This is a genomic window from Providencia sp. NPDC089933 (assembly GCF_049545585.1).
Lineage (GTDB): Bacteria > Pseudomonadota > Gammaproteobacteria > Enterobacterales > Enterobacteriaceae > Providencia > Providencia huashanensis.
This window is the reverse complement of the sequence record NZ_JBMWDT010000014.1, coordinates 68,103-109,851: the sequence shown is the minus strand read 5'-3', so window position 1 is coordinate 109,851 and position 41,749 is coordinate 68,103. Positions and strand designations below refer to the sequence as shown.

At 41.0% G+C, this 41,749-nt stretch carries 33 protein-coding genes; 17 read left to right on the top strand and 16 right to left on the bottom strand.

Annotation, left to right across the window (positions count from 1 at the left end; genetic code table 11):
• Nucleotides 1–146: 146 nt before the first annotated feature.
• Together murI and btuB are read right to left on the bottom strand one after the other, a co-directional pair.
• Complete coding sequence (gene murI, locus ACPEH5_RS18300) at nucleotides 147–1,010, bottom strand: glutamate racemase (protein ID WP_206227519.1); 864 nt, start codon at nucleotides 1,008–1,010, stop codon at nucleotides 147–149.
• A complete protein-coding gene (gene btuB / locus ACPEH5_RS18295; RefSeq protein ID WP_166685520.1) occupies nucleotides 955–2,856 on the bottom strand; it encodes a TonB-dependent vitamin B12 receptor BtuB in 1,902 nt (633 codons plus the stop codon). Before btuB ends, murI begins: the two co-directional genes overlap by 56 nt.
• A gap of 282 nt (nucleotides 2,857–3,138) precedes the next feature.
• Here btuB and trmA point away from each other — a divergent pair, with 282 nt between their 5' ends.
• Nucleotides 3,139–4,236: a tRNA (uridine(54)-C5)-methyltransferase TrmA gene (gene trmA, locus ACPEH5_RS18290; protein ID WP_210787251.1), complete on the top strand. Its 1,098-nt coding sequence runs from the start codon at nucleotides 3,139–3,141 to the stop codon at nucleotides 4,234–4,236.
• Between the two features lie 59 nt (nucleotides 4,237–4,295).
• On the opposite strand, the gene ACPEH5_RS18285 is transcribed toward trmA, so the two are convergent.
• Both ACPEH5_RS18285 and fabR read right to left on the bottom strand, forming a co-directional pair.
• Nucleotides 4,296–4,685, bottom strand: a complete 390-nt coding sequence (locus ACPEH5_RS18285) for a YijD family membrane protein (RefSeq protein WP_042846651.1) — start codon at nucleotides 4,683–4,685, stop codon at nucleotides 4,296–4,298.
• 12 nt (nucleotides 4,686–4,697) lie between these two features.
• Nucleotides 4,698–5,354 (bottom strand): HTH-type transcriptional repressor FabR, encoded by a 657-nt coding sequence (fabR, locus tag ACPEH5_RS18280; RefSeq protein WP_042846652.1) that lies wholly within the window; start codon nucleotides 5,352–5,354, stop codon nucleotides 4,698–4,700.
• 431 nt (nucleotides 5,355–5,785) lie between these two features.
• Here fabR and sthA point away from each other — a divergent pair, with 431 nt between their 5' ends.
• Entirely contained in the window at nucleotides 5,786–7,183 is a 1,398-nt protein-coding gene (gene sthA, locus ACPEH5_RS18275; RefSeq protein ID WP_042846653.1) for a Si-specific NAD(P)(+) transhydrogenase, read from the top strand.
• A gap of 79 nt (nucleotides 7,184–7,262) precedes the next feature.
• On the opposite strand, the gene oxyR is transcribed toward sthA, so the two are convergent.
• Entirely contained in the window at nucleotides 7,263–8,168 is a 906-nt protein-coding gene (oxyR, locus tag ACPEH5_RS18270; RefSeq protein WP_042846654.1) for a DNA-binding transcriptional regulator OxyR, read from the bottom strand.
• Nucleotides 8,169–9,841: 1,673 nt separating this feature from the next.
• Here oxyR and ACPEH5_RS18265 point away from each other — a divergent pair.
• Nucleotides 9,842–10,189: a hypothetical protein gene (locus tag ACPEH5_RS18265; RefSeq protein ID WP_042846655.1), complete on the top strand. Its 348-nt coding sequence runs from the start codon at nucleotides 9,842–9,844 to the stop codon at nucleotides 10,187–10,189.
• A 64-nt stretch (nucleotides 10,190–10,253) separates the two neighbouring features.
• Here ACPEH5_RS18265 and argH read toward each other — a convergent pair whose 3' ends face one another.
• From argH to argC, 4 genes are all read right to left on the bottom strand, one after another.
• Nucleotides 10,254–11,630: an argininosuccinate lyase gene (gene argH / locus ACPEH5_RS18260; protein ID WP_042846656.1), complete on the bottom strand. Its 1,377-nt coding sequence runs from the start codon at nucleotides 11,628–11,630 to the stop codon at nucleotides 10,254–10,256.
• 162 nt (nucleotides 11,631–11,792) lie between these two features.
• On the bottom strand, nucleotides 11,793–13,013 hold the full coding sequence (locus ACPEH5_RS18255) for an argininosuccinate synthase (RefSeq protein WP_042846657.1): 1,221 nt from the start codon (nucleotides 13,011–13,013) through the stop codon (nucleotides 11,793–11,795).
• Nucleotides 13,014–13,057: 44 nt separating this feature from the next.
• On the bottom strand, nucleotides 13,058–13,834 hold the full coding sequence (argB, locus tag ACPEH5_RS18250; RefSeq protein WP_048605766.1) for an acetylglutamate kinase: 777 nt from the start codon (nucleotides 13,832–13,834) through the stop codon (nucleotides 13,058–13,060).
• A 14-nt stretch (nucleotides 13,835–13,848) separates the two neighbouring features.
• On the bottom strand, nucleotides 13,849–14,853 hold the full coding sequence (gene argC / locus ACPEH5_RS18245; RefSeq protein WP_129467214.1) for an N-acetyl-gamma-glutamyl-phosphate reductase: 1,005 nt from the start codon (nucleotides 14,851–14,853) through the stop codon (nucleotides 13,849–13,851).
• Nucleotides 14,854–14,955: 102 nt separating this feature from the next.
• Here argC and argE point away from each other — a divergent pair, with 102 nt between their 5' ends.
• Together argE and metF are read left to right on the top strand one after the other, a co-directional pair.
• Nucleotides 14,956–16,119, top strand: coding sequence for an acetylornithine deacetylase (argE, locus tag ACPEH5_RS18240; protein WP_042846660.1), 1,164 nt, complete (start codon nucleotides 14,956–14,958; stop codon nucleotides 16,117–16,119).
• A 238-nt stretch (nucleotides 16,120–16,357) separates the two neighbouring features.
• Nucleotides 16,358–17,242 (top strand): methylenetetrahydrofolate reductase, encoded by an 885-nt coding sequence (metF, locus tag ACPEH5_RS18235; RefSeq protein WP_042846661.1) that lies wholly within the window; start codon nucleotides 16,358–16,360, stop codon nucleotides 17,240–17,242.
• 63 nt (nucleotides 17,243–17,305) lie between these two features.
• Here metF and ACPEH5_RS18230 read toward each other — a convergent pair whose 3' ends face one another.
• Nucleotides 17,306–18,370, bottom strand: coding sequence for a linear amide C-N hydrolase (locus ACPEH5_RS18230; RefSeq protein ID WP_042846662.1), 1,065 nt, complete (start codon nucleotides 18,368–18,370; stop codon nucleotides 17,306–17,308).
• Between the two features lie 618 nt (nucleotides 18,371–18,988).
• On the opposite strand from ACPEH5_RS18230, the gene ACPEH5_RS18225 reads away from it, so the two are divergent.
• Both ACPEH5_RS18225 and gadC read left to right on the top strand, forming a co-directional pair.
• Nucleotides 18,989–20,389 (top strand): glutamate decarboxylase, encoded by a 1,401-nt coding sequence (locus ACPEH5_RS18225; protein ID WP_042846663.1) that lies wholly within the window; start codon nucleotides 18,989–18,991, stop codon nucleotides 20,387–20,389.
• 111 nt (nucleotides 20,390–20,500) lie between these two features.
• Nucleotides 20,501–22,054: a glutamate:gamma-aminobutyrate antiporter gene (gene gadC, locus ACPEH5_RS18220; RefSeq protein ID WP_281111262.1), complete on the top strand. Its 1,554-nt coding sequence runs from the start codon at nucleotides 20,501–20,503 to the stop codon at nucleotides 22,052–22,054.
• An 83-nt stretch (nucleotides 22,055–22,137) separates the two neighbouring features.
• Here gadC and ACPEH5_RS18215 read toward each other — a convergent pair whose 3' ends face one another.
• The 5 genes from ACPEH5_RS18215 to metB form a co-directional block, all read right to left on the bottom strand.
• Nucleotides 22,138–22,857 (bottom strand): hypothetical protein, encoded by a 720-nt coding sequence (locus tag ACPEH5_RS18215; protein ID WP_166687300.1) that lies wholly within the window; start codon nucleotides 22,855–22,857, stop codon nucleotides 22,138–22,140.
• A gap of 233 nt (nucleotides 22,858–23,090) precedes the next feature.
• Nucleotides 23,091–25,730 (bottom strand): phosphoenolpyruvate carboxylase, encoded by a 2,640-nt coding sequence (gene ppc / locus ACPEH5_RS18210; protein ID WP_210814561.1) that lies wholly within the window; start codon nucleotides 25,728–25,730, stop codon nucleotides 23,091–23,093.
• Complete coding sequence (locus ACPEH5_RS18205) at nucleotides 25,699–25,842, bottom strand: hypothetical protein (protein WP_155405705.1); 144 nt, start codon at nucleotides 25,840–25,842, stop codon at nucleotides 25,699–25,701. Before ACPEH5_RS18205 ends, ppc begins: the two co-directional genes overlap by 32 nt.
• Nucleotides 25,843–26,132: 290 nt before the next feature.
• Complete coding sequence (locus ACPEH5_RS18200; protein ID WP_281111261.1) at nucleotides 26,133–28,574, bottom strand: bifunctional aspartate kinase/homoserine dehydrogenase II; 2,442 nt, start codon at nucleotides 28,572–28,574, stop codon at nucleotides 26,133–26,135.
• Nucleotides 28,575–28,586: 12 nt separating this feature from the next.
• Nucleotides 28,587–29,747, bottom strand: a complete 1,161-nt coding sequence (metB, locus tag ACPEH5_RS18195) for a cystathionine gamma-synthase (RefSeq protein ID WP_042846667.1) — start codon at nucleotides 29,745–29,747, stop codon at nucleotides 28,587–28,589.
• A 315-nt stretch (nucleotides 29,748–30,062) separates the two neighbouring features.
• Between metB and metJ the strand changes: the two genes are divergently transcribed.
• The 3 genes from metJ to ACPEH5_RS18180 all read left to right on the top strand — a co-directional run bounded on the left by metJ (nucleotide 30,063) and on the right by ACPEH5_RS18180 (nucleotide 32,383).
• Entirely contained in the window at nucleotides 30,063–30,380 is a 318-nt protein-coding gene (metJ, locus tag ACPEH5_RS18190) for a met regulon transcriptional regulator MetJ (RefSeq protein ID WP_004265315.1), read from the top strand.
• Between the two features lie 284 nt (nucleotides 30,381–30,664).
• Nucleotides 30,665–31,408 carry a hypothetical protein gene (locus tag ACPEH5_RS18185; protein ID WP_281111260.1) on the top strand — a complete coding sequence of 248 codons (744 nt, stop codon included), beginning with the start codon at nucleotides 30,665–30,667 and terminating at the stop codon, nucleotides 31,406–31,408.
• Nucleotides 31,409–31,645: 237 nt separating this feature from the next.
• Nucleotides 31,646–32,383 (top strand): outer membrane protein, encoded by a 738-nt coding sequence (locus ACPEH5_RS18180; RefSeq protein ID WP_048605758.1) that lies wholly within the window; start codon nucleotides 31,646–31,648, stop codon nucleotides 32,381–32,383.
• Between the two features lie 67 nt (nucleotides 32,384–32,450).
• Here the strand turns inward: ACPEH5_RS18180 and rpmE are convergent, their stop codons facing one another.
• Nucleotides 32,451–32,666 (bottom strand): 50S ribosomal protein L31, encoded by a 216-nt coding sequence (gene rpmE / locus ACPEH5_RS18175; RefSeq protein ID WP_004265313.1) that lies wholly within the window; start codon nucleotides 32,664–32,666, stop codon nucleotides 32,451–32,453.
• Nucleotides 32,667–32,885: 219 nt separating this feature from the next.
• On the opposite strand from rpmE, the gene priA reads away from it, so the two are divergent.
• The 7 genes from priA (at nucleotide 32,886) to rraA (ending at nucleotide 41,457) form a co-directional block, all read left to right on the top strand.
• Nucleotides 32,886–35,084, top strand: a complete 2,199-nt coding sequence (priA, locus tag ACPEH5_RS18170; protein ID WP_042846670.1) for a primosomal protein N' — start codon at nucleotides 32,886–32,888, stop codon at nucleotides 35,082–35,084.
• A 270-nt stretch (nucleotides 35,085–35,354) separates the two neighbouring features.
• Entirely contained in the window at nucleotides 35,355–36,383 is a 1,029-nt protein-coding gene (gene cytR / locus ACPEH5_RS18165) for a DNA-binding transcriptional regulator CytR (RefSeq protein WP_042846671.1), read from the top strand.
• Nucleotides 36,384–36,712: 329 nt separating this feature from the next.
• Nucleotides 36,713–37,522 carry a cell division protein FtsN gene (ftsN, locus tag ACPEH5_RS18160; protein ID WP_166685514.1) on the top strand — a complete coding sequence of 270 codons (810 nt, stop codon included), beginning with the start codon at nucleotides 36,713–36,715 and terminating at the stop codon, nucleotides 37,520–37,522.
• A 168-nt stretch (nucleotides 37,523–37,690) separates the two neighbouring features.
• On the top strand, nucleotides 37,691–38,221 hold the full coding sequence (hslV, locus tag ACPEH5_RS18155; protein WP_004265304.1) for an ATP-dependent protease subunit HslV: 531 nt from the start codon (nucleotides 37,691–37,693) through the stop codon (nucleotides 38,219–38,221).
• 11 nt (nucleotides 38,222–38,232) lie between these two features.
• Nucleotides 38,233–39,567, top strand: a complete 1,335-nt coding sequence (hslU, locus tag ACPEH5_RS18150) for an HslU--HslV peptidase ATPase subunit (RefSeq protein ID WP_042846673.1) — start codon at nucleotides 38,233–38,235, stop codon at nucleotides 39,565–39,567.
• Between the two features lie 324 nt (nucleotides 39,568–39,891).
• Complete coding sequence (locus ACPEH5_RS18145; protein ID WP_042846674.1) at nucleotides 39,892–40,812, top strand: 1,4-dihydroxy-2-naphthoate polyprenyltransferase; 921 nt, start codon at nucleotides 39,892–39,894, stop codon at nucleotides 40,810–40,812.
• 120 nt (nucleotides 40,813–40,932) lie between these two features.
• A complete protein-coding gene (gene rraA / locus ACPEH5_RS18140) occupies nucleotides 40,933–41,457 on the top strand; it encodes a ribonuclease E activity regulator RraA (RefSeq protein WP_281111259.1) in 525 nt (174 codons plus the stop codon).
• The last annotated feature ends 292 nt before the right edge of the window (nucleotides 41,458–41,749 follow it).

The window sequence follows — 41,749 nt, the reverse complement described above, 5'->3', positions numbered from 1 at the left end:
AATCTCTCGCTGCCGTTTCAGTGTTCATCGCGCTTTGCGTTGTCTTGTTCCCGGTCAGTGGTGGCGCATTATAGGGAGTCAGAAAAATCTGGCAACCCTTTTTTTGCATTTTTTTTTCGTTCGCTCAGCTTTCCATCAAATTTAACTTAAATAGCTAGTTTTTGCAGCGTTTTGAACCCTTCAAGCTCAAGAATAGGCTGTAAGTCTTTTACGTTGGCATCCATTAATAAACAATATGCGAAATCGTCTTCATCAGAATTCATCGTCTCAGCTTGGTTGTTAATTAGCCAAGCCGTTCTTCTTGCTATTGCAGAACCTGAATCAATAAACCTTGTGCCATCGGGAAGTACCTTTTCTAGTTCCTCTATTAATAGAGGGAAATGAGTACAGCCCAAAATAACGGTGTCTGGGGGTTCTGGCATTCTGAGCCATGGCCTGACAGTTTGAGCAACTTCGTCTAATGGTAATGTTTCCCCATGCAGCTTTCTTTCTGCTAGTTGGACCAATTCCGCAGACCCTAAGGAAATCACTTTGCAGTCTGTTGCGAAACGATCGATCAGCTCTTTAGTGTATTCACGGTTTACGGTGCCTTTCGTTGCCAATAAACCAACCACACCATTACGTGTTAGTTTGGTAGCCGGCTTAATTGCGGGAACCACGCCTACAACAGGAAAGGAGAAATGGGCCCTTAAATTAGGAAGGCTGACTGTACTTGCCGTATTACAAGCAATAATTGCGATCGTTAAAGGATGCTTTGCAGCTATCGAATTTACGATTTGATAGACCCTATCAATAATAAACTCTTCACTTTTTTCACCATAAGGGAAGGCTTCATTATCGAATGCATATATATAGTGGGCATGCGGGATCATTTTTTTGACTTCACGATAGACAGATAACCCGCCCACTCCAGAGTCAAACACTAGAATGGTCGGGCGAACAGATAGGGTGTTATCAGAAGTTGTAGCTTCCTGTGAGGAAATATTCTCTTCCAGCGGTGCGATAACCATACGCGGTCTCATAGTCTTTATCGAACATATTAGCTATTTTACCACGAATTGTGAGATGTGAAGTGATTGGATATGCAGCAGTGATATCCCAAAGGCTAACACCACCCTGTTTTAATCTTTTATAATCCTTAGTACTCAAATCATATTGACTGAAATCTTTATCATATCTAGAACCAATATATTGATATGTAAGTCCCCAATCTACATTGGCAACATTCCAATCTAATTGATACTTGATTTGCTGCTTAGCCCGTCTCTCCAGAATCTTATCCGTCTTTTTGTTACGTGGATCAATATATTGATAGGTTACTTGGTGATGAAGAACACCTGTTTCGAACTCACCAACCCATTCAATACCTTTAATTTCAGCCTCACCAATATTCTCGTAAGAGCTAATTGGATTACCTGCTTTATATGCAATCAGGTTATCAATATCATTATGGTATGCATTGACCTGCCAAAAGAGTGGTCCTGTCGTTCCTTCAACCCCTATCTCCCACTGCTTACTTTCTTCAGGTTTTAAGTTCGGATTACCTAGCGTTGTTCCGTATGCCGATGAAGAATACGCATATAATTGGGTTAGATTAGGTGCTTTATAGGCAGTTGCATATGAACCAATAAGTTTATAACCCTCATAAAACTCCCAACTAAGGCCCGATTGCCATGTTGTGTGCCAATTAAATTCAGAGTGATGGTCAGAACGTATAGCGGCTTCTGCTGTTACAGAATCAATAATCGCATATTGCCCTGTGAGGTATATCCCGGTGTTATTTAACGTCTGTTTTTCACTGATCATCGCATAACTGCTAGGCTCAATACTTTGACGTTGATAATCAACCCCCGCACTAATATTACCTTTATCTAATAGGTAACTATTACCCCATTGAATATTGTACTGTTTGGACTCATCAAGATTTGCAGATTCACTATATTGTCCTTTTCTAGGATCAAAGTTGTAATCTTTTGAATAACCATAACTCCCCATCAATGATGACGAATATTTACCCTGATGATATTTCAAACCGGTTTCATAAGTACGGCTATAAAGCTTGCGGGTATCCACACTTAATCCTGCATACTCGGATACGTCATAATTTGTACGGTTGTCATAACCATACGCTCTTGCATACGCTAATATTTCTGAAGAAAATTGATGTTCAATGCCTAACCATAATGACTTACTCAGGAAGCCATCTTTATCATATTGTCTTGGGCTAACATCTTTTGGCGCTAAATCAAACCCTTTGGTATGAGTATAAGCTCCGGCAGCTGTTACGGTTGTATTTTCACCAATCTTTTGCTGAGTCGAACCGTTATAGTTTTGGTAACTGTGTGAGCCAATACCTGCATTTAAAGTTGTGCCATCGTTATCACGGCGAGTAATAATATTCACTACACCACCAACAGCATCAGAACCATAAACCGCTGAGCGTGCTCCGCGTATATATTCAATGCGCTGTACCAGAGAAATTGGAATTTGGCTCATATCAGATGAGCCTGAAATACCCGCTTGATTCAAACGAACACCATCAATTAAGACCAAAACATGGCGAGATTCAGTTCCACGAATAAATAGTGAGCTTTGTTGACCCATTCCCCCACTTTGCGCAATATCCACACCTGGCAAACGCCTTAATACATCAATCACAGTATTAGATTGCCAATGGTCAATATCTTCACGGGTCACGACCGTGACAGGAGCTAATATAGAAGAGATAGGTTGTTCAAAACGGTTTGCTGACACAACTAGCTGATCAGATTGACTATTTCCACTTGCCAAAGAAGGAATACTACATAGCACTGCCAGAGCAGCGGCCGATAACGGCAGCAACTTTTTATTATTCATTATGATTACACTCGGAAAATCAATTAAATTAAGATTCCGCGAGGTTGAATATAAGATCCGCGCGAATATTCAACGAAGCGATTAGATGTGTGGCAGGTATCGGACTTTTACCGTTGCGCGTCAGTTTTGGATTCCAACCAAATTCCCTGCTCACTCAAGGCATTATCCTAAGAGGAATAACAATCAGTGTCTACGGATGAATAATGAAAACTGGACATCTTCGCTGCTTGCCCTACAATTTCGCCCCTGATACGAATTTTTTACTGTTTTATGGGGCCAAACATGCCAAACACGTTGCATACAGAAGACTACGAACTGCAACTCGCAGAGAAAACTGACCGCTTAAAAGCTATGATGGCTCCTTTTAATGCTCCCGAACCTGAAATTTTTTCATCACCGACGTCCCATTACCGGATGCGTGCAGAATTTAGAATTTGGCACGAAGGCGATGACCTGTTTCATATTATGTTTGATAAAGAGACGAAAGAACGCATTCGTATCGAACAATTTCCGGTCGCAAGTCAGCTAATTAATGACATGATGGCAACGCTGTTACCATTAATTCAGCCCAATGAGTTGCTACGCCACAAGTTATTCCAAATCGATTATTTATCCACACTGAGTAATAAGCTGATTGTTTCACTGCTATATCATAAAAAATTAGGTGAAGAGTGGGCCATTGAAGCTAAGGCGTTAAAAGAAACGCTGACTAAAAAAGGGTTTGATGTACAGCTTATCGGTAGAGCATCAAAGACAAAAATCATGTTAGATAATGATTATGTTGATGAAGTTTTACCTGTAAATGGTAAAAACATGGTTTATCGCCAAGTAGAAAATAGCTTCACTCAACCGAATGCACAGGTCAATATAAAAATGTTGGAATGGGCTATTGGTGCAACAAAAAATTCAACAGGTGATTTATTAGAGCTTTATTGTGGTAATGGGAACTTTTCATTGGCTTTAGCGCAAAATTTTAAACAGGTATTAGCGACTGAAATTGCCAAACCGTCGGTTGCTGCTGCTCAATATAATATAGAAGCAAATAATATTGAAAATGTGCAGATTATCCGAATGTCCGCTGAAGATTTTACTCAAGCAATGCAAGGTGTGCGTGAATTTAAACGCCTTGAAGGAATTTCACTTGCAGATTATCAATGCAATACCATTTTTGTTGACCCACCACGTAGTGGGTTAGATAAAGAAACTGTAAAACTAGTTCAAGGTTATGACCACATTGTCTATATCTCATGTAACCCTGAAACCTTATGCGATAATCTCAATGAACTGACCCAAACCCATAAAATTGAAAAACTAGCGTTATTTGACCAATTCCCCTATACCCACCATATGGAAAGCGGTGTGTTATTAACCCGCCGTTAGAAAATAGCAGCGACAAAAAACGCCGTATAATACGGCGTTTTTTAGTTTATTAATTCACTTTAATTTTCAATTTCTTGTTCTAACGCTAATTCTTGTTGTTCTTTTTTACGAGCTTTCCAACTGACATACATCCATAAAGCTAAAATCACAATGATAGTCGAGGGAATAAAATTTGAGCCAACCTCTGGATTTTGAACACGTAAAATCGCGGCATAGCCAAATATCCCAACAAAGAAACTACCAGCAACAAATTTTGGTAACCCCATCGGCATAGCTTGGTGTAAATAACGTTGGTGCAAACAATAAACAGCGAGTACTAATGTTAAAATGGGAAAGAAAGAAAAATCGACTAATGAGTTAAACAACGTAGAGAAAGTCCCATGAGTCGCAAGCCCAATTACAAGTGCCAGCAGTAATGTACTTCTTTCGTAACTTTTTTGATCCGTCATTGATTCTCCTTATTATTTGGTTAGGTCTGGGTCAGTTTGATTCTGTCGTTCTTGTTCACGGCGGTACCAATAGTAGGCGCCTTTAGCGATCATTCTTAGTTGCAATACCAACCGTTCTTCAAGCTTTCTTCGTTTTTCTTCATCTATATCAAGCGCTTCAGCACCAGCACTGAATACAATTGTCACCATTGCTTCTGATTGCATCTCAGTAAAATGACGCGGCATATGGCTTTCTAATTCAAGGTAATCCGCTAATTCAGCAATAAAATGTTGAATTTCCCTTGCCACTGCAGCACGAAACTCAGCCGAGGTACCGGAACGCTCTCGCAATAATAACCGAAAGGCGTTTGGGTTATTACCAATAAACTCCATAAAAGTTGAGACTGATGTGCGGATCACACTCCCACCTTTCGCAATACGCTGCCGTGCTTGACGCATCAGCTGGCGCAACATCAGACCGCTCTCATCTACCATTGTCAGACCAAGTTCATCAACGTCTTTGAAATGGCGATAAAATGAAGTTGGCGCAATACCCGCTTCCCGAGCGACTTCCCGTAAACTAAGGCTAGTAAAGCTCCGTTCAGCACTTAATTGGCTAAAAGCAGCTTCGACGAGTGAACGACGTGTTTTTTCTTTTTGTTTTGCTCTAACGCCAATAGTGTTGCTCACGGTGATCCTAATTTCTATGTCATTAAACGTTAATAATTACATCAAAGATGTAAATAAGGAGTGCTATTCACCCCCTAGCATACCTGAAATTTCTTCATCTGGTTGAGAGAAAAATCGACTCTTTATTACAATCTAGCCATTTTCAGAATTTCGCTTACTATCTTTGCTGTTTTCTTATATAGAAACCATCATCTTCACCACTACACCCTACCTGAACAAGAAAAAATAGTTTTACCAAAAATGCACTCGATATTGTTCCCCCAGAATTTCTAATTTATCGCAAAACGGCAAACGAATGGGTTTAAATAAACAGACATAAATCCGTGTTTTGAATATGCAAAAGAAGGCGATGGAAAAAGAGAAATTAGGTTAAGGAAGCAACTGATGTTACTATAATGTAGTCACTTCGTATTAAAAACAGGTCTTACCTTATGCAACTTACCCATTTTGATGCAATAGTCATTGGTTCCGGCCCTGGTGGTGAAGGCGCTGCCATGGGACTGGTAAAACAAGGAAAAAACGTTGCTGTTATTGAACGTTATAATAATGTCGGCGGAGGCTGTACCCACTGGGGAACCATTCCCTCAAAAGCCCTCCGCCATGCAGTTAGCCGTATTATCGAATTCAACCAGAACCCCCTTTATAGTGATAATTCCCGTAACTTAAGCTCCTCTTTTTCTGAAATCCTCAGGCATGCCGAAACAGTTATTAGCCAACAAACGCGTATGCGACAAGGGTTTTATGAGCGTAATGGTTGCCAAATGTTTTCTGGTGAAGCAACTTTTATTGATGAGCAACATGTGAGTGTCCGCTATGCAGATGGAAGCTGCGATGTTTTAAGTGCAGATAAAATTGTGATAGCAACAGGGTCTCGCCCATACTGCCCTTCTGACGTAGATTTTAACCATTCCCGAATTTATAACAGCGATACCATTCTCAACCTAACCCATGAACCTCGCCACGTCATTATTTATGGTGCGGGGGTTATCGGCTGCGAATACGCATCTATTTTCCGTGGATTGGGAGTCAAAGTTGATTTAATTAACACTCGCGATCACCTACTGGCTTTTCTTGACCAAGAAATGTCTGATGCCTTGTCGTATCATTTTTGGAATAGTGGCATTGTGATCCGCCATAATGAAGAATATGAAAAGATTGAAGGTTTAGATGATGGGGTCATTGTTCACCTTAAATCAGGTAAAAAAGTCAAAGCTGACTGTTTACTGTACGCCAACGGAAGAACAGGTAATACTGACGGTTTAGGTCTCGCCAATGTAGGAATCGAAGCGGATGGCCGTGGTTTAGTTAAAGTCAACAAAGCCTACCGAACAACAAATGAACATATTTATGCTGTTGGTGATGTGATTGGCTACCCAAGTCTGGCGTCTGCTGCCTATGACCAAGGGCGAATTGCAGCTCGTGCAATCGGCGGTAGTTTAGGTAATGCACATTTAGTTGAGGATATTCCAACGGGGATTTATACCATTCCTGAAATTAGTTCTGTTGGTAAAACAGAACAAGAGCTGACGGCAATGAAAGTACCTTACGAAGTTGGCCGAGCGCAATTTAAACATTTAGCTCGAGCTCAAATTGCTGGGATGAATGTCGGCAGTTTAAAAATACTATTTCATAGAGAAACGCTACAAATATTAGGTATTCACTGTTTCGGTGAAAGGGCGGCTGAGATTATTCATATCGGCCAAGCTATTATGGAACAAAAAGGCGAAGGTAATACCATTGAATATTTCGTTAATACCACATTCAATTACCCTACTATGGCAGAAGCTTTCCGTGTCGCTGCATTAAATGGCTTAAACCGCTTATTTTAATGATGTGCAATTATGGTTGCCTGTTTTTCTGGCAACCATCATATCTTTTTGAGATGTAAACAATTAGCGAGCTTTATTCCTAAACTCGATTCTTATAATAGTGATCCATCGAGTTATAAATGGTTTCTGCTAATTGCTCATAGCGACCTCTTAATGGAGACCCCGGACGATAAACTAAAACAATCGTACGTTTCGGTTCTGGCTCAATACAATTCAAATAGCAAACGCCATCACGGCAAACTTCATTTGGTACCGCTAAATCAGGTAATAGTGTAATCCCACTTCCTGCGGCGACCATGTTGCGTAACGTTTCTAAACTAGTCGCCCTAAAATGCGTATCCTCTTTAGCGCCCGCTTGGAAACAAAAGCCCATAGCTTGGTCACGCAAACAATGGCCATCTTCTAGCATTAATAGCTTTTCACCTGATAATTCACCCATTTCAATGGTGTCACGCCCATGCCATGGATGGCTTTCATAGATAGCTAATTTCATGGGTTCTTCAAATAAAGGGACAACAATAAAAGGATCTGTTTCTTTCACTTCCGCTAAAATTGCACAGTCTAATTTACCACTATCTAACTGAGCCAGTAATTGCTGAGTTTGTGCTTCATGTAAGTAAATTTCTAATTTAGGGTGTGCTTGGTGCAATTGAGGAATGATATGTGGTAATAAGTACGGTGCCACTGTAGGTATCAAACCGATATGCAATGGGCCAGACATACTCTCGCCTTGCAACGCGGCCATTTCTTGCAGTACTTTTATTTCTCGCAAAATAGTTCGAGCCTGTTCAACGAGTAATAAACCTTGTTGAGTAAAAAGAACTTTACGACTAGTTCTTTCTAGTAGCATAACACCAAGCTCTTCTTCTAGCTTACGAATTTGTCCACTCAATGTTGGTTGGCTAACATGACAAGAATCCGCGGCACGTCTAAAGTGTTTATGTTCAGCTAGTGCAACAAGGTACTCCAAATCTCGAATATTCATATTCCTATTTCCTTTCGTGAATTCTTTGCCAAACCAAAGATAGATAATACCAATCACTATATCGATATTAGTTTGTTATATCTATTGATATATTAAAAAACACCGTGTTTCATCCCATTTCAGCATAAATAACCCACTCACTGAAATAGATAGTAACATTTAGAAACAAAATGACTCAATTCTGTTCCCTCCATTTTTCACAAAACAAAAATAGGAATCAAACAATTATAAATTGTATTTGTGACATCAAATTAAAGTAAACCTTTCTTCAATTTTATATGAGTACATAAACAAACCTCCCCCAAATAATAGTTTATATCCAGTCTAGTCGCTTCTAAAAAGCTTTCATCCGTGATAATGACACGAGGAGCTAAAATACTATGGATGCTACTATTACCACACTTTATCCCCTCACAAGTTAAAAATACCTCATTAAATAATTAAAGAATGTCGCCATACTGTCGATACCCTATACAGCATACTAATGATAACAAACCTGAGTATTGAAGAGAGCTGAAACGGCCAAGTAAGCAAGTGAGGCTGCTGAAAACAAATAACAACAAAAGGCGTAATAGAGATCAGCAATGTGATGTAGTAAAGAGGCAACCCATTTAGCCTTCTCTTTTTGTAAATACAAAAAAAGAGTTGCACCTTAACATGAGCAACAACTAATAGGGCAAGCAAGCAAAAATAAAGACGTCAAACATCAATTTGGGGAGTTCCAATATAATTGGATGTAATATTGAAACATTTATATTAATCACAATGTAGTTTTAAGCGAAATAGCTCGAAAAACAAGGTAGCTTTACTCTCCAAAAGTTTAAAAATGGGCTTGGCTAGCCTTTTTTTAGAAACATTTTGTTATATTTGTTTTCATTTATTATTAATCTTTGTAAGTTTCTGTTTGAAAGTTAATTCAAAATCTCAATGTAACCTGACTACTTTATATATAAATAGAGCTCTACTCGCTGTCACTATTAAAAAAATCACAGCAGATTAAACCATCAAAAAGAGAACCAAAACCACAAACTCAGAACATTAAACACCAAAAAAGACAAATTAATAGATGATAATAAAAAATCTGCTATAGGACATTAAACAGGATAGATTCTATACAACCCCTATTTCTATTATATTTCCACACATTTGAATTTTCAAATTTACACCTTTGGCGCGTTTTTCGTTTTATAATTCTTCCCATAGCAAGACATGAACAAATTAAAATCAACCAAACCATATAGACTTTAAATTAGGAGTTAATATCATGACTATTAAAAATATCTCTTCAGTATTAGCGTTAACTTTAGTCCCTACTTCATTATTCACAGCAAATGTATAAACTAAAGAGAATCAAACAACAATTAATTTTAAAGCTGCTATTTTTGCTTCACCCTGTACTTGTGACATCAATAATAAAACAAATTTAAATTATTTTAATAATGAAAAAATAAAACAGAAACAAGCAAAATTAATTTCTCTAAAGAGCAAAAATCCACAGAGTAGAAAAATTAGATAATAACCATAGCACTTACCAATTTAAATGGACTAATGAAGATAAAGGCCATGCACTATTATCAGTACAACATGCATAATCATTAAACGACTTTTTTATTAAATAACCAAGATAATATAACAAACTGATTTTAAACAAAATTAAATTATAGGATTCTATTATGAAAAATTCAATGGCGAAAAAAGTATTTCATTGTTCAATAACAGCTTTATTATTAATGACAGCCTCTAGTATATTTAGTGCTTATGCCGCTCAGAATCAAGATTCTGGCACCATTAATTTCTATGGCGCAATTGTCCATCCGAATTGTACAAATGATATCAGTGAGACACAGATTAAATTACATTGTATGAATAATAATACAGAATTAACCACCGAGAGTATTGAGCTAAATAATATTACTCAAAAAAGTGGCTGGAAGGTTATTAATGATGGCAGAAATGAATATTCATACAATTGGGTTAACGAAGAGAAACAACTAGGCATGCTAACCGTTAAATATATTTAATAGAACTGTGTTATGGGAATAGGGGTAGTCATGCTACCCCCCATTTTCTGATGACAATGACCGATTAAAGCCCCAACCTTGTTTTTGCCTCCACAATCGCACTCGCCACCTGCTTCTGAGATACCCCACCTTTTGCTAACCGCTTATCTAAGCATGATTGCAGCGATAAAATTTCATACACATCCAATTGAATAGTATCACTGAATTTTTGCAGATCACTTAATGCCATTTCTTCCAATGCTTTACCTTGAGCAATAGCAGTAACAACCGCTTCACCCACAATATGGTGCGCTTCACGGAATGGAACGCCTTTCGCTACTAAATAATCCGCCAGCTCAGTCGCATTTGCATAGCCTTGTTTTGCTGCATCTTCACAACGTGGGCGACGAATTTGAATACCATCAAGGACTAACGCTGCCATATGCATACAATCTAACCATGTGTCTAATGCATCAAATAAGCCTTCTTTATCCTCTTGCATGTCTTTGTTATAAGCAAGCGGTAACCCTTTTAACGTCATCATCATACCCGTTAATGCGCCTTGAACTCGCCCACATTTACCGCGGATCAATTCGAGTGCATCTGGGTTTTTCTTTTGTGGCATTAATGAAGAGCCCGAGGTTACTTTGTCAGATAACTCAACGAAGCCTGCCTCACCACTATTGAAGAAAATTAAATCTTCAGCAAAACGCGATAAATGCACCATGCCAATGCTGGCATCAGATAATAATTCGAGTACGTGATCTCTGTCTGAAACGGTGTCTAAACTATTGCGTGTCGCAGATGCGAAACCAAGCCAAGAGGCAAGTTGCTCTCGGTCAATATCATACGCTGTCCCCGCCAATGCACCACACCCTAATGGGCTAACGTCTAGACGCTTTAGTGTGTCTTTTAAGCGGCTTTCATCACGCGCTAACATTTCACTATAAGCTAAACACCAGTGGGCAAATGTCACGGGCTGAGCGCGTTGTAAATGAGTATAGCCTGGCATCACTGCGTCTTGGTTATTTTCGGCTGTGATGACTAATGCTTTTTGTAGCTCAGTGACCGCTTCTAATAATAATGCGACTTGGTCTTTACACCATAATTTTAAATCTGTCGCCACTTGGTCATTACGACTACGACCTGTGTGTAATTTTTTACCTAAATCACCAACTTTATCAATCAGTTTACCTTCAACCCAGCTGTGAATATCTTCTGCATCACTTTGCAGTATAATTTCAGGGTTATCTTGCACTTCTTTTAACAATGCATTTAGCGCTTGTTCTAAAGATTGTTGTTCGCTCTCAGTCAGTACACCAACGGTGACTAATGATTTTGACCATGCGACTGAGCCAATAATATCTTGTTGCGCCAAGCGATAATCAAAACGCAGTGAATCATTAAACTGTTTAAACCGTTGATCCGCTTGCTGGCTAAAACGCCCACCCCATAGTGCCATAACTAATCCCTACCTGATTGATAAAATAAGTTTTGCTCCCGACAGCACTGAACGCTGCCGGGGATCTAGCCTGTTATATTCCCAATAATTCGAGGTGCAGCTAAGCGACAAGTCAATGTGTACAATCAACGCCACTGCAACTTGAAGTATGACGAGTATAGGTTACTTAGCTTTATTCTGTTCTTTCAACGCACGGATACGTGAAGACAGGGAATAAAGACGGATAAACCCGCCTGCGTGGCTATGGTCATATACCTCATCTTCACCAAATGTGGCGAATTCTTCAGAATATAGGCTCTTGTCCGCTTTCTTCTGAATTGCCGTGACTTGCCCTTTATATAATTTCAGAACAACTTCACCGGTGACATCTTGTGCTAATGATTCTGCCGCAGCTTGTAGCGAATGGCGTAATGGCGCAAACCAACGCCCATCATAAACCACATAAGACATTTCTAAGCCTAATTGCTCACGCCATTTGTAGCTATCGCGGTCCAGAACTAATTGCTCAACGCCACGCAGAGCCGCCATCATAATGGTGCCCCCTGGGGTTTCATAGCAACCGCGAGATTTCATGCCGACTAAACGGTTTTCAACGATATCGATACGGCCAACACCGTGTTTTGCCCCTAGCGTATTCAGTGTTTCTAGGCAACCTAGTGCAGATAATGTTTTACCATTAACTGAAACTACCTCGCCGTGTTTCACGCCCACGGTCACCAGTTCAGCTTCATCTGGCGCATCTTGTGGGTCAACTGTCCATACCCAGCAGTCTTGGTTTGCTGCATTCCATGTGCTTTCTAATACACCACCTTCTGTAGAGATATGCCACGCATTTTCATCACGGCTATAAATTTTTTCAAGGCTAGCAGTCGTTGGGATATTGCGCTCTTTTAAATAATCGAGCAGCGCCTCACGTGAGCGAAGATCCCACTCACGCCATGGAGCAACCACCTGTAATTGCGGCGCAAGCGCAGTATAGGTGCTTTCGAAGCGTACTTGGTCATTCCCTTTACCTGTTGCGCCATGGGCAACCGCATCAGCCCCTACTTTTAAGGCAATTTCCACTTGGGCTTTTGCAATAATAGGACGAGCCATTGAGGTACCTAATAAATAACTACCTTCGTATAACGCACCTGTTTTAAGAACTGGGTAAATATATTCCTTAACGAATTCTTCTCGCAGATCAACAACGTAACACTCAGATGCGCCTGATTGCAGAGCCTTTTTCTCAACACCGACTAAGTCTTCTCTGTCTTGCCCTACGTCAGCAACGAAAGCAACCACTTCGCAGTCATCATAGTTTTCTTTCAACCATGGAATAATTGCCGATGTATCGAGACCACCTGAGTATGCTAATACGATTTTTTTAATGCCCTTTTTCATAACGTACCTATTCCGCTCAATTAATATTTATTTCCATGGCTCATTTATGATGCCAAGATCCGAGTTCCGATAGCTGTCCCATTAAACAGCTCAGGAAGTTGTTCTGCATGACGCCAACTTGCGATATCAACCGAGCGCTGTAAGGCCGTTGCGGCATCAAGTGCAGCATTCACCTTAACAATCATTCCATCAGTGATGATGCCTTGCTCAATTAATTTTTGGGCTTTTTGTGTCGTCATTTCATCAATTTTCTGGCCTTTACCATCCAAAATACCGCTCACATCAGACAGTAAAACCAGATCTGCATTTAATGCTTGCGCGATAGCGGTGGCTGCTTGGTCAGCATTCACATTCATCAATTCACCCTCTGGGGTGACCCCTATCGAGCTAACAATTGGTAAATAACCTGAATTCAAAAGTAATTTCAATAAATTAGAATTACCTGGCTTTGCGTTTCCAACATGCCCTAGCTCTTCATTTAATTGAGTCACTATGGCACTTTGACCGTCACCCAGCGACAAACCTACCGCAGGTAACTGATATTTTATCGCCCACGCTAGCAAGGTTTTATTAGCTGTTCCCGCTAAGGCACCCGTAATAATATCGATTTGGTCTGCAGGCGTGACACGCAACCCTTGTTTTTTCACGACAGGTAATTGTAGTTTTTGCATTAGTTCATCTACTAAGCACCCACCACCATGAACAATCACTAGCTCACGTTGATGTCGCTGGCGATAGCTTTGGATTGCCGTAAACAACTTTTCAAGTGCCTCGGTGCTATCAAGTAACACTCCGCCCAATTTAATCACTAAGGGTTGCATGGGTTTGATCCTTATTAAAATAATGACTGAGTTTCATTAAAACCAAAACGAATATTCATGCACTGAACGGCTTGTGCAGCAGCACCTTTAAGCAGGTTATCTTCTGTACCGACTAAAATCAGGTGTTCCCCTTTCAATACATAGCCGATATCACAAAATGGCGTACCAACAACTGATTTCAATGCTGGAACACCTTTTTCATACAAACGGACTAACGGTTTGCCTTGATATGCCTCTTTAAAAGTTTTACCAACCTGCTCTGCGGTCACACCGGCTTTTACTTTGCAGGTTATAGTCGCCAATATTCCTCGTGAAAAATTGCCCAGATGAGGAGTGAAAATGACATCCCGACCTAAATGAGTCGCAATTTCTGGCTGATGACGATGCGTAAAGATGCCATATGGCTGTAAGCTAACTTCACAAAAACTGTTGGTCATCGATGCCTTACGGCCCGCACCTGAAACACCACTAGTTGCATTAATTACTGGCCACATCGCGTCATCCAGTAATTGCGCATCAATTAATGGCTTCAGCGCTAACTGAGACACCGTCGGATAACACCCCGGAACAGCAATTAACTGAGCTTGTCGAATTTTATCCGCCTGCCATTCAGCTAAACCGTAAACCGCTTGCATTAACCATTCGGTATTTGTATGTTCAAAGCCATAGTACTGCGTATAAAACGCAGGGTCTTGAACGCGATAAGCACCGGATAAGTCAAACACCACACAACCCGCATCAAGAAATTGAGGCGCGATGTCATGGCTCACTTCATGTGCAGTAGCGAGAAAAACAACATCAATACCTTTTGCAGCCTCTGCAACATCAGTTAATGGCTGTACCGGAAGGTCAATAATACCCTTATACTGAGGATGCAAATCAGAAAAACGTTTATTTGCATCTGCGCTTTGCGCAGAAACCATTAATCCCTGAAGATTTATTTCAGGGTGACGCTGCAAATAAGCGGCTAATTCTGCTCCAGTATAGCCACTGGCCCCGATAATGAGTGTGTTCAACATATGCTTTCTACCTTGTACTCGTGACCCAAACAGTTTAATGTGTATTTTTATTCAAATAAAGTGCATGAATATTGATACTATTATGGATAAAGGCTGTCAACAGTGAATATTAAATTACCTGCATTTATTGAGATTTATCGTCAATTAATTGCCACTCCATCGATTAGTGCGACTGATTCTCATTTGGATCAAAGCAATAAAGCCCTTGTGGAACTTTTAGGTGGTTGGTTAGAAACTCTCGGTTTTTCGGTTAACATCCAACCTGTGCCGGAAACACGTGATAAATACAACTTACTCGCTTCTATCGGTGAGGGTAACGGTGGGCTAATGTTATGTGGCCATACCGACACAGTACCATTCGATGAGGGCCGTTGGAGTAAAAACCCATTCGAGCTGACTGAGCACGATGGTAAGTTATATGGGCTTGGTACCGCAGATATGAAAGGTTTTTTCGCCTTTATTGTTGATGCGTTAAGAGATATGGATTTAACAAAACTCCAACGCCCACTGCATATCTTAGCAACTGCTGATGAAGAAACGTCAATGGCAGGTGCACGTTATTTTGCGGCTAACACAGCACTACGCCCTGATTTTGCTATTATTGGTGAACCTACGTCTTTACAACCTATACGAGCACATAAAGGGCATATATCGAACGCCATTCGCATTACTGGGCAATCAGGGCATTCCAGTGACCCAGAGCGTGGTGTTAATGCGATTGAATTAATGCATGAATCGATTTCTCATTTGATGACGCTCAGAAATACATTGAAAGAGCGTTTTAATAACCCTGCTTTTGTTATTCCATACCCAACTATGAACTTTGGGCACATTCATGGAGGGGACGCGGCAAACCGTATCTGCGGCTGTTGTGAGTTGCATATGGATATTCGCCCACTACCAGGGCTGACATTGCAAGATCTGGATGAAATGTTAAATCATGCCCTTGAGCCTGTCAGCACCAAATGGCCAGGCCGTATAGCAATAGAATCAATGCATCCACCAATTCCTGGCTATGAATGCCCAACAGATCACAAAATGGTTGCTGTGATTGAACAGTTACTAGGGCAAAAAGCAGATACCGTAAATTACTGTACTGAAGCGCCATTCATTCAAGAACTGTGCCCGACCTTAGTACTTGGCCCAGGTTCGATTGAGCAAGCACACCAACCTGATGAGTTTATTGATATGCGTTTTATAGAACCGACTCGTCAGCTAATTAGCCAAATGATAGAACACTTCTGTTTTACTAAACAAAATCAATGATTGCCTTAAAAACGCATGGCTATATTTAGCGCCATGCGTTTTTATCATGAATTTTTTTCCTGTTACCTTTGAAAAAACCTCAGCGTCTATATTTAATTTAAGGGTTGACTATCGACCAATATCCGGTAATCTCTATTTAGCCGTCTAAACGTATAGACGCGTACATGGATGTGATTATTTATAAAGATCATAACTCACAAAGATAATAATGAGTCTGCAAATTGCGAGGTTACAGGGTATGAGTTTTTTTCACGCAAACCAGCGCGAAGCGCTAAATCAAAACTTAGCTGAATTAGATGGCCAAATTAATGTTTCATTTGAGTTTTTCCCACCTCGCAGTGAAGAGATGGAGCAAACACTTTGGAAATCTATCGATAGACTCAAAACCTTAAAACCTAAATTTGTATCAGTGACCTATGGTGCCAACTCAGGTGAACGTGATCGAACCCATAGCATTATTAAAGATATCAAAGATAAAACAGGTTTAATTGCAGCCCCTCATTTAACCTGTATCGATGCGAGCCGTGATGAATTAAAAGGCATTGCACGTGACTACTGGAATAATGGTATACGCCATATTGTAGCTCTACGTGGCGACCTACCCGATAACAGCAATAAACCCGATATGTATGCAACTGATTTGGTTGAACTATTAAAAGGTGAAGCCGACTTTGATATTTCAGTCGCTGCTTACCCAGAGGTTCACCCTGAAGCGAAAAGTGCCCAAGCAGATTTAATTAGCCTTAAAAAGAAAATTGATGCAGGTGCTAGCCGTGCAATCACCCAATTTTTCTTTGATGTTGAAAGCTACCTCCGTTTTCGCGATCGCTGCGTTGCAACGGGTATCGACGTTGAAATCGTCCCAGGTATTTTACCCGTTTCTAATTTCCGTCAGTTAGAGCGTTTTGCCAAGTTAACCAATGTACGCATTCCCGCATGGATGAGCAAAATGTATGAAGGGTTAGACAACGACCCTGAAAGCCGTAACCTTGTTGGTGCGTCAATCGCCATGGATATGGTCAAAATTTTGAGCAGAGAAGGCGTGAAAGATTTCCATTTTTATACCCTTAACCGTTCTGAACTTACTTATGCAATCTGTCATACGTTAGGAGTTAGGCCTTAAAGGGCGAGTTTACAGCACATAAGTTCATTAAAGGGGCTAGTTGCCCCTCACCCTATAAATAGACTAAACCAAGGCTGGGTTAGGAACATTAACGTGAATGAATACGGGTTGTTGCTCATTCTCAAATTGTTCTATCGTAAATTTTTGATAATTTAAATTGTTATACCCTCTAAATAAGAGTATCCCCCGCTGCAAATCAGTCAATACTGTCCAAACTGAAAACTCGGTTAGGTAAAGCTTGAAGATATCATCTTCCCCTAATAATGGATCAACAGAGGCATTTTTAGGCCGGTCAAATTTATTCATGACGTGCCCTAATTCTACGAGCTGAACATTGGGGTCTGATACTTTATGATAGTAAGTTGAATAATAAACTGCCCGAACAAACCGCCCAACAGAGGTGTCAGCATTTGGCACTGCAGCAAGAGCGATACCACTATCAGGCTGGGAGAGTTTCATATTACCTAACGTGCTTGATGACACATCAACATTTGAGAGTTGGGTATAGTTATTAAGGTTAGTGAGATGCCAAGGAAATTCAGGGCCATTCGTCATACAGCGAGTTGGGTTGTCATAAACGTGCAAAACCCCCTTTGATACTTCAACCACGATACACGCCCCCGTTCTGTCATAAAAAGCATAATGAAAAGGGCTTGGCATATTACGCAGCAGTAATAATTTTTGTGACCAAAATGCCGTTTTAGGGATCGCTTTTTTCAACTCAGCGACTGTGGCGTATTGAGATAATGCCCACTCACCAATTGATGCAATCGGTACTGCTTTAGTATATTTTTTGGGGTTAAGGGGGGCTAATTCAGAATCTGTGATCATATTTAAACTAAAAGCTAACCCTCCGGAGTTAACGCCCTCAAGAACATCCCTTTCCCCTAAAATACTCACTGGTGCAGTAATTGCGATAAAAGGATACTTCACTTTATACTTTAGTCCTAAAGAGCCATCAGGGGCTTTACGCTGAAAAATATGGTTCTTCGGGTAATAAGTTAAAATTGACTCAGGTTCATCTGAAGAGAACTCTAATGTTCTACCGTGATAAACGTAATTATTTTTATCTGTGATTGCCAGAGATGTACAAGCAAACGCGCGAGGATTTGTGTTTTTTTCTAACATGTTAGCAGCCTTATCAAATAATATATTTGCCTATTACCATAATTACGATGAATAAAACCCATGATATTCAATAAATTAACCTGACTTATTTAAGGTATAATACATTCTGGCGTTTATATCCAACAAAATGAATATAAAAATAAAACAGAAAGGGGGAATTTAGCGTTAAATCTTTTTTAGAGCATCACATTAAATTTAAATTTAATGAAAACTAAATTTGAATTATTCGTTAATAATCATCACAATTATGAAATATGTAATCCATTTAATATGTTATAAAAACCCAACACTAATTAGCATCATCAGATAACGACAAACTAACTCATAAAGAATAAATTTACAGAAGTTAACCCCAAAATTTTCACTCATGATGAGTTAAGCAGCTAAAATCTCAGGGTAAACATGACTTAAAAAGACACCTAACCAATATTAAATATATTACTTCCCCCCATCTGCCATAGTTATAACCTTAATTTCATTCTAATTAAGATAATGGCTATTCAATTAATTTTTTTTAGTTTAAATCTTTGGATATTTAAAGAAGAGCGCGTATATTTAATATTGCTCTCAATATTAAATATCACATAATTACCACTTGGTTATTGAGGAAATTAAAATATGAGTAATCGTTCATTGAATCCAAAATATAATGGGATGGATGACGTTTATGCGTCATTAGAGTTATCAAAATCATTACCAAAAACTAAATTTCCATCAAAAGAACAAGAACCTCGCAATGTATTTAGTGCAGTGCGAGATGAATTAATGTTAGATGGTAATTCACGTCAAAATTTAGCAACATTCTGCCAAACTTGGGTAGATGATGAAATTCGTGACTTAATGGACTTATCTATCGATAAAAATATGATCGATAAAGATGAATATCCACAAACTGCCGAAATTGAAAACCGTTGTGTACATATGCTAGCGGATCTTTGGCATTCGCCAGATGCAGAAAATACCCTCGGCTGCTCGACCATCGGTTCTTCTGAAGCAGCAATGCTTGGAGGACTAGCCTTAAAGTGGCAATGGCGTAAAAAACGTGCAGCAGCAGGAAAGCCAACAGACAAACCAAACATGATCTGTGGCCCTGTTCAAGTATGTTGGCATAAATTTGCCCGCTACTTTGATGTTGAACTCAGGGAGATCCCACTTGAAGGCGACCGCCTGATTATGAACCCTGAGGAAGTGCTTAAACGTGTAGATGAAAATACGATTGGTGTAGTACCAACGTTAGGCGTGACATTTACTTGCCAATATGAACCTGTTAAAGCAGTTCATGATGCATTAGATAAGTTACAAAAAGAAACGGGCTTAGATATTCCTATCCATGTCGATGGTGCAAGCGGTGGGTTCCTAGCACCATTTTGTGCGCCAGATTTAGAATGGGATTTCCGTTTACCTCGCGTAAAATCGATTAACTCTTCCGGACATAAATTTGGTTTAGCTCCATTAGGCGCAGGCTGGGTAGTCTGGCGTGAAGCGCAAGACTTACCTGAAGAATTAATTTTCAATGTAAACTATTTAGGTGGCAATATGCCAACCTTCGCGCTTAACTTCTCTCGCCCAGGTGGCCAAATTATCGCTCAGTACTATAACTTCCTGAGGCTCGGTCGTGAAGGCTATGCAAAAATTCATAATTCTTGCTACGCAACTGCGCAATTCCTAGCCCGCGAAATCGAAAAGTTAGGTCCATTTGAAATGATTTTCGATGGTGATAGCCAAAAAGGTATCCCAGCGCTGGCTTGGAAGTTGAAAAAAGGCGAGACCACCAGCAATTATTCCCTCTATGACATAGCAGATAAACTACGTAGTCGTGGATGGCAAGTCCCTGCATATTCAATGCCAGCAAACCGTGAAGACCTCGTTGTTCAACGTATCTTAGTTCGTCACGGAGTAAGTTTAGACTTAGCCGCATTGTTAATTGAAGATTTTAAACGCACGCTAGATTATTTCGAAAAACATCCAGTCAATAAACCGCTAACAGAAGATGAAGGCGGCGGTTTTAACCACAGTTAATTAGCTAGTCATTAGCTCTATTATTTATTAGCCAAAGAATGTCATGTTCTTTGGCTTCTATTGGGATCAGTCCTGTAAGACTGATTGTTTATAGACTTTAGGAGAACTCGTATGGCGACAACAACGACAGCTCCAGCCGCAAAACAGCTCACATTACTGGGTTTTTTTGCCATTACAGCCTCAATGGTAATGGCTGTATATGAATACCCAACGTTTGCAACATCTGGTTTTAGTTTAGTTTTTTTCCTATTGTTAGGCGGATTGTTATGGTTCATTCCTGTCGCATTATGTGCCGCAGAAATGGCGACAGTGGAAGGTTGGGAAGAAGGCGGTGTGTTCGCATGGGTTTCTAATACACTAGGTGAGCGCTGGGGATTTGCTGCAATTTCATTTGGTTACCTACAGATTGCTATTGGCTTTATCCCAATGCTGTACTTCGTGCTAGGGGCCCTATCTTATATTCTAAATTGGCCAGAATTGAATACGGACCCTGTAACCAAAACTATCGGGGCATTAGTCATTTTATGGGTGCTAGCTTTCACTCAATTTGGCGGGACCAAATATACTGCGACCATCGCTAAAGTAGGTTTCTTTTTAGGTATTTTACTTCCTGCACTCATTTTAGTGTTTTTAGCCATTAGTTATTTATCCAGCGGTGCCCCTTTAGCCATTGAAATCAGTGAAAAAACCTTTATACCTGATTTTACCCAAATAGGGACATTGGTCGTTTTTGTTGCGTTTATTTTGAGTTATATGGGAGTTGAGGCTTCCGCAACCCACGTTAACGAAATGAAAAACCCAGGTAGAGACTACCCAGCAGCCATGTTTTTACTGATGATAGCAGCCATTTGTTTAAGCTCTATTGGCGGGTTATCTGTTGCTGTTGCTATCCCAAATAGTGAAATTAACCTGTCTGCCGGTGTAGTTCAGACATTCAACGTACTTGTTACACACTTTAATTCTTCCCTTGAATGGGCAGTGCGAATTATTGCAGCTTTATTATTGCTTGGTGTCTTAGCGGAAATAGCCTCATGGATTGTAGGGCCTTCGCGAGGAATGTACGTTGCGGCACAGAAAGGAATTTTGCCGCAAAGTTTCGCCAAAGTGAATAAAAATGGCGTCCCAGTCACACTGGTTGTCTCTCAATTATTAATTACAACTGTCGCGATTATCGTCCTCACCAATACTGGCGGCGGCGGGAATATGTCATTCCTTATTGCATTGGCACTGACGGTCGTTATTTATCTCTGTAGCTACTTTATGTTATTCCTTGGTTATATGCATTTAGTCTGCAAGCAACCTGAGAAGAAACGAGCGTTTAATATCCCTGGTGGCAAAGGTGTTAAATTACTTGTTGCCTCCGCTGGGTTTATTATTTCTATCTTAGCGTTTATTGTTTCATTCTTCCCACCAAGCTCATTACCCGGCGGAGCAAGTGATAATACTTACGTCACGCTACTTGCCGTCAGCTTTATAATTATCTTCTTACTGCCATTTGTAATTTATGCATTCCATAGCAAGCAAGGTAAGAAAACCAATGTGACGATGGTACATATCAAAACGCATAATGCACCAGTTAACCACTTCTTTATTCACCCTAGAGCGCGTTCTACCTATCATTTAATTCATGATGATAAGCCCCCCAAAGAGAATGATAAATCATAAAATAAATAACCTGTGATTTATTTCACCACAGTAATATCGGTCTTATTTAAAGGGAAGCAACTTAGCTTCCCTTTACTTATCCTTTAACTCGCGAAATAGCTGAGATATACTTTTTGCTCTCTAATTAATTCCGCTAACTTAGATACATCCGCATTATCCTGAGTATAAATAGTATATTGCGCATAATCGTTCATCCATAATTCACTGACTGACACAAACTCCAACATACATTTATTTACATCATCAAGATGATGAGCAAACGCCTTATGTAACGCCACTGACTCGAGTAACTTACTTATTTCTTTTTCTAGACAAACTACCATATCATCAATCACGAGATGAAATTCGCAACCACTATAATCAAGTGAGTTGCTCTGTATTAAAAAGCTATTTTTCTCTTGATTCATCGCGTCGAGCTTGGCTTGAAAATAAGCTGCTCTAGATTCCATTAACTCAATTTCATCAGTGACTTGCTTCATTAGCACCGTAATATTTGAGTCACCATAAACCTGATGATTGGTAGAATATAATTCATTTGTATATGTAATTAACCCTTCTAAAGTAGAGCGCGTTTCAAGTTCAATAGCATGAGTATTATCTGAAATAGATAATGCAACCTTATCTGTCTCTGAAAAAATATAATTATAACCTAATGATAAGGCGTCTCTCATCCGTTTAAAATAATCCAATGCAGTTTCGTATGAGTTATTAAAACCCGCGTATATTCCATCATATTTATTATTAATTACGTTTGAATAGTTATATTCAAAATCCGAAAGCTTCATGTCTCTTATATTTTCCATTTCAACACTCCATTTTTAAGGAATAAATTTCTCATCTAAATTAATTTAGAATGAGCGGATTATGAATACGTAAAAATGGTAGAAGCTAACAATTATTAACTGTTAAAAATAAAAAAATAGACTTGATATTAGGGTTAAAATAGCTAACTGCTTATTAGAGAGGCACGTTTTAATTTTTTTATCAAACCTGCCAGCATACTTATACTGGCAGGTTTCAGTGACGTCTTATTTTACTAACCTGTATTACGCATTCCCGCAGCAACACCGGCAATCGTAACCATCAGAGCTTGTTCCACTCGAGGGTCTGGGTGTTCTTGCTGACGAGAACGGTGTAACAGTTCAGCCTGTAACACGTTCAATGGGTCTGTGTAGACATTACGCAGTGCGATAGACTCGGCAATCCAAGGTAAGTCGGCCATTAGCGCCTCATCTTTCGAAACCGCCAACACACTTTTTATATCCTCCGACAGCTGATCACGTAGTTTTTGCCCCAACGGCCATAAACGTTCTTCCACTAAACGATGATCATAGTACTCCGCCAGCCATAGGTCTGCTTTCGCATAAACCATCTCTAACATGGCTATACGTGTATTAAAGAATGGCCATTGCTGCCACATTTCATCAAGAATGTTTTGTTTGCCTTCTTGTTCAATGACATGTTTCAGTGCTGCGCCCGCACCCAACCAAGCAGGAAGCATCAAGCGGTTTTGTGTCCATGCAAAAATCCAAGGAATAGCACGTAATGTTTCAACACCACCAGTAGGTCGACGTTTCGCTGGCCTTGACCCTAGTGGCAACTTGCCTAGTTCTAATTCAGGCGTAGCAGCACGAAAGTACGGAACAAAATCAGGCTGTTCACGTACATAGTCACGGTACATTGCACAAGAAACATCCGATAATGAATCCATCACCGATTTCCACTCGTTTTTCGGTTCTGGTGGCGGTAAGAGATTAGCTTCTAGGATTGCGCTTGTATACATTGCTAAACTACTGATAGTGACTTGTGGTAACCCGAATTTAAAGCGGATCATTTCCCCTTGTTCTGTAACACGCAAGCCACCTTTTAAACTCCCCGGAGGCTGAGACAGCAATGCAGAATGAGCCGGAGCCCCCCCACGACCGATAGTGCCACCACGTCCGTGGAACAGGGTCAGTGTCACACCTTCTTTTTCACACAGTTTAATTAACGCATCTTGTGCCCTGTATTGTGCCCACGATGCTGCCATTACCCCTGCATCTTTAGCTGAATCTGAATACCCAATCATCACCATTTGGCGGTCATCGATCAGCTCGCGGTACCATTCAATACTGAGCAGTTTTTGCATTACGCTTTCAGCATTATTTAAGTCTTCTAAGGTCTCAAATAATGGTGCGACAGGTAAACGAACTGAAGCGCCAGTTTCATTAAGCAATAATTTAACCGCTAAGACATCTGAAGGTACTTTAGCCATTGAAATTACATAAGCCGCAATCGAATCATTCTTCGCATTCGCAATAACACGGCAGGTTTCAAATACCTCTTGTGTTTCTGGGCTAGGCTGCCAATCTTGTGGAATTAATGGGCGGCGTGATTGCAGCTCGGACAGTAAAAATTGCTGTTTTTCCTCTTCCGACCACTGTGAGTAATCCCCCAGCCCTAAATATTGTGTGAGTTCTGCAATAGCCTCTGTATGGCGAGTACTTTCTTGGCGGACATCAATACGTACCAACTGTAAGCCAAAACTACGAATACGACGTAAGGTATCCAGCAGTTGCCCATTGGCAATAATTTTCATATTGCAGGCAATTAACGATTGATAACAGGCATATAACGGGTCCCATAACTGGGCATTATCTGTCAATAAATCGGCGGGAGGCAAGGCTTGCTCACCTTTTACACGGCGCTCTAAATATTCTAATGTTGAGAATAATTGGCTACGCAAATTTTTAGCAATTTGGCGATACGGTTCATCCACATCATCGCCTCCAGCTAATGCACGTAACTCTGGGGTTGCCTCCGTCATGGACAGTTCAGAAACTAAAACCTGAATGTCTTTTAGGAATAAATCTGCTGCTTTCCAGCGACTTAGCAGTAAAACTTGACGAGTAACATCCGCCGTCACATTTGGGTTACCGTCACGGTCACCGCCCATCCATGACGTGAAACGGATTGGATTGGCTTCGACAGGTAAAACAGTGCCAATCGAGTCTTCGAGTTGTTCGTTAAATTCACGTAAAAATGCAGGAACCCCTTCCCACAGTGAATTTTCGACCACTGCGAAACCCCACTTCGCTTCATCAATTGGCGTTGGACGAATTTTACGAATTTCATCGGTATGCCATGATTGAGCGACTAATTGGCGTAGGCGCCGCATAATATTATTGCGCTCATAGTCCGCAATATCATCATGATCAAGCTGAGATAAACAGGTGTTTACTTCAACCAGTTTGTGGATCAACGTCCGACGTGCGATCTCAGTGGGGTGAGCGGTTAAAACTAATTCGATAGAAAGCTGTTCAACTGCTTTTTGAATGTCTGTATCAGTAAAGCTTTTTTCTTTTAAGCGGCCAAACAGATTTTTCAATGCGACGGGGTTACTTGCCGCTTCACCATGAGGTGAAATACTGTGGTATTGCTCAGCGACGTTTGTTAGGTTTAAGAATTGGTTAAATGCCCTTGCGACGGGTAGCAACTCATCATTAGAGAGGTTTTGTAATGTCATCAGCAGTTTTTGGCGCTGAACTTCATTACCTGCACGGGAAGATTTAGAAAGCTTACGAATGGACTCTACTTTATCGAGTATGTCTTCGCCTAAAGCTTCCTTGATGGTATCGCCGAGTAACTTACCTAGCATACTGACATTACTGCGCATTGCGGAATATTGCTGATTCATGAGACTCCTGACCTTGTGCTTCTGGCAGAATGCATCCCGCATGACTCACGGTTAACAGACTGCTACCTGTTTCCTGTAACAAAATTTCAGTCGGCTGCGTTAGAATTATCATTTTGTGATGCAGACCGCTAAATTTACCCTTCAATGTATATTCATATCAGAAAAAAATGACTTTGGGGGATTTTTCTGAAATTTAATTACAGATTCATTTTTATTAATTTTTCTTATTTAAGTATTGTTTCAGCGCAATATATCGTCGATTCAGCACTTTTAAGACATGAATAATGCTTAAGAATTAAATCATCAGAATAAAAAGACAGAAAAGAAGGCTGTAGATTAAAAATTTTCATGATGTATTGGTGCCAAATTTACATTTAAAGCACCAATACACTTAAACAATGATTACAACAATTGAGAAAGGCGGTTTAAATCAGATTGAATAGCCCCAGCAGTCACATCTCGCCCTGCCCCAGGACCTCTTATTACTAATGGGTTATCTCGATACCAGCGACTTTCTATCGCAAATACATTGTCACCCGGTAATAATGAAGCCAATGGGTGATTCGGTTGTACTGCCTCAACACCCACTTTAGCTTTACCTTTTACTGCATCAAACCGCGCAACATAACGAAGTACTAACCCCATTTCCTGTGCCGCTTCTAAGCGCTGTTGCATCTGTTCATTGATCACAGCACTATTTTCAAAAAACTCATCTAATGAGCCGGTTTGAGCTTGTTTAGGGACTAATGACTCAACACGTACGTCATTAGGTTCTATATCGTAACCAGCTTCACGGGCTAAAATAATTAACTTGCGCATCACATCTTGCCCAGAAAGGTCAATACGTGGATCAGGTTCTGTTAAACCTTGTTGCCACGCTTGCTCAACTAACTCACTGAACGGAACCGAGCCATCGAATTGCAAAAATAGCCATGATAATGTCCCTGAAAAAATACCGCTAATCGTCAGGATGACATCACCACTTTCTTTTAAATCTCGCACCGTATAGTTAATCGGCAACCCAGCTCCAACTGTCGCATTATAAAGCCAGTGACGACCTGTTTTTGAAAATGCATCTCGAATTTGGCGATACTGAGCTGTTTGTGCGGCCCCTGCAATTTTGTTAGCACTAATAACATGAAAACCATAGCTGGCAAAATCAACATAGCTATCAGCCAAAGTTTCACTGGCGGTAACATCTAAGACAACTAAATCATCATAAGGGTGAGAACGCATCCATAAAAACAAGTTGTCATCTTCATGTTCCACCGCCTCGTCATCAAAAAATGCCAAAGCGCGACTAGGGTCGATCCCCTGATAATTTAATAAACTACGGCGGCTATCCACCACACCAGCCAACACGAAGTCAAAGTCACTACGAGCAGAAATATTAGGTTGCTCCGCTGCAAAAAGTTCCAACCAACGCGCGCCAATATTCCCTTTACCAAAGAGTACTAACCCTATACGTTTTTCCGCACGGAACAAGCTTTGGTGCATACCTTGGATTAAATGTTCAGTTTGGTTTGTACGCAATACGGCAACCAAGCTAATCGCATCTTCAGAATGCCAAATAAATTCAACAGGCTGCCCCTTCAACTCCTCATAAAAACGGTGGCTATGCAGGGGTTTTTTGCCAACACCCGCCCCCACTAAAGCAACCAAAGAAAAACCTTCACGCAGTGATAATGACCCCGGTAACCCGGCTTCCTCTAAGACATTCAACGCACTTTCAACAAGTTCTGAGGTATAGCATAATTGAAGCAATGCACGGTCATGGTGAATACCAAGAGCTAATGGACGTAATTGGACCCGTTTTAATAGTAAGTCCACATCCTTACAGATTTGTTTGAAATCCCGCCCTGCAGCAATACGTAGTTCAATTAAGCAAACATCATCGTGACTTGTGACAATTTTAGCCCCAGCTCCTGATGCTAATACACGCTCTATCTTGGTTGAGCCTTGCTCTGGTTGGTAACTACACCTTAATTGCAAATCAATGTTACTGACAGAAACGGGCTGCAAGGTACGAGTATGTAAAACTGGCGCCGCTAAACGCGCCAATTCGCTAGCTTCATCAAGACGTAATAAAGGCAATAAACACGCATCTTTAACCTTACGAGGGTCTGCACTGTACACCCCTGCAACATCACTCCAAATGGTGACTTTATCAACATCGGCGAGCGCACCAACCTGTGTGGCTGAATAGTCGCTACCATTGCGCCCGAGTAATACGGTTTCGCCTTGCTGGTTACGGGAGATAAAGCCAGTAACAACAATACGTCGATTAGGTAATTGAGTTAATTGTTGTTGTAATAAATACCGTGATTGTATTTCATCTACCTGAGGCTGTGCAGCGCGTTCAGCACGTAAAAATAAACGCGCGTCTAACCAAGAACTTGCCATATCAGCTTGAGATAACACTTCAGACATAAGGCGCGCAGACCAAATTTCACCATGACCGACGACTTCTGCGTAAGTGACATCACTATTCGGCTTATCCAGTAAAACACTGAGTCGTTCTAAATCCTGAATGAATAATTGGCTTAATTCTTTTGCTTTTGGTTCTGGCAAAAGAGATTCAATTAAATCCAGTTGATAGCGGCGTAATATTTGCTGAGCTTGATGAGCCGAAATACGGTCAATCTGACTTAATTTCAACCAATTGATTAGTTGATTGGTTGTACTACCCGCAGCGGAAACCACCATTAAATCACCGGGTTGGCTATAGTTAGCCATAATAGCCGCGACTCGTTGATAACACTTTGCGTCCGCTAAACTACTACCTCCAAACTTATGTAACTGGCGGTGGCAAGGTGCCACCTCAACCGCTGTTAGTACACTCATCAAAAAACTCCGCTAACGTTGTGCCGCAACCTGAAATGCTTGCTCTAAATCTGTAATTAAATCCTGAGGGTCTTCAATCCCGACCGAAATTCTCAGCAAGCTATCCGTAATACCGGCTTGTGCTCGAGCTTCAGCGGACATCCCCGCGTGGGTCATTGTTGCCGTATGAGAAATCAGGGTTTCTACACCACCTAATGATTCTGCCAATGTAAATAAAGACAAGGCGCTCAGAAAACGACGTAGTTGTAATTCATCACCAGCAAATTCAAAACTTAACATTGCCCCAAAACCTTTTTGCTGCTTAAGTGCAATTTGATGCCCTGGGTGATCTTCCAATTCAGGATAATACAATTTTTTCACTAAAGTCTGTGATTTAAGATACTTTACGATTTCTTGTGTATTTCTCTGCTGTTGTAAGATACGTGGGGATAAGGTTCGAATCCCTCGCAATAATAAATAGCTATCAAAAGCCCCTCCAGTAACACCAATATTATTTGCCCACCACGCTAATTCTATTGCCCATTTTTCATCTTTGGCAATAACAACTCCAGCCACAATATCTGAGTGGCCATTAAGATATTTAGTGCATGAGTGGACAACGAAATCCGCCCCTAATGAAAGCGGTTGCTGTAAAATCGGGCTTAGAAATGTATTGTCAACAACGACTAATGCCCCTGCTTCATGAGCCAAATGAGCAATATGCTGTATATCAAAAATTCTTAATAGTGGGTTGCTCGGTGTTTCGATTAACACCAATTTAGGCTTTTTATCTAATGCCTTTTGCAATGCACTTTCGTCACTTTGGTCGACAAACTGTACTTGATAAGCCCCACGCTGGCTTTGGCTATTAAATAACCGGTAACTTCCCCCATAACAATCGTGGGGAGCTACAAGTAAATCACCCGGTTGTAAAAATACCGTACATAACAGATGAAGCGCAGACATACCGCTATTCGTCATTACAGCCCCACTTCCCCCTTCGAGCTGTGCTAATGTTTTTTGTACTATATCCCGCCCTGGGTTTCCTCGACGTGAATAATCATGAACTCGCGGCTGATTAAAGTCAGTAAAATTATAGGTACTGGACAAATAAATGGGAGGCACAACGCAACCAAATTGTTGATCTTCATTTAATCCATTATGAATTGCGATAGTTGACGGTTTGTAGGCCATAAACGCTTCTCCTGATTTGTGATTGCTCAAATCATACCCATGAGATGTTTAGACGTCAACATATCTAGACGTCTAAACCTCTTTACGTTTATATCAAGTAATGGAATAATCAGCCTTAATAATTATGTGCTCATTGATAATCAATAGCACAAATAGACTTAGCTAGTTAATTTCACAGGAAAAATTGTGGTAAACTAGGACAAGTTTCTTCTTACTTATATGCAGACACGCCCTATTTGAAGCTTAGAATAAGTTTCTCTTAAAAAGAATATGCATATTATTTTTAATTATTACTGAAAATATCCAAGGTAACTCATGGCTGAATGGAATGGTGAATATGTCAGTCCGTATGCTGAACATGGCAAAAAGAGTGAGCAAGTAAAAAAAATTACAGTATCTATCCCGTTGAAGGTACTAAAAATTTTAACTGATGAGCGTACACGCCGCCAGATTAATAACTTACGTCACGCTACAAATAGTGAATTACTGTGCGAAGCATTTTTGCACGCATTCACGGGGCAACCGCTGCCGAATGACGAAGATTTACGCAAAGAACGTAATGACGAAATCCCTGAAGCGGCAAAAGAAATCATGCGTGAATTAGGTATCGACCCAGAAACGTGGGAGTACTAACTCAATTTTTGCCTCAGTAATGCAATACGTTTTTCACTACGTCGCAAACAGGTATTCCCTGCCAGTGGCGTAGCGCTCTTCTTATCTTATCTAAAGGTGATTACACTTAATCGCTCATCCCAAGCCACGCTAAAATTTTTCTTTGGTCTCACACCTAACACCAAGATTTCTCTGAATTAGTTCACTTTCAGAATTGCCCGCAGGCTTATTTCCCCAACTTCTCTACACTTCATCACACCAATCTATAACCACACCCAATAATTAGAATTATTAAGGATAGTGTAATGAATAAATATAATCAGGTCTTAATCGGCTTACTCGGTGGAGCACTACTCATCACCGCAGGATGCACAAACCACTCAACTAGTTATACCAAAGAATATAAAGAAACTGCTAATAGCGATTTATCAGCGAAAAAATTAGGGACAAAATGGGGGGAAGATGTTAATTCTGCTGTACAAAAGGTCAAAGCCTCACGTTTAACCAACACACCTTTTGACACCGCCATTATCCTTTACCGTGGTGAACGTGTCCCAAGCCATGTTCAAACCATCAATTATATTCCGTTGTCCCCCATAGAGATCAAAATCACTGATGGAAATGACCGTAAAATGCCAATTTACCGTAATAACCAAGGACAATATATTTTGCCCGCCCAAGAGGGACAGCGTTATCAATTGACTATCGCCAATACCGATAGAAATAGAACCTACGAAGTGGTCACAACCGTTGATGGTATTGACGTACTAAATGGCCGTGCAGGTTCATACCAAAATAATGGATATTTGATCCGTCCCAAACATGAGGTCACCATTGAAGGCTTTCGCAAGAATCAGGACCAAGTCGCCGCTTTTCGCTTCTCAGCACCAGAAGATTCTTATGTAAATCAAAATGTTCAAGGTGACGAACGGAATATTGGCGTAATTGGTTTTGCGATTTTTGAAGTTCGGGAAGAATTAGCCGACTGCGAAGCAAACCCTTTCCCCGCAGAGACACAATATGCTCCAGCCCCGTGTAAAAAACGCTAAATACGCTTAAAACGCACCCCATAAAGAGTGCGTTCTTAAATATTGGCCGCGTTTAAACAAAATAAAATACTAATAACCACCATAAACCCACCATGAAACCGTTAATTATCAACTATTAACAAAGAATAACGATAATCATATCGTTTTTCACCCAATTTTGACTTATCTTAAATCAAACGCTTAATTTGACTTATAATAAAACCTTATTTCCAATAAACTAACTAAACGGTATTTTTAATGAAAAAGATAATTGCAGTATCTCTTTTAAGCGTCGTTTCTAGCGTAGCGATGGCATCGAATAGTGGTTTTTATGTTTCTGGTAAAATGGGAACATCAATCTTAAAACTTTCCGACCAAAAGTGGGAAAGTATTGATGACCTTGGTGAGTATGATCGTGCCAGTGGTGGAAGCAAAACCAAAGGCGTGTTCGGTGGCGGCCTTGCTGTTGGTTATGACTTATATGATATGACCTCTTTACCTCTTCGTACTGAGCTCGATATAACCCTTAGAGGGAAAGCATCTTCCAAATATAATCTAGCGAGTAGCTCTTGGGACAATGGCAATGGTTCTTTCTATTCAGATAGTGATGATGCAAAAAATGATATCACGCTAAATACTTTCATGGTCAATGCCTACTATGACTTCAAAAATGAAACTAATTTCACACCTTATGTATCTGTGGGCTTAGGGTTAGCGAGCATTAAGCATAAAGCACAGTATTCCTACTCTGAAACGAATTCCGGTGGTAGCGAATATAGTTCATCGTCTAAATCAAAAACTAATAGTAATTTTGCTTGGAGTTTAGGATTGGGTTCACAGTATGCAATCAATGACAATCTATCATTAGATTTAAGCTACCGCTTCTTAGATGCAGGTAAATCTGAGGTGAGCTCTTACACTGACGGTGCCAAAGATAAATCAAAAGTGAAAGTCAGAAGCAATGACATTATGCTTGGTGTGGTTTACCGCTTCTAACGGTTTATTCTACCCATAAAAAAAGGGAAAATATATTTTCCCTTTTTTTTGCATTTCACAAGTTCGATTATTTTTTAGAACCTGGGATGCTGAAACGTTGGTTAAAGCGATCAACACGACCACCAGTCGCAACATCACGCTGTTTACCAGTATAGAACGGGTGGCAATTACCACAAACGTCCAGGTTCAGCGAGTGACCAGCAGTTGAATTAATTTTCATAACATTACCGCAAGAACAAGTTGCAGTAACTTCTTCGTATTTAGGATGAATACCTTTTTTCATGGGAGAACCTCTATTAAGGCCGTGTCGCCATTCCAGCCCTAACGCCGGACACCACACGTCGTGTTGATTGAATTTAATATTATTGGCAAAAATAACTACCAAAGGCGGCGGATCATACAGAAATTCTGTTTATCACGCAATGAAAACCGAGTAAATTTTGTGTTACTCTAGTCCGCTCTTATTATTATCATCGCATAAAAAACAGACGGAAATCCAGCTATGATCGTCGTTCAGGTGGCATTACCTGTTCCTTTAAATCGCACATTTGATTATCGCCTCCCTGATAACATGGCGCTTCCCGTCATTGGGAGCCGTGTCATGGTGCCGTTTGGCAAGCGCCAAGCACTGGGGGTTGTGGTTAAACATAGCGATAAAAGTGAATTTGCTGAAGACAAGCTCAAAGCTATCGAACTGGTTCTTGACCAGCAAACTCTATTTCCTGACGATGTTTGGCAATTATTATTATGGTCTGCCCAATATTACCATTACCCAATTGGTGAGGTTCTTTTCCACGCTCTACCGACATTACTGCGCCAAGGTAAAGCCGCAGAATTCACCCCTATTTGGCAATGGCAAGTTACTGAGTTAGGCCTTGCGGTTGACCTTAATGAGTTAAAACGTTCACCTAAGCAGCAGCAAGCACTCGCCCTTTTACGTCGCCGGTCTGTGTATCGCCATCAGGTCAATGAACTTGAAATCAGCGAAAGTGCCTTACAAGCCTTAAAAAAGAAAAGCTATATAGAACTACACCCTGTTCAGCCTACTGCGGAAAAATGGCAACCTAACTTTACAATATGTGGCGAAAGGCTACGCCTTAACAGCGAACAGGCCACCGCGGTCGGAGCGATCCGTGCACAAGATGACGAGTTCTCACCATGGCTGCTTGCTGGGATCACAGGTTCCGGTAAAACAGAGGTCTATTTAAGCGTATTAGAAAATGTGCTTTCCCAAGGTAAACAGGCTTTAGTTCTCGTTCCCGAAATTGGCTTAACCCCACAAACCATTAGCCGTTTTCGTGAGCGTTTCAATGCCCCTGTAGATGTTCTACATTCGGGGTTAAATGACAGTGAACGTTTAGCCGTTTGGCTACGAGCTAAACAAGGGCAAAATGCAATTATTATTGGCACTCGTTCTGCCCTATTTACCCCATTTGCCCACTTAGGCATCATCATTATCGATGAAGAGCATGATAGCTCTTATAAGCAACAGGATGGCTGGCGTTACCATGCTCGAGACCTCGCGGTCTTTCGCGCCAAAAAAAATAATATTCCGATTGTGATGGGGACCGCAACACCGTCACTGGAAACCCTTTTTAATGTTCAACAAAATAAGTATCGTCAATTAAACCTCACTATTCGGGCTGGGAATGCTCACCCTGCAGTACAACATCTAATTGACTTAAAAGGCCAACCCTTAAAATATGGCCTATCACACTTGCTAATCCAACATATTAAAGAACATTTAGCGAAAAATAATCAGGTGATTTTATTTTTAAATCGTCGGGGCTATTCCCCGGCACTGATTTGCCATGAATGTGGCTGGATTGCCGAGTGCCAACGCTGTGATCATTACTACACCTTACATCAGAATTTTCACCAATTACGTTGTCATCACTGCGACAGCCAACGCCCGATCCCTCGCCAATGCCCACAATGTGGGTCAACCCACTTGGTGCCCGTAGGTATGGGAACAGAGCAACTTGAAGAGGGGATATCGGAGCTTTTCCCTGACACGCCAGTGACCCGTATTGACCGTGATACTACTAGTCGTAAAGGCGAACTTGAGCAACATTTAAACCAAGTTCACGAAGGTGGGGCAAGGGTCCTTATCGGCACGCAAATGTTAGCTAAGGGCCACCATTTTCCAGATGTTACCTTAGTCGCGCTATTAGACGTTGACGGCGCACTATTTTCGAGTGACTTTCGTGCGGCTGAGCGTTTTGCCCAATTATATGTACAAGTTTCAGGCCGTGCGGGTCGAGCTGGTAAGCAAGGGGACGTTTTTTTACAGACTCACCACCCAGAGCACCCTCTGCTACTCAATTTACTTGAAAACGGCTATGACGCTTTCACAAAAGAGGCAATGGAAGAGCGCCGTATCGCCATGTTACCACCTTACACTAACCATATTTTGATCCGCTCCGAAGACCACAATAACCAAGATTCACGCCTTTTTTTGCAAAATGTACGGCAATATATCGCAGAGCACCCGCAAAGTGACGCTAAACTGTGGATTTTAGGGCCATCGCCGTCGATTCAAGCCAAACGAGGTGGACGATTCCGCTGGCAATTATTGCTCCAACACCCTTCACGGTTATATTTGCAGCAATTTATGGCAAAACTACTGCCTGAAATCCTTCAGCAGCCAGAAAGCCGTAAAGTAAAATGGAATGTGGACGTCGACCCGACTGATTGCTAACCTCATTCCTTAAATTAATAATTTGAATACTCATGAACAAAGTATCTCTAGATATCTCTGTGTTTCAACAGCCGATTTTTAGGAATTTCCTCTCAAATTTTTTTTAAATTTGCGAAGCAGCTCTAAAAAATGACGTAAGTCACACTTTTTATGCAAACTAGGTAACAGATATTATTGTGAAACCAATTAGAATAACTTCTAATCATAAATAATGACGTGCTTTCGCCATTCAAAAAAAGCAAACGATTAAATCAATCTAAGGAAGGCGTTGTGGAAAGTAAAAAACACAATAATACGGCAACAATGAAAGACGTTGCCAGTGCTGCGGGCGTTTCGACAGCGACAGTCTCTAGAACCTTGATGAACCCAGAAAAGGTTTCTTTGCAGACAAGGCAAAAGGTCGAGCAAGCCGTGATGGATGTTGGCTATTACCCCCACAACCTTGCTAGAAGTTATAAGCGCAATGAATCAAAAACTATTCTTGTACTCGTTCCGAATATCCGTGACCCTTTCTTTAGCGACGTGGTTTGTGGTATCGAAGAAATTGCAGCACAAGAAGGCTATTTTGTGCTAATTGGTGATTGCAAACATCAACAAAAACAAGAAAATGCCTTTATTAACCTGATTATTACCAAACAAATCGATGGTATGGTATTACTCGGCTCTAATATCCCCTTTGATGTCTCCACTGAAGAACAAAAAAACCTACCGCCAATTGTTATGGCGAATGAGTTTGCCCCTGAATTAAAGCTCCCTACCGTTCATATTGATAACCTTACGGCAGCATTTAACGCGACCCATTACCTACAAAAGCAAGGCCACCGGCTGATTGCTTGTATCGCAGGTCCCTCTCATATGCCGTTGAGTGAGTATCGGTTAGAAGGTTATAAAAAGGCGATGTTGCGTACTGGCGAAAAGTTACGCGAAAACTATATTATTCGCGGCGATTTTACGCACGAAGGTGGCGCAGAAGCCATGAAAACGTTACTTTCACTTCCTGAACCCCCAACTGCCGTTTTTTGTCACAGTGATATCATGGCCATAGGGGCTATGTGGCAAGCGAAGAAAATGGGGTTACAACTCCCAGATGACCTTTCTTTCGTTGGTTTCGATAACTTAGAACAAGCAAAATACACTTTACCCGCATTAACGACTATCGACCAACCGCGTACTGAAATCGGCCATCATGCTATGCAACTGTTACTAGAACAGATCCACGGTAACAATGTCACCCCTGGGTCTCGTCTCCTAGATTCTGATTTAATCATTAGAGAGAGTACAAAAGCGCCTAAAAGCTAGGGGTTATTGAACTTTAATGGTACATTTTTATTCGTATTAAATGTATTTTGCTCAAGGCGAGCGATTCACCGTCTAGTCACAGTCACCTAGGCAAGAAGTGCTTAACACAGAGAAAAATTACATTTAATCGAACCCGAAGGTCTATTTTTCTGAATTATGTAGCTTACCGAGCATGGTTGTACTAAACCTAACCATGTAGCTGGTTTTAACACCAAAACGCGCTGTAAAAATCATCAGCAAAGATGAACAGCCCCTAGTCAAAGCCACTCAGGTTAAGTAACATGTTAAGCCAAATGACGACAACAATTAATAATTAGTGAATTAATAGCGTGGCACAAAAAGATTATGTAGCTCGAGGGCGCTCATCCGCTCGTAAAAAAGGCAAAGGTAAATCGAAAAAAGCACAGGGACTGCCAATGACTACTTTGGTCGTTGCTGTGGTGATTGTCGTGCTATTCGTTGGTGGCCTGTTTTATATCACCCAAAATAAAAAGGATACCCTACCACCACAATCTGTCGTACCAACTGCACCTACGGGCAGCACACTTCCGCCCAAACCTGAAGAGCGCTGGCGCTATATTAAAGAACTCGAGCGCCGCGGTGTTGATATACCAAGCTCTCAGCAGCCTAATACCGGTACTAATATTCTGCGTCCATCAGATTTAACACCTGAACAACGTCAATTATTAGAGCAAATCGATTCTGACCGGCGCCAACCGGTAACTAACTTACAAGAAATCCCTGCTAACGGTAAACCAGTGCCGCGGTCTCAGGTCATTATCAATGAACCGGCTCAACCTATAGAGCCAGTTCAACGTAAGCCTGTTGTGAATAACGAACCGAAAGTAGAATCTCGACCAGCGGCACCGGCCTCATCGACACAAAATGTACCGGATAAAAAACCAGCGAATAATCTGCAAAATATGTTAGTTCAATGCGGGTCATTCCGTACAGCAGAACAAGCAGAGTCGGTACAAGCAACACTCGCCTTTTCAGGTATTGAAAGCCGTATCTCTAGTGGCGGTGGCTGGCACCGTATCGTATTAGGCCCTTATTCCAAGTCAACCGCAGAGAAAATGCGTGACCGAGCAGCAGGTGTCGGTGTATCAGGTTGCATTCTTCGTGCTTCAGGGGGTTGAAAATCCTAACCTCCCACCCCATGTACTGTTTTAATGTACTCATGAGCGGTTGTTTTTATCTTCAACACAATTCAAGTGCTAGCTAATTAAACAGCTACCACTTGAATTTTATCTTTTGGAAATTAAAACCAGCTGCATTCTTTTTGTAATAAAACCAGGGGCTAACTCATGACAACAATCGTAAGTGTTCGCCGTAATGGCCAGGTCGTAATTGGTGGTGATGGACAGGCGACGATGGGTAATACCGTCATGAAAGGCAATGTCCGCAAAGTTCGCCGCTTATACAATGACAAAGTCATTGCCGGATTTGCCGGTGGCACCGCAGATGCATTCACACTTTTTGAACTGTTTGAGCGTAAACTCGAACTGCACCAAGGCCATTTAACTAAAGCGGCCGTTGAGCTTGCAAAAGATTGGCGTACAGACCGTATGCTACGCAAGCTAGAAGCGTTGCTCGCTGTCGCAGATGAACACACCTCGCTTATCATTACGGGTAATGGTGACGTGGTACAACCTGAAAATGACTTAATTGCCATAGGTTCCGGTGGTCCATACGCGCAATCAGCAGCACGTGCACTGTTAGAAAATACAGACTTGAGCGCAAAAGAAATTGCCGAAAAAGCACTCGCCATTGCTGGCGACATCTGTATTTACACCAACCACAATGTCAACTTTGAAGAAATTTCTTCAAAATCATAAGGATTGCTAGCATGTCCGAAATGACTCCACGCGAAATTGTCAGCGAACTCGACAATCATATTATTGGCCAAAACAAAGCCAAACGCTCTGTAGCAATTGCTCTGCGTAACCGCTGGCGCCGTATGCAGTTAAATGAAGTGTTACGCCATGAAGTTACCCCAAAAAATATTCTGATGATTGGCCCAACAGGGGTAGGTAAAACTGAAATTGCTCGCCGCTTAGCAAAATTAGCGAATGCACCGTTTATCAAAGTTGAAGCGACAAAATTTACAGAAGTCGGTTATGTGGGTAAAGAAGTTGACTCTATTATTCGTGATTTGACTGATTCTGCCGTCAAAATGGTGCGTTTACAATCTATCGAAAAAAACCGCTATCGTGCAGAAGAAATGGCCGAAGAGCGTATTTTAGATGTGTTGATCCCACCGGCAAAAAACAATTGGGGTCAATCTGAACCCACTGATGAACAATCACCTGCGCGTCAAACATTCCGTAAAAAATTACGTGAAGGCCAGTTAGACGATAAAGAAATTGAGATTGAAGTTGCGGCCACCCCAATGGGGGTTGAGATCATGGCACCTCCGGGCATGGAAGAAATGACTAACCAGTTACAATCCATGTTCCAAAATTTAGCGGGTCAAAAACAAAAGCCTCGTAAGATGAAAATCAAAGAGGCGTTTAAACTATTAGTGGAAGAAGAAGCCGCTAAATTAGTTAACCCAGAAGAGCTAAAAGAACAAGCTATTGAAGCCGTAGAGCAAAACGGTATCGTGTTTATCGATGAATTCGACAAAATCTGTAAACGTGGCGGTCAAAGCTCAGGTCCAGACGTATCCCGTGAAGGGGTTCAGCGTGACTTATTACCATTAATCGAAGGCTGTACCATTTCGACTAAGCACGGTATGGTAAAAACCGACCACATTCTCTTTATTGCATCAGGTGCATTCCAAGTATCTAGCCCATCAGATCTAATCCCTGAACTGCAAGGTCGTCTACCTATTCGCGTTGAACTGCAAGCACTGACCACTGAAGATTTTGTCCGCATTTTGACAGAACCAAATGCCTCCTTAACTGAGCAATATAAAGCGCTAATGGCAACTGAAGGCGTCAATATTGAATTTACAGCAGACGGTATCCGTAAAATTGCAGAATCAGCATGGCAAGTGAATGAGTCAACTGAAAACATTGGTGCTCGTCGTCTGCACACGGTACTTGAACGTTTAATGGAAGATATTTCTTTCGATGCAAGCGACCGTAATGGCCAAACTATCCAAATCGATGCTGAGTACGTCAAACAACACTTAGACGAACTGGTTGCTGACGAAGACCTGAGTAGATTTATTTTATAATCTTATTAATTATCAGGTTTTCATGTATCCTTAATATACATCGACTAAAGTGCAGCTTTTATCGCTGCACTTTTTTCTATGAAATATTAATCCTACTGCTTTGAAATTCAACAATATTTATCATTGCGATAGGCTAGTTAAATTTTTAAGAACACGACTTTAAATAATTCAGATTGTAGAAAACCAAAATAACATCAGCCCGATGTGACTAAAGTAGCTGGAATATAGCAAGTAACCTATACGAGTATGTGACTAGAGCAATAAAGTACAGCCAAGATCACTACAATTTGAAATATGACAAGTATGAACCTGTGAAGTAATTAAATGAACTCACCAAATACAATAAGCCGTAAACAAGCTTGGATTGAAAGCCTACGCCCCAAAACCCTCCCTCTCGGGGTGATTGCGATTGTCACAGGCTCCGCTCTAACCTATTTAACAGGCAACTTTAAATGGCCTGTGGCGCTTTTAGCCCTTATTACCGCTGGACTATTACAGATTTTATCTAACCTTGCCAATGATTATGGTGATGCTGTAAAAGGTTCCGATACCGAAGAGCGTATTGGCCCACTACGTGGTATGCAAAAAGGCGTTATCACGCAAGCTGACATGAAAAAAGCGTTAAAAATCAATATTACGGCGGCCTGTATTTCTGGGTTACTGTTAATTATTGTCGCGTGTGAAAAACCCGAAGATGCTATCGGTTTCGTAGCCCTAGGGTTAATTGCCATTGTTGCGGCCATTACCTACACTGTTGGTAAAAAACCCTATGGCTATTTAGGGCTGGGGGATATATCGGTACTCATCTTCTTTGGCTGGCTAAGCGTGATTGGGACTTACTACTTACAGGCAAATAGTTTCAATATCATCACCCTGTTACCCGCCACAGCTTGCGGGTTGCTATCAGTTGCCGTATTAAACATTAATAATATGCGTGATATCGAAAATGATATCAAAGCAGGTAAAAATACATTAGCTGTGCGTTTAGGGCCGCAGGGTGCACGCATTTACCACGCAATTATTATTATCGTTGCCATTTTATGTTTAGTGTTTTTCAACCTGATTTACTTACAAGGTTGGAGTGGCTGGCTATTCTTACTTGCGGTGCCAGTATTGATGAATCATTTACGCCGTGTTCTTAGCGACCCCACACCAGAAGGTATGCGCCCTTTACTTGAAAATATGGTAAAAGCGGCACTGATCACCAACGTGTTATTCTCTATTGGCGTGGTGATGAGCAAGTAATCATCATTATTTGCCTATTTTTTGACTTTTCCCGCCTATTTTTAGGCGGGTAACTTTGCCAAGTACTGTTCAAAAGGGATATACTGGTTACCTCTTGCAGCAAAAAAAGACCTAAATCCTATGAATTATGATACTTCCGAACTCTGCGATATATACCAAGAAAGCGTTAATGTGGTAGAACCTCTTTTCTCCAACTTTGGTGGGCGTACTTCATTTGGCGGTCAAATCATTACAGTTAAGTGCTTTGAAGATAACGGCCTACTGTATGATTTGCTGGAAGAAGACGGTACCGGCCGTATTCTGCTAGTTGATGGCGGTGGCTCTGTCCGTAAAGCGCTTATTGACGCCAATGTAGCAAGGCTTGCTGTTGACAACCATTGGGAAGGCATCGTGATTTATGGCGCGGTTCGCCAAGTCGATGCACTAATGGAACTTGACCTTGGCATCCAAGCTATTGCCGCTATGCCAGCAGGTTGCCCTGATGAGAGCATTGGTGAAAGTGATGTCCGCGTCAATTTTGGTGGCGTCACCTTCTTCTCTGGTGATTATCTGTATGCGGATAATACCGGCATTATTCTTTCTGAAGAGCCATTAACCTCGTCTGAGAACGACGGTTTTATCGAAGATGACAATATCGACGCATAATCCGTTAAAAATTCTAAAAATAAGGGCTGCAAATTATTGCAGCCCTTATTTTTATACTCTACAACGCAAGGTATGACGAACGTTTCTCTAAATAATTTGTGTTGTAGGCAGGCGGCAAAGTCGATAAGACTCTAAGAGCATACATAAGTATGTGACTAGGGCGAAGAGACGAAGCCAACACCCTACAACGCAAGGTATGACAAAAGTTTCTCTAAATAATTCGTGTTGTAGGCAGGCGGCAAAGTCGATAAGACCCTAGGAGCATACATAAGTATGTGACTAGGGCGAAGAA

What these genes read in the sequence shown, in the direction of transcription:
- metJ (WP_004265315.1), top strand. Translation starts at nt 30,063, where the DNA reads ATGGCTGAATGGAATGGTGAATATGTCAGTCCGTATGCTGAACATGGC.
- gadC (WP_281111262.1), top strand. Translation starts at nt 20,501, where the DNA reads ATGGCGACAACAACGACAGCTCCAGCCGCAAAACAGCTCACATTACTG.
- ACPEH5_RS18230 (WP_042846662.1), bottom strand. Translation starts at nt 18,370, where the DNA reads ATGTTAGAAAAAAACACAAATCCTCGCGCGTTTGCTTGTACATCTCTG.
- ACPEH5_RS18200 (WP_281111261.1), bottom strand. Translation starts at nt 28,574, where the DNA reads ATGAGTGTACTAACAGCGGTTGAGGTGGCACCTTGCCACCGCCAGTTA.
- argC (WP_129467214.1), bottom strand. Translation starts at nt 14,853, where the DNA reads ATGTTGAACACACTCATTATCGGGGCCAGTGGCTATACTGGAGCAGAA.
- trmA (WP_210787251.1), top strand. Translation starts at nt 3,139, where the DNA reads ATGCCAAACACGTTGCATACAGAAGACTACGAACTGCAACTCGCAGAG.
- ACPEH5_RS18265 (WP_042846655.1), top strand. Translation starts at nt 9,842, where the DNA reads ATGAAAAATTCAATGGCGAAAAAAGTATTTCATTGTTCAATAACAGCT.
- ACPEH5_RS18185 (WP_281111260.1), top strand. Translation starts at nt 30,665, where the DNA reads ATGAATAAATATAATCAGGTCTTAATCGGCTTACTCGGTGGAGCACTA.
- ACPEH5_RS18225 (WP_042846663.1), top strand. Translation starts at nt 18,989, where the DNA reads ATGAGTAATCGTTCATTGAATCCAAAATATAATGGGATGGATGACGTT.
- rraA (WP_281111259.1), top strand. Translation starts at nt 40,933, where the DNA reads ATGAATTATGATACTTCCGAACTCTGCGATATATACCAAGAAAGCGTT.
- ACPEH5_RS18145 (WP_042846674.1), top strand. Translation starts at nt 39,892, where the DNA reads ATGAACTCACCAAATACAATAAGCCGTAAACAAGCTTGGATTGAAAGC.
- murI (WP_206227519.1), bottom strand. Translation starts at nt 1,010, where the DNA reads ATGGTTATCGCACCGCTGGAAGAGAATATTTCCTCACAGGAAGCTACA.
- btuB (WP_166685520.1), bottom strand. Translation starts at nt 2,856, where the DNA reads ATGAATAATAAAAAGTTGCTGCCGTTATCGGCCGCTGCTCTGGCAGTG.
- ACPEH5_RS18255 (WP_042846657.1), bottom strand. Translation starts at nt 13,013, where the DNA reads ATGAAAAAGGGCATTAAAAAAATCGTATTAGCATACTCAGGTGGTCTC.
- priA (WP_042846670.1), top strand. Translation starts at nt 32,886, where the DNA reads ATGATCGTCGTTCAGGTGGCATTACCTGTTCCTTTAAATCGCACATTT.
- sthA (WP_042846653.1), top strand. Translation starts at nt 5,786, where the DNA reads ATGCAACTTACCCATTTTGATGCAATAGTCATTGGTTCCGGCCCTGGT.
- ACPEH5_RS18285 (WP_042846651.1), bottom strand. Translation starts at nt 4,685, where the DNA reads ATGACGGATCAAAAAAGTTACGAAAGAAGTACATTACTGCTGGCACTT.
- argB (WP_048605766.1), bottom strand. Translation starts at nt 13,834, where the DNA reads ATGCAACCCTTAGTGATTAAATTGGGCGGAGTGTTACTTGATAGCACC.
- ppc (WP_210814561.1), bottom strand. Translation starts at nt 25,730, where the DNA reads ATGAATCAGCAATATTCCGCAATGCGCAGTAATGTCAGTATGCTAGGT.
- ACPEH5_RS18215 (WP_166687300.1), bottom strand. Translation starts at nt 22,857, where the DNA reads ATGGAAAATATAAGAGACATGAAGCTTTCGGATTTTGAATATAACTAT.
- metF (WP_042846661.1), top strand. Translation starts at nt 16,358, where the DNA reads ATGAGTTTTTTTCACGCAAACCAGCGCGAAGCGCTAAATCAAAACTTA.
- ACPEH5_RS18205 (WP_155405705.1), bottom strand. Translation starts at nt 25,842, where the DNA reads ATGATAATTCTAACGCAGCCGACTGAAATTTTGTTACAGGAAACAGGT.
- oxyR (WP_042846654.1), bottom strand. Translation starts at nt 8,168, where the DNA reads ATGAATATTCGAGATTTGGAGTACCTTGTTGCACTAGCTGAACATAAA.
- ACPEH5_RS18180 (WP_048605758.1), top strand. Translation starts at nt 31,646, where the DNA reads ATGAAAAAGATAATTGCAGTATCTCTTTTAAGCGTCGTTTCTAGCGTA.
- rpmE (WP_004265313.1), bottom strand. Translation starts at nt 32,666, where the DNA reads ATGAAAAAAGGTATTCATCCTAAATACGAAGAAGTTACTGCAACTTGT.
- argH (WP_042846656.1), bottom strand. Translation starts at nt 11,630, where the DNA reads ATGGCACTATGGGGTGGGCGTTTTAGCCAGCAAGCGGATCAACGGTTT.
- hslU (WP_042846673.1), top strand. Translation starts at nt 38,233, where the DNA reads ATGTCCGAAATGACTCCACGCGAAATTGTCAGCGAACTCGACAATCAT.
- hslV (WP_004265304.1), top strand. Translation starts at nt 37,691, where the DNA reads ATGACAACAATCGTAAGTGTTCGCCGTAATGGCCAGGTCGTAATTGGT.
- metB (WP_042846667.1), bottom strand. Translation starts at nt 29,747, where the DNA reads ATGGCCTACAAACCGTCAACTATCGCAATTCATAATGGATTAAATGAA.